The 57,671-nt window shown below is 68.6% G+C and carries 53 protein-coding genes (2 of these 53 cut by a window edge); 33 read left to right on the top strand and 20 right to left on the bottom strand.

The window, feature by feature from the left end; translation table 11 throughout:
* The 3 genes in view from MOM01_RS08530 to trmB are tightly spaced (at most 9 nt apart) and all read right to left on the bottom strand, a layout consistent with a single transcriptional unit that may run on beyond the window.
* On the bottom strand, positions 1–2,836 hold the 5' portion of the coding sequence (locus tag MOM01_RS08530) for an MMPL family transporter (protein WP_241384970.1). Its footprint begins 362 nt before the window's first position; 2,836 of the gene's 3,198 nt are visible here — the first part of the coding sequence; it begins with the start codon at positions 2,834–2,836; the stop codon falls past the left edge of the window.
* 9 nt (positions 2,837–2,845) lie between these two features.
* Positions 2,846–3,538 carry an NYN domain-containing protein gene (locus MOM01_RS08525; RefSeq protein ID WP_241384969.1) on the bottom strand — a complete coding sequence of 231 codons (693 nt, stop codon included), beginning with the start codon at positions 3,536–3,538 and terminating at the stop codon, positions 2,846–2,848.
* Positions 3,535–4,317: a tRNA (guanosine(46)-N7)-methyltransferase TrmB gene (gene trmB, locus MOM01_RS08520; RefSeq protein ID WP_241385124.1), complete on the bottom strand. Its 783-nt coding sequence runs from the start codon at positions 4,315–4,317 to the stop codon at positions 3,535–3,537. The genes MOM01_RS08525 and trmB overlap by 4 nt, the downstream gene beginning before the upstream one ends.
* Before the next feature lie 99 nt (positions 4,318–4,416).
* Here trmB and MOM01_RS08515 point away from each other — a divergent pair, with 99 nt between their 5' ends.
* The 17 genes from MOM01_RS08515 (at position 4,417) to MOM01_RS08435 (ending at position 21,617) form a co-directional block, all read left to right on the top strand.
* Entirely contained in the window at positions 4,417–5,052 is a 636-nt protein-coding gene (locus MOM01_RS08515) for a hypothetical protein (RefSeq protein ID WP_241384968.1), read from the top strand.
* A gap of 50 nt (positions 5,053–5,102) precedes the next feature.
* On the top strand, positions 5,103–6,425 hold the full coding sequence (locus tag MOM01_RS08510; RefSeq protein ID WP_241384967.1) for a hypothetical protein: 1,323 nt from the start codon (positions 5,103–5,105) through the stop codon (positions 6,423–6,425).
* Positions 6,426–6,460: 35 nt separating this feature from the next.
* Positions 6,461–6,832 (top strand): DUF6802 family protein, encoded by a 372-nt coding sequence (locus tag MOM01_RS08505; RefSeq protein ID WP_241384966.1) that lies wholly within the window; start codon positions 6,461–6,463, stop codon positions 6,830–6,832.
* A 277-nt stretch (positions 6,833–7,109) separates the two neighbouring features.
* The gene (locus tag MOM01_RS08500; protein ID WP_241384965.1) at positions 7,110–8,942 is read left to right on the top strand and encodes a phosphoenolpyruvate carboxykinase (GTP); all 1,833 of its coding nucleotides are present in this window, start codon (positions 7,110–7,112) and stop codon (positions 8,940–8,942) included.
* 217 nt (positions 8,943–9,159) lie between these two features.
* Positions 9,160–9,837, top strand: coding sequence for a cysteine hydrolase family protein (locus MOM01_RS08495; RefSeq protein WP_241384964.1), 678 nt, complete (start codon positions 9,160–9,162; stop codon positions 9,835–9,837).
* Positions 9,834–10,760 (top strand): polysaccharide deacetylase family protein, encoded by a 927-nt coding sequence (locus MOM01_RS08490; protein WP_241384963.1) that lies wholly within the window; start codon positions 9,834–9,836, stop codon positions 10,758–10,760. The genes MOM01_RS08495 and MOM01_RS08490 overlap by 4 nt, the downstream gene beginning before the upstream one ends.
* Positions 10,757–11,689: a hypothetical protein gene (locus tag MOM01_RS08485; RefSeq protein ID WP_241384962.1), complete on the top strand. Its 933-nt coding sequence runs from the start codon at positions 10,757–10,759 to the stop codon at positions 11,687–11,689. Before MOM01_RS08490 ends, MOM01_RS08485 begins: the two co-directional genes overlap by 4 nt.
* Positions 11,578–13,125: an MFS transporter gene (locus MOM01_RS08480; RefSeq protein ID WP_277609463.1), complete on the top strand. Its 1,548-nt coding sequence runs from the start codon at positions 11,578–11,580 to the stop codon at positions 13,123–13,125. The genes MOM01_RS08485 and MOM01_RS08480 overlap by 112 nt, the downstream gene beginning before the upstream one ends.
* A 132-nt stretch (positions 13,126–13,257) precedes the next feature.
* Positions 13,258–14,334 carry a class I SAM-dependent methyltransferase gene (locus MOM01_RS23310; protein ID WP_241384960.1) on the top strand — a complete coding sequence of 359 codons (1,077 nt, stop codon included), beginning with the start codon at positions 13,258–13,260 and terminating at the stop codon, positions 14,332–14,334.
* Positions 14,331–14,636, top strand: a complete 306-nt coding sequence (locus tag MOM01_RS08470; RefSeq protein ID WP_241384959.1) for a hypothetical protein — start codon at positions 14,331–14,333, stop codon at positions 14,634–14,636. Before MOM01_RS23310 ends, MOM01_RS08470 begins: the two co-directional genes overlap by 4 nt.
* 40 nt (positions 14,637–14,676) lie before the next feature.
* The gene (locus MOM01_RS08465) at positions 14,677–16,218 is read left to right on the top strand and encodes an ABC transporter substrate-binding protein (protein ID WP_241384958.1); all 1,542 of its coding nucleotides are present in this window, start codon (positions 14,677–14,679) and stop codon (positions 16,216–16,218) included.
* Between the two features lie 34 nt (positions 16,219–16,252).
* Positions 16,253–17,344: a class I SAM-dependent methyltransferase gene (locus MOM01_RS08460; protein ID WP_241384957.1), complete on the top strand. Its 1,092-nt coding sequence runs from the start codon at positions 16,253–16,255 to the stop codon at positions 17,342–17,344.
* A 2-nt stretch (positions 17,345–17,346) separates the two neighbouring features.
* Positions 17,347–18,414: an ABC transporter ATP-binding protein gene (locus MOM01_RS08455; RefSeq protein ID WP_241384956.1), complete on the top strand. Its 1,068-nt coding sequence runs from the start codon at positions 17,347–17,349 to the stop codon at positions 18,412–18,414.
* Complete coding sequence (locus tag MOM01_RS08450) at positions 18,411–19,454, top strand: ABC transporter ATP-binding protein (protein ID WP_241384955.1); 1,044 nt, start codon at positions 18,411–18,413, stop codon at positions 19,452–19,454. The genes MOM01_RS08455 and MOM01_RS08450 overlap by 4 nt, the downstream gene beginning before the upstream one ends.
* Positions 19,455–19,464: 10 nt before the next feature.
* Positions 19,465–19,749 (top strand): hypothetical protein, encoded by a 285-nt coding sequence (locus MOM01_RS08445; RefSeq protein WP_241384954.1) that lies wholly within the window; start codon positions 19,465–19,467, stop codon positions 19,747–19,749.
* Between the two features lie 6 nt (positions 19,750–19,755).
* On the top strand, positions 19,756–20,682 hold the full coding sequence (locus tag MOM01_RS08440; RefSeq protein ID WP_241384953.1) for an ABC transporter permease: 927 nt from the start codon (positions 19,756–19,758) through the stop codon (positions 20,680–20,682).
* 47 nt (positions 20,683–20,729) lie between these two features.
* On the top strand, positions 20,730–21,617 hold the full coding sequence (locus tag MOM01_RS08435) for an ABC transporter permease (RefSeq protein ID WP_241384952.1): 888 nt from the start codon (positions 20,730–20,732) through the stop codon (positions 21,615–21,617).
* A gap of 60 nt (positions 21,618–21,677) precedes the next feature.
* On the opposite strand, the gene MOM01_RS08430 is transcribed toward MOM01_RS08435, so the two are convergent.
* A complete protein-coding gene (locus MOM01_RS08430; RefSeq protein WP_241384951.1) occupies positions 21,678–22,457 on the bottom strand; it encodes an IclR family transcriptional regulator in 780 nt (259 codons plus the stop codon).
* A 226-nt stretch (positions 22,458–22,683) separates the two neighbouring features.
* Between MOM01_RS08430 and MOM01_RS08425 the strand changes: the two genes are divergently transcribed.
* Genes MOM01_RS08425 through MOM01_RS08395 form a run of 7 tightly spaced genes read left to right on the top strand, consistent with a single transcriptional unit; the run spans position 22,684 to position 30,142 of the window.
* Positions 22,684–24,459 carry a carbon-nitrogen hydrolase family protein gene (locus MOM01_RS08425; protein WP_241384950.1) on the top strand — a complete coding sequence of 592 codons (1,776 nt, stop codon included), beginning with the start codon at positions 22,684–22,686 and terminating at the stop codon, positions 24,457–24,459.
* Entirely contained in the window at positions 24,449–26,584 is a 2,136-nt protein-coding gene (locus MOM01_RS08420) for an FAD-dependent monooxygenase (protein WP_241384949.1), read from the top strand. The genes MOM01_RS08425 and MOM01_RS08420 overlap by 11 nt, the downstream gene beginning before the upstream one ends.
* The gene (locus MOM01_RS08415) at positions 26,581–27,321 is read left to right on the top strand and encodes a maleate cis-trans isomerase family protein (RefSeq protein ID WP_120280389.1); all 741 of its coding nucleotides are present in this window, start codon (positions 26,581–26,583) and stop codon (positions 27,319–27,321) included. The genes MOM01_RS08420 and MOM01_RS08415 overlap by 4 nt, the downstream gene beginning before the upstream one ends.
* Before the next feature lie 31 nt (positions 27,322–27,352).
* The gene (locus MOM01_RS08410; RefSeq protein ID WP_241384948.1) at positions 27,353–27,679 is read left to right on the top strand and encodes a Dabb family protein; all 327 of its coding nucleotides are present in this window, start codon (positions 27,353–27,355) and stop codon (positions 27,677–27,679) included.
* Entirely contained in the window at positions 27,676–28,338 is a 663-nt protein-coding gene (locus MOM01_RS08405; RefSeq protein WP_241384947.1) for an isochorismatase family protein, read from the top strand. Before MOM01_RS08410 ends, MOM01_RS08405 begins: the two co-directional genes overlap by 4 nt.
* The gene (locus MOM01_RS08400) at positions 28,338–29,273 is read left to right on the top strand and encodes a DUF3089 domain-containing protein (protein WP_241385123.1); all 936 of its coding nucleotides are present in this window, start codon (positions 28,338–28,340) and stop codon (positions 29,271–29,273) included. The genes MOM01_RS08405 and MOM01_RS08400 overlap by 1 nt, the downstream gene beginning before the upstream one ends.
* Complete coding sequence (locus tag MOM01_RS08395) at positions 29,270–30,142, top strand: alpha/beta fold hydrolase (RefSeq protein ID WP_241384946.1); 873 nt, start codon at positions 29,270–29,272, stop codon at positions 30,140–30,142. The genes MOM01_RS08400 and MOM01_RS08395 overlap by 4 nt, the downstream gene beginning before the upstream one ends.
* A gap of 41 nt (positions 30,143–30,183) precedes the next feature.
* On the opposite strand, the gene MOM01_RS08390 is transcribed toward MOM01_RS08395, so the two are convergent.
* From MOM01_RS08390 to MOM01_RS08380, 3 genes are read right to left on the bottom strand one after another with little or no spacing between them, the layout of a single operon-like run.
* On the bottom strand, positions 30,184–30,678 hold the full coding sequence (locus MOM01_RS08390; RefSeq protein WP_241384945.1) for a VOC family protein: 495 nt from the start codon (positions 30,676–30,678) through the stop codon (positions 30,184–30,186).
* 48 nt (positions 30,679–30,726) lie between these two features.
* The gene (locus MOM01_RS08385; protein ID WP_241384944.1) at positions 30,727–31,896 is read right to left on the bottom strand and encodes a zinc-dependent alcohol dehydrogenase; all 1,170 of its coding nucleotides are present in this window, start codon (positions 31,894–31,896) and stop codon (positions 30,727–30,729) included.
* Complete coding sequence (locus MOM01_RS08380; RefSeq protein WP_241384943.1) at positions 31,896–32,465, bottom strand: hypothetical protein; 570 nt, start codon at positions 32,463–32,465, stop codon at positions 31,896–31,898. The genes MOM01_RS08385 and MOM01_RS08380 overlap by 1 nt, the downstream gene beginning before the upstream one ends.
* A gap of 400 nt (positions 32,466–32,865) precedes the next feature.
* Here MOM01_RS08380 and cysK point away from each other — a divergent pair, with 400 nt between their 5' ends.
* Positions 32,866–33,801: a cysteine synthase A gene (gene cysK / locus MOM01_RS08375; RefSeq protein WP_241384942.1), complete on the top strand. Its 936-nt coding sequence runs from the start codon at positions 32,866–32,868 to the stop codon at positions 33,799–33,801.
* Positions 33,802–33,809: 8 nt separating this feature from the next.
* Complete coding sequence (gene epsC, locus MOM01_RS08370; protein ID WP_241384941.1) at positions 33,810–34,388, top strand: serine O-acetyltransferase EpsC; 579 nt, start codon at positions 33,810–33,812, stop codon at positions 34,386–34,388.
* A gap of 108 nt (positions 34,389–34,496) precedes the next feature.
* Here epsC and MOM01_RS08365 read toward each other — a convergent pair whose 3' ends face one another.
* Positions 34,497–35,945 carry an aldehyde dehydrogenase gene (locus tag MOM01_RS08365; RefSeq protein ID WP_241384940.1) on the bottom strand — a complete coding sequence of 483 codons (1,449 nt, stop codon included), beginning with the start codon at positions 35,943–35,945 and terminating at the stop codon, positions 34,497–34,499.
* A 194-nt stretch (positions 35,946–36,139) separates the two neighbouring features.
* The gene (locus MOM01_RS08360) at positions 36,140–36,619 is read right to left on the bottom strand and encodes a nucleoside deaminase (protein ID WP_241384939.1); all 480 of its coding nucleotides are present in this window, start codon (positions 36,617–36,619) and stop codon (positions 36,140–36,142) included.
* Between the two features lie 119 nt (positions 36,620–36,738).
* On the opposite strand from MOM01_RS08360, the gene MOM01_RS08355 reads away from it, so the two are divergent.
* Entirely contained in the window at positions 36,739–37,152 is a 414-nt protein-coding gene (locus MOM01_RS08355; RefSeq protein ID WP_241384938.1) for a hypothetical protein, read from the top strand.
* A gap of 28 nt (positions 37,153–37,180) precedes the next feature.
* Here MOM01_RS08355 and MOM01_RS08350 read toward each other — a convergent pair whose 3' ends face one another.
* The 3 genes from MOM01_RS08350 to MOM01_RS08340 all read right to left on the bottom strand — a co-directional run bounded on the left by MOM01_RS08350 (position 37,181) and on the right by MOM01_RS08340 (position 39,426).
* A complete protein-coding gene (locus MOM01_RS08350) occupies positions 37,181–37,612 on the bottom strand; it encodes a CBS domain-containing protein (RefSeq protein WP_241384937.1) in 432 nt (143 codons plus the stop codon).
* 105 nt (positions 37,613–37,717) lie between these two features.
* Positions 37,718–38,620, bottom strand: a complete 903-nt coding sequence (locus MOM01_RS08345) for an ROK family protein (RefSeq protein ID WP_241384936.1) — start codon at positions 38,618–38,620, stop codon at positions 37,718–37,720.
* A gap of 50 nt (positions 38,621–38,670) precedes the next feature.
* The gene (locus tag MOM01_RS08340; protein WP_241385122.1) at positions 38,671–39,426 is read right to left on the bottom strand and encodes a class I SAM-dependent methyltransferase; all 756 of its coding nucleotides are present in this window, start codon (positions 39,424–39,426) and stop codon (positions 38,671–38,673) included.
* 161 nt (positions 39,427–39,587) lie between these two features.
* On the opposite strand from MOM01_RS08340, the gene MOM01_RS08335 reads away from it, so the two are divergent.
* The gene (locus tag MOM01_RS08335; protein ID WP_241384935.1) at positions 39,588–40,817 is read left to right on the top strand and encodes a glycosyltransferase family 4 protein; all 1,230 of its coding nucleotides are present in this window, start codon (positions 39,588–39,590) and stop codon (positions 40,815–40,817) included.
* Here MOM01_RS08335 and MOM01_RS08330 read toward each other — a convergent pair.
* Positions 40,728–42,506: a hypothetical protein gene (locus tag MOM01_RS08330; RefSeq protein WP_241384934.1), complete on the bottom strand. Its 1,779-nt coding sequence runs from the start codon at positions 42,504–42,506 to the stop codon at positions 40,728–40,730. The genes MOM01_RS08335 and MOM01_RS08330 overlap by 90 nt on opposite strands.
* A 42-nt stretch (positions 42,507–42,548) precedes the next feature.
* Here MOM01_RS08330 and MOM01_RS08325 point away from each other — a divergent pair, with 42 nt between their 5' ends.
* Complete coding sequence (locus MOM01_RS08325; RefSeq protein WP_374112282.1) at positions 42,549–43,802, top strand: polysaccharide biosynthesis protein; 1,254 nt, start codon at positions 42,549–42,551, stop codon at positions 43,800–43,802.
* 28 nt (positions 43,803–43,830) lie between these two features.
* Here MOM01_RS08325 and MOM01_RS08320 read toward each other — a convergent pair whose 3' ends face one another.
* Entirely contained in the window at positions 43,831–45,066 is a 1,236-nt protein-coding gene (locus tag MOM01_RS08320; protein WP_241384933.1) for a DUF3068 domain-containing protein, read from the bottom strand.
* A 242-nt stretch (positions 45,067–45,308) separates the two neighbouring features.
* On the opposite strand from MOM01_RS08320, the gene MOM01_RS08315 reads away from it, so the two are divergent.
* A complete protein-coding gene (locus tag MOM01_RS08315) occupies positions 45,309–46,481 on the top strand; it encodes an acyltransferase family protein (RefSeq protein ID WP_241384932.1) in 1,173 nt (390 codons plus the stop codon).
* On the opposite strand, the gene MOM01_RS08310 is transcribed toward MOM01_RS08315, so the two are convergent.
* From MOM01_RS08310 to MOM01_RS08295, 4 genes are all read right to left on the bottom strand, one after another.
* Complete coding sequence (locus MOM01_RS08310; RefSeq protein ID WP_241384931.1) at positions 46,370–50,662, bottom strand: alpha-(1->3)-arabinofuranosyltransferase; 4,293 nt, start codon at positions 50,660–50,662, stop codon at positions 46,370–46,372. The genes MOM01_RS08315 and MOM01_RS08310 overlap by 112 nt on opposite strands.
* Positions 50,643–50,816: a DUF2613 domain-containing protein gene (locus MOM01_RS08305; RefSeq protein ID WP_241384930.1), complete on the bottom strand. Its 174-nt coding sequence runs from the start codon at positions 50,814–50,816 to the stop codon at positions 50,643–50,645. Before MOM01_RS08305 ends, MOM01_RS08310 begins: the two co-directional genes overlap by 20 nt.
* Before the next feature lie 140 nt (positions 50,817–50,956).
* Positions 50,957–52,036 carry an isochorismate synthase gene (locus MOM01_RS08300; RefSeq protein WP_241384929.1) on the bottom strand — a complete coding sequence of 360 codons (1,080 nt, stop codon included), beginning with the start codon at positions 52,034–52,036 and terminating at the stop codon, positions 50,957–50,959.
* A 55-nt stretch (positions 52,037–52,091) separates the two neighbouring features.
* The gene (locus tag MOM01_RS08295; RefSeq protein WP_241384928.1) at positions 52,092–52,559 is read right to left on the bottom strand and encodes a universal stress protein; all 468 of its coding nucleotides are present in this window, start codon (positions 52,557–52,559) and stop codon (positions 52,092–52,094) included.
* 113 nt (positions 52,560–52,672) lie between these two features.
* On the opposite strand from MOM01_RS08295, the gene MOM01_RS08290 reads away from it, so the two are divergent.
* Positions 52,673–53,857 (top strand): glycoside hydrolase family 3 N-terminal domain-containing protein, encoded by a 1,185-nt coding sequence (locus MOM01_RS08290; protein WP_241384927.1) that lies wholly within the window; start codon positions 52,673–52,675, stop codon positions 53,855–53,857.
* A 74-nt stretch (positions 53,858–53,931) separates the two neighbouring features.
* A complete protein-coding gene (locus MOM01_RS08285) occupies positions 53,932–54,540 on the top strand; it encodes a TetR/AcrR family transcriptional regulator (protein ID WP_241384926.1) in 609 nt (202 codons plus the stop codon).
* Between the two features lie 84 nt (positions 54,541–54,624).
* Here MOM01_RS08285 and MOM01_RS08280 read toward each other — a convergent pair whose 3' ends face one another.
* The gene (locus MOM01_RS08280) at positions 54,625–55,482 is read right to left on the bottom strand and encodes a MaoC family dehydratase (protein ID WP_241384925.1); all 858 of its coding nucleotides are present in this window, start codon (positions 55,480–55,482) and stop codon (positions 54,625–54,627) included.
* Positions 55,483–56,829, bottom strand: a complete 1,347-nt coding sequence (locus tag MOM01_RS08275; protein ID WP_241384924.1) for a 3-oxoacyl-ACP reductase — start codon at positions 56,827–56,829, stop codon at positions 55,483–55,485.
* A gap of 124 nt (positions 56,830–56,953) precedes the next feature.
* Between MOM01_RS08275 and MOM01_RS08270 the strand changes: the two genes are divergently transcribed.
* Positions 56,954–57,671 carry the 5' portion of an acetyl-CoA C-acetyltransferase gene (locus MOM01_RS08270; RefSeq protein ID WP_241384923.1) on the top strand. Its footprint extends 596 nt past the window's final position, so the window shows 718 of its 1,314 coding nt (coding positions 1–718); the start codon lies at positions 56,954–56,956; its stop codon lies beyond the right edge, outside the window.

The raw sequence follows: 57,671 nt of genomic DNA, 5'->3' as shown, positions 1-57,671 counted from the left end.
CGGGTCGCGCTTCTCCGCTCGGTGACGATGTGCGCCGCAACTGCGACAACCAGTTCTCGATCGCCTGCGGATCCCGTCCCCGGCCGTTGCCGGCGGGTTCGCCGGAGCGTGCCTGGCCGGTCGGTGCCGCCGCCTCGCCGGGTAGCGGAGCCGGCCGGACGAAGGTCTGCGGTAGCGGCGGCGGAACCTCGCCCCGCTGACGGCGGGGGAGCGGGGGCACGGCCGAGGCCGGAGGCGGTTCGGGCGTGCGGCGGGGGAGCGGCGTGCCGTTCTCCTCGCTCGCTCCCGGCCTTCCCTCCGGGCGGGGCCGGGGGTCGGGCATCGCCTGTGACGGTGCCGGACGGCTCGCTCCGGGCTGGGCGGGCCGGCCGGCCGGAGGGGCAGGGCGCCCGGATGCGGGCGGCACACGCTCCCCGTTGCGCGGAGCGGGCGGACGGGCGGAAGAAGGCGCACCCGGGCGGACACCGGGACGACTCGGGCCCTGGCGGCGGGTCGGTGGTGTGAGATCGCGGAGTTTGCGCTGTTCGGCGGCCGGTCGGGGCGGTGCGATCTTCGGCAGTGGCTGGGTGAGATCCGAGCCGCCCTCGAAGGCGCCGGCGGGGAAGCGGTGCGAGCCTGTCGCCGCGACCGTCGCCGGACCGAACATGCCGACGGTGATGAGTTCGGGGACGTCCTGGGGCATGAGCTCGTCGGCGAGGATGGGTTCACCCAGGCCGATCTTCTCCTGGATGCGTTTCATCCAGGCCGGTGCCCACCAGCAGTCGTCGCCGAGCAGCTTCATCACCGCGGGGACGAGGAACATGCGGATGACCGTGGCGTCGATGATCAGCGCGGCGATCATGCCGAAGGCGATGTACTTCATCATCACCAGTTCGGAGAATCCGAACGCCCCGGTGACGACGATGAGGATCAATGCGGCCGCGGTGATGATGCGGCCGGTATGGGCGGTACCGACCCGGATGGACTCGGTGGTACTCGCACCCAGCGATCTCGCCTCCACCATTCTGGAAAGCAGGAACACCTCGTAGTCGGTCGACAGGCCGTACACGATCGCGATGATCAGCACGAGGACCGGCGACATGATCGGCCCCGGCGTGAAGTTGAGCAGGTCCGCGCCGTTGCCGTCGATGAAGATCCAGGTGAGGATGCCCAGCGTCGAGCCGAGACCCAGGGCGCTCATCAGGACGGCCTTGACCGGTAGGACGAGTGAGCCGAACGCCAGGAACATGAGCAGGGTCGTGAGCAGGACGACGACCACCACCATCAGGGGCAGCGTGTCGAGCAGGGCCGCGATGGAGTCCTGCTCGATCGCGGGGGTGCCGCCGACGAGCACGTCGACACCCTCGGGCCATTGGGCCGAGTGCAGATATTCGATGGTGTCGGCGGCCTCGTTGCGGTCGGTCAGGCCCGCCTTGAGCACGCGGACGCCGTCCTTGGCGGGGCCGGTGATCGTGAACTTCTCGACGAGACCGGGAGCCTCGCTGGCCGTGGTGATGATCTTGTTGAGGTCGCCGCCCTCGGCGCCGCGGACGACGAGCTTGACCGGCTCGGCGCGCTGGCCGGGGAACAGTTCGTCGAAGGTCTCCTGCGCCACGCGGGTCGGGTGCTCGGGCGGCAGGTAGGTCTCGTTGATGCCGCCGAACTTGATGCCGGTCAGCGGCATGATGAGCAGCAGCAGACCGATGACCGTCGGGATGGTCACCTTCATCGGGTTGACCATCACCCAGCGGCACAGGCGACCGAGGAAGCTGTTCTCGACCTGTTCGTTCGACTGGATCTGCCCGAAGCGCTTCATGCCGAACTTGTCGATGCGCTTGCCGAGGATGCTCAGGATCGCGGGCAGGACCGTGATGGACAGCAGAGCCGCCAACGACACCGCGGAGATCGCGCCGTAGGCGACGGACTTCAGGAAGCCCTGAGGGAACAGGACGAGACCACCGAGGCTCGTGACCACCATGGTCGCCGAGAACACCACCGTGCGACCTGCGGTGACGACGGTGCGTCTCACCGCCGCCGGGGTGTCGTAACCCTCGGCGAGTTCTTCGCGGAAGCGCGACACCATGAACAGGCCGTAATCGATCGCCAGGCCCAGGCCGATGAGCGAGACGACGGGGGCGACGAACGAGTTGACCTCGGTGAAGTTGGTGATCAACCGGACGATGCCGTTCGCCGCGATGATCGTCAGCCCGCCGGTGATGAGTGGCAGCGCGGCGGCGACGACACCACCGAAGACGAAGAACAGGAGCACACCGACCGCAGGGATCGCGAGGATCTCCATGCGCTTGATGTCGTTGGCCATCGTGTCGTTGAGAGCACCGGAGATCGGTTGGAGTCCGGCGAGTTGCACGTCGACACCGTCGATGTAGAACTCGTCCTTGACCTCACGGAAGTTCCCGGTCAGCTCGGTGTCGTTCTCACCGGCGATGGCGACCGACGCGATCGCGTGCTGCCGTGACGGATCCGCCAGGGTCGGCAGCGACGGGGCGCTGTCGGTCGGCCAGTACGCGCCGTTGATCTTGAGAATTTCGTCGGGGTGCTCGGCGACCAGCGAGTTCAGGCTGTCCGTGACGGTCGCGGCGAACTCGGGGTCGTCGACCGTCTTGCCCTCCGGCGCCGTGTACAGCACCAGCACGTCGCCCATGGTGTCTCGGCCGAACGTGCCGTCCGCGAGCTTCGCGGCGGCGACGGACTGGGAGCCGGGATCGTCCCAGCCGCTCTGGCTGAGGTGATCGTTCAGGCTCAGGCCGTACCCGGCGAGCCCGAGCAACGCCGCGACCATCACCGCGATGACGGTGAAGCGCGCGCGGTAGACGAGCTCTCCCCAACGGTCGAACACGTAAGTCTCCTATTCGGCGACGCTCTTGCGCCCCACGAGGAGAGCAGAAAGCGGTCGGAACGGCTGCAGCCAGGCGCCCTCGTCGGGCAGCGATTCCAGGCTGACGCGGGGCAGCGGTTCGCGGAACACACCGGGGATGTCCTCGAGATCGAGGAAGTCGATGATCTCGGAGGTCACCGCCCAGCTCGCGTGCTCACGGAAGCCGAGCACCTGGGTGGCCACACCCTCACGAGCGAGGTGCTCGAGAGGCTCGCGGAAGGCCTGCCCGTCGGCGGAGGCGACCATCACACCGGCGAGGCCCTCCCGGTGCCTGAGCTCGATGTGACGCAGCATGTCGGAGTCGACATCGCTGTCCTCGTCGATCTTCGGCTTGGCGAAGACCGCGAAACCCACATTACGCAGTGCCTCGACCCAGGGGCGCACGACGTCCGCACTGCCCGGCGCGATGTTGGTGAACACCGTCGCCTCGGGTTCGAGGGGTGCGGAGTGCTGCCGCGACAGTTCGGCGGTGCGCCCGAGCAGCCAGCGGCCGAGAGCATCGAAGCGGGGGCGGTAGGCCGCGGTGGGCCGGCCGCCGAGGATCGCGCCGAGTCCCATGTCGAGGTTCGGGGCGTCCCAGACGAGCAGGACTTTTCGGGTCGGCGCGACGCCCTCGCTTGCGGTGGGGTCGGTCACGCCGGAGAGCTCTTCGTCGACACTCATGCTCCGATCTTCCCCCAGACGAACTCGTTGATCGCGCTACCCACCTGGTGAGCCTTGTCCTCGAACTTCGTGACGGGCCGTTCGAGGCTGATCGGCGGGACGCCGGAGAACCGGGCGAGCCGGGGTTCGGCGTCGCCCACCTCGGCGATGGCTTCGGCGTAGTCGGCGTGGTCGGTGGCCACGTGCAGCACTCCGCCGGGCTTCAACCGGTCGGCGATCAACGCGAACGTCGGGGCCTGCAGGAGCCGGCGCTTGTGGTGGCGGGCCTTGGGCCACGGATCCGGGAAGAACACGCGTACCCCGGTCAGCGACTCGGAGGTCAGCATCTTCTCGAGTACCTCGACGGCGTCGCCGCGCAGGATCCGCAGATTCGTGACGGGTGTGTCGCTGTCGTAGGTGCGTTCGACGGCCTGCAGGGTCTGCGCGATGCCCGGCTTGTAGACCTCCACCGCGATGAGGTCGATGTTCGGCTCGGCCTGGGCCATCGCGACCGCCGCGGTGCCCGTTCCGGAACCGATCTCGAGTACGAGCGGGGCCGACCGGCCGAACCATGCGTCGACGTCGAGCGGCTCGTCGCCGACCTCCTTGCCGAGCTCGGGCCAGCGGCGGTCCCAGCTCTGCTGCTGGGGGTCGGTCAGCGACCCACGGCGGGACCGGAAACTCGTCACCCTGGGGTACAGGCGGTTCCCGCGGGTCGGGCGCTCGTCGAGCGTCTCGGTGGTGTGCTGATCGGCTTCGTTCACCCGACCATTGTCGCGTATCTCCCGGGTGTGTGGCAGGAGTGACTCGAGTGACCACAGTGTTTTCTCAGGGAAGCACTCGTCCGTCTGCCGGCCGGGAGCATCTCTGCCACAATCTCCGGCGACGATCGGGGGATCATGACGGGGGATCTGTGGCATCGCCTCGCCGCGGAGGCCGAACAACTCGACGCGCAGGCGGGGCGGGAACTGCGCAGGGCGCTGGCCCGGCATGCGGCTCCGCTCCGGGTGCAGGTGGCGGGTCGCGCGGGAATCGGCCGCGAGGCCGTCGAAGACGGTGTGCGGCGGGCCCTGTCTCGCGACAAGGCGCTGTCCCCCGACGACAGTGCCGGTCATCTCGTGCTCGGCGTGCCGGTGGACACACCCGATGGTCCCGAACCGGTGCTCGATGCCGACGTCGTGGTCTACGTCGTGCCTCGGCGTCTCGACCCGTCCGTCGCGCATCCGGCCGACCGTGCCGTGCTCACCGCCGTCGACCGGCGGCGCGTCGTTCTCGTGGTGGCGGGGGAGGCAGACCCCGCCGAGTGCGCCGCCGTCGCCCTCGGGATGGGAGCAGCTCAGGAACGAGCGGTCGCGGCGGGTGACGAGCACGCCGTCGCGGACGCGGTCGCGGTGTGCGCCGCAACCGCCCGCGAACTGCGCGACGAGCAACTCACCCGTACCGCCGCCGGTGTCGCGGCCGTCCCCCGGGTGCGCGAACTCGTCGAACACGTCCTCGACCTCGTCGGCTCGACCGATGCCGCGGGCGCCCGGTGAACGGGGCCGACGACGTCCTGCGGCGATGGCACCCCCACGGGTGGAGGCGGTTGCACGAACCACCGGCGACCACCGTGCGGGTCGTCGGTGTGCCCGGTTCCGGCGCGGACGAGCTGGAGTCGGAACTGCGCGAACTCGGTGGTGTCGAGATCGGGAGCGACGGTCCGGCTGCCGCCGTCGCGCTGGTCGTGCTCGAGTCCTGTGCGCCGGCCGGACGGACCGAGCTCGACCTGATCCGTCGTGCTGCCGCCGAGGCGACCGAGGTGATCTGTGCGCTCACGGGCATCGAGAGCTGTCCCGGTTGGCGTGCGGTCCGCGATGCCGACATCGAGATCCTGCACCGCTACGCACCCTGGCTGACGCGGGTCGTGGTCCTGCCCGTCTCCTCGGCATCGGCCCGGCAAGCACGGGAGTCCGGAAGCGGGGAGGGGGCGCAGGAGACCCTCCGGCAGACGTGTCCGGCCGAGTCCGGCATCGTCGACCTGCGGGATGCGCTCGTCGCTGCCGTCCGGTCCGCGGGCGACCCGCGACGAGCGCGCGCAGCGGTGGTCGCCGCCACCGGTCCGATGATCCGAGAGGAGATCGAACACCTCGGCCGAGAACACGACGAGGGGGACCTGCTCGCCGAACGCGCACGACTCGCCGCCGCCCGACCTACGACTGCCTCGGGGCCCGACCTGCGCCGACTGCAGGTGACGCTGGTGCAGGACCTCGCGATGCGCTCGCGGGCGGCGTCCGCCGCCGCGCTGGAGGCGCTCGACTCCCATGGTGTCGACGCGGCCGCCGGGACGATCGACGTCCACGTCGGCGACCTGCGTGCGCGGCTCGCCGACGCGATGGCCGGGACCTCCCCGGACGCCGTCGTTCCGGAGGTCGCGCGGACACCCTGTCCCGCCGCGGGCCCACGCTCACTGGAGGACACGCTGACGCTGGTCTTCGGCGCCTCGGCAGGTGCAGGGCTCGGCCGGTTGATCGCGACCCCGTTCGGGGGTCTGCCGGGGTGGATGCCGCTGGTGATCGCGGTGATGTGTGCGGTTCCGGCCGCGGGCTGGCTGGTGCACATCCGACGGCGCATCGCGTACCGGGAGCGGATGCGCCGGTGGATCACCGACGAGCTCGCCGCCGTGCGCGCGGAGCTCGACACGTGGATCCGTACCCGGATCCACGAAGCGGAACTGCAGTTCGCTGCCGCTTCTGCCGCAGCCCGCGACCGGCACGCGATCCGTCTGCGTGAGCGTGTGGCGTCGATCGACGCCGAGATCGCGCGTCACCGTGGGGAGCGACGCGCACGGATCGCCGCCTGCGAACGCGACCTCGCAGCACTCGGACGGCCGGCGGAACCGCGGGGCAGCGGCGCGCGTCGAACCGGATAGGACGATCCGCGGGGGCCGGGTCGGAAAGGGGAACGATGGCCGAACTCGCCGACACCGGGCCGGGTGGGGCGCTCACTCCGTTCGACCAGGCAGTACTCGATCCGTCCGAGGTGGCGGCGTGGGCCGACGCCTTCGACCCCACGACCGATCTCGACGGCGACGGTGTCGCCGAGACGGTCGTGCTCGACGGGGACCCGTGGGGATCACCCGACGGCCGGGGCGAAGGGCTCGTCGTCGCGACCGATACCGATCTCGACGGGAACAGCGACCGCCTGTCGGTGATCGCGGACGACGGCGCTTACGGCGTGTGGGAATTCTCGCGCGAGCCGGACGGATCGGGTCGATGGAGCCGTGTGGACACAGGTAGCCTGGAATACGACATACACCACGGAGACGAATCGAAGTGATTCATATCCGACTGCGCGGCAGGGGGAGGGGACGGTATTGTGCGCACGCTCTGAATCGTTTCTGTGATATTTCCGACCGGCCCCGAGTGACGCCGGTCGGACTTCCGACGTTAACCTCTATGAACAGGACATCCGGCGCCTACTTCGCCGTCCGGCACAGACGAAGTAGGTGGTACCCCTGCCGAGAGGGGAAAGCCCGGATCTGCCACTGCCTGCACCCCACGAAGTGCAGGTCGGAGGCGGGATCCGGTTCCGGGCACACCCCAGGAGAGTTTTGATGACCTCAGCGACCATTCCCGGTTTGAACGGTACCGACGACAAGCTTCCGACCCAGCACGCCGAGTTGCTTGCCTGGGTCCAGGAGATTGCCGAGCTCACCCAGCCCGATCGCGTCGTATGGGCCGACGGTTCCGACGAGGAATGGGACCGTCTGACCTCTCTGCTGGTGGAGTCCGGCACCTTCACCCGTCTGAACGACGAGAAGAAGCCCAATTCCTTCCTCGCGAACTCCGATCCTTCCGACGTCGCGCGTGTCGAGTCGCGTACCTTCATCTGCTCGGAGAACGAGATCGATGCGGGACCCACCAACAACTGGGTCGCCCCGACCGAGATGCGTTCGACGATGACCGAGCTGTACCGCGGCAGCATGCGCGGACGCACGATGTACGTGGTGCCGTTCTGCATGGGCCCCCTCGGCGCCGACGATCCGAAGCTCGGTGTGGAGCTCACCGACTCGGAGTACGTCGTCGTCTCGATGCGCATCATGACCCGGATGGGTACCGCCGCTCTCGAGAAGCTCGGCACCGACCGTCCGTTCGTCAAGGCGCTGCACTCGGTGGGCGCGCCCCTCGCCGAAGGCCAGGCGGATGTCCCGTGGCCGTGCAACGACACCAAGTACATCAGCCACTTCCCCGAAGCCCGCGAGATCTGGAGCTTCGGCTCGGGCTACGGCGGCAACGCCCTGCTGGGCAAGAAGTGCTACTCGCTGCGTATCGCCTCGGCGATGGCCCACGACGAGGGCTGGCTCGCCGAGCACATGCTGATCCTCAAGCTGATCTCGCCCGAGGAGAAGGCCTACTACGTCGCCGCGGCGTTCCCGTCGGCATGTGGCAAGACCAACCTCGCGATGATCCAGCCCACCATCCCCGGCTGGCGTGCCGAGACCCTCGGCGACGACATCGCATGGATGCGCTTCGGTGAGGACGGCCGTCTCTACGCCGTCAACCCGGAATTCGGCTTCTTCGGTGTGGCACCGGGCACCAGCGCGGATTCGAACCCGAACGCGATGGCCACCATCGAGGCCGGCAACACCATCTACACCAACGTCGCGAAGACCGACGACGGTGACATCTGGTGGGAGGGCATCGGCGGCGAAACCCCGGCGCACCTGACCGACTGGCTGGGCAACGACTGGACCCCGGAGTCCGGCACCAACGCCGCTCACCCGAACTCGCGGTACTGCACCCCGATGTCGCAGTGCCCGATCCTCGCCCCCGAGTGGGACGACCCGCAGGGTGTGCCGATCTCGGCGATCCTGTTCGGTGGACGTCGCAAGACCACCGTGCCGCTCGTCAGCCAGTCCTTCGACTGGCAGCACGGCACCTTCCTCGGCGCGACCCTGTCGTCCGAGCAGACCGCTGCGGCCGAGGGCAAGGTCGGCAGCGTCCGTCGCGACCCGATGGCGATGCTGCCGTTCCTCGGCTACAACGCCGGCGACTACCTGAATCACTGGATCACCCTCGGCAAGAACGCCGACGAGACCAAGCTGCCGAAGATCTTCTACGTCAACTGGTTCCGTCGTGGCGACGACGGCCGCTTCCTGTGGCCGGGCTTCGGCGAGAACTCGCGCGTGCTCAAGTGGATCGTCGACCGTATCGAGAACAAGGCCGGCGCGCAGAGCACGCCGATCGGCTTCGTTCCGACGGCCGAGGACCTCACGCTCGACGGTCTCGATGTCGATCCCGCCGACGTCGACGAGGCCTTGAAGGTCGACGTCGAGGAGTGGAAGGCCGAGATCGACGGTATCGCCGAGTGGTTCGAGTTCCTCGGTGAGAAGGTTCCGTCCGGCATCCGCGACGAGTTCGAGGCATTGAAGCAGCGCCTGGGCTGAGCCCCGGCCCGAGCACCCCGTGTGCCGCCTCCGATTCCGGTCGGGGGCGGCACACGTGTTTCCGGAGATCGATCGGATTTCCACAATGTGGATGAATTTGTCTGACAAGTGCCATATTGCGATTACTTGTAACAATTGATTCACATTATGGATTCACGATTCCCGCATGATGGTTTCGCGAGCGTGACGCTCGGACAGCCACAGATGCGAGGAAATCATGACCGTCGATTGGAACGAAGAAGTAGCCGGCATCCGTGCCCTGCGCGCAGCGAGGACCCGGATCGGACCCGGTGAGAACCCGGCCGTCGTCGTAGTGGACTTCCAGAAGGCGTTCACTCAGCACGAGAAGTGCGGATCCACCGCGCTCGACGCCGTCACCCACACTGCCGAACTGCTCGACGCGGCCCGTGCAGCGAATGTGCCCGTGGTCTTCCTCGTGGTGATCCTCGATTCCCTGGACGATCGGATGCTCGCACAGCGAGTGCGGTCGAGCCTGACCGAGGTGTGCGAGCGGGGCAATCCCTGGACCGAGATGCACCCGCTGCTCCCGGTCTCCGAGACCGACCACGTCGTCGAGAAGACGGTGGCGAGCGGCTTCTACGAGACCCGGCTCCACGATCTGCTGCAGTCGCTCGGTGTCGACGAGATCATCGTGACCGGCACCAGCACGAGCGGCTGCGTCCGGGCCACCGTGGTCGACGCCGCCTACCGGAACTACCGGGTGAGCGTCGTCGAGGAGTGCGTCGACGACTTCCGCACCCTGTCCGGCGAGGTGGCCCTGTGGGACATGCAGGACCGCTACGCCGACATCGTGACCAAGGACGAGACGATGGAGCGCCTCGCAGCGCTGGCCCGGGCACGCGCCGCGCACGCCGTCACGGGACGATCGTCGTGATCTCGTCCAACGAACGTCTCGTCTACAGTCCCATCATCGACAGGCCGCGTGTCACCTGGCCGGGCGGGAAGACCGTCGCCGTCTGGCACGCCCCCAACGTCGAGCACTACGACTTCGTCGCGCCCGGCGGGGGCGGGCCCACCGGTCGCGCGCTCAGCCCCGATCCCCAGCACTACTTCCACCGGGAATTCGGTAACCGCGTGGGTTTCTGGCGCATGTTGCGCGCGATCGACGAATACGAGATCCCCTCCACTGCCTCGCTCTCGCTGGTGATCCTCGAGGAGTTCCCCGAGATCCGGGATGCGATGGCGCAGAGGAACTGGGAGATCATGAGCCACGGCATCTCCAATCTGCGACCGCTGTTCGGTCTCGACGCCGAGCAGGAGAGCGAGTTCTACCGGCTCAACCAGGCTCTCGCGCAGAAGTATTGGGGAAAACCCATCAAAGGCATGCTCGGCCCTCGGGTTTCGGGTACCGATGCCACCTGCGATCTCATGGCCGAGCACGGGATGATCTACCACGCGGACTGGATCCACGACGAGCAACCACGGCCGCTGCGGACGTCCGGCGACCGCAAACTGGTGTCGATCCCGTACAGCTTCATGCTCAACGACTTCCCGATCGTCACCACGCGCAACCACACCGGGCGGTTCTTCGCCGATCAGGCCAAGGCTCAGGTGAGCCGCCTGCTGCGCGATGCCGAGGAGGACGGTCAGGCGCGCGTGACATGTGTCGCCACCCATCCGTTCGTCTCGGGGCAACCGCACATGATCCGGTACATCGAGGAGATCTTCGATTATCTGCGCAGCGATCCGCGAATCTGGATCGCCACCGCCGAGGAGATCAGCGAGTACTACATCGAACACTTCTACGACGAGCAGGTCGCACACGCCGCCGCTCGTGCCGGCGAGGTTCCCGCATGACGACATCGAACGCTGCAAAACTGATCGACAATCCTTCCGACGCCGTGGTTTTCGCCCCGGACGTCACGATCACCCACGACGGCTTCCGGCCGCCGCTCGAACTGCCTCCGGGTAAGAAGCTGGCGGTGGGTCTCGTGCTCCACGCGCCGTACTATCAGGACACGCTCGGGTCGGGCGATTTCGGCCCCGGATACATCGCCGGGGGTGTGGGCCGCGAAGCGAATCCCCCGAAAGGTCAGGTGGCCCGGCTGTCCCAGTGGGATTTCGGGCTCACGGTCGGAATCTTCCGGCTGCTGTCCATCGCGGAGAAGCACGGCGTCCCGGCCGCGGTCGCACTCGACGAGTACGGAGTGAGCCGGATGCCGGGACTGGCGCGCGCCGTCGCACCACGTGCCGCCGAGATCGTCTGCCGCGGCCGTGCTGCGACTCTCGTGCTGAGTCCGCAGATGACCGAGGAGCAGGAGCGGACCTACATCCGGGAATCGAAGGCGGCCGTCGAAACCGCCGTCGGTTCGGCCGTGACCGGATGGTTCTCCCCGGAACGCTGTCAGTCACAGAGGACTCCGCGACTGCTCGCCGAGGAAGGATTCGCCTGGTTCGGCGACTGGCCCGCCGACGAACGGCCCGTCCCGCTCGAAGGTGGCGCGACCGGACTCACGGCGGTGCCACTCGGTCTGGAGACCGAGGACATGTTCGCGATGTACACGCGGAACCTGCCGTACCTGTCGTACGAGGAACTCGTCCACGACACGGTCGACCGACTCGTCGCCGATGCGGATATCGTCGGCGGCAGGTTCCTCGGACTGAACTGGTTCGGCTGGGTTCTCGGTCAGGCCTGTTACGCCGACGTCGCCGATCGCCTGCTCGGCGAGCTCGCCGCACGCGACGAGGTGCTGTTCCTGACCCCCGCACAGGCGGCGGAGCTCTGAGCGCCCCGGCAACGGGGCGAGCAGCGACACGAGCGGCGGGGCAGGGGGAGTCCCTGCCCCGTTCGCTTGCGTTCGCGCTCGGCTCGGGAACGGTACTGCAAGGGTTCAACTCCGCTCTCATCGCGGTGGCGCTGGTGTCCATCGCACAACATTTCGGTGATTCGTCGTCGTTACCGTGGTTGATCTCGTCGATGTACATCGCCGCAGCGGTCGGGGCTCCGGTCGCCGGCCGTCTCTGCGATGTCTTCGGTGCACGTCGCGTCTATCTCTGGGGTCTGGCGATCGTTGCGGTCGCCACCCTCGCCGGGCCGTTCATGCCGTCGACGGGGTGGCTGATCGCGGATCGGGTGCTGTTGGGACTCGGCTCGTCCGCCCAGTTCCCGGCCGCGATGGCACTCGTCCGCCGGATCGCGGCCGAACGGAAGGCCGCGCCGGCCTCCGCGCTGGGCGTGATCGCGGTGTGCGGTCAGACCAGCGCCGCCCTCGGGCCGGCACTCGGCGGCCTCGTGGTCGCGGGGATGGGATGGCAGGGGATCTTCTGGATCAACGTTCCCCTGCTTCTGAATTCGGTGTGGTGGGTGTGGTCGACGGTGCCTCCGGATCCGCCGCGGACCGACCGGCCCGGCATCGCACGTACGCTGCGCGAGCTGGACCCACTCGGTGTACTGCTGTTCGTCGCCACCCTGGTGAGCATGCTGGTGTTCCTGATCGAACTTCCCGGGCGCGCCCTCTGGCCGCTGCTGGTGGTGACGATCGCGGCGGCCGGGGCGTTCGTCCTGCGGGAGTGGTACGCCCGCACGCCTTTCGTCGATGTCCGGCTCCTGGTCGGATATCCGGCGCTGTCCCTGACGTGTCTGCGGGGCATGGCCACCTTCACCGCCTTCTATTGCGTGTTCTACGGAATGCCCGTGTGGTTCGAGGCCGGTCGCGGTCTCGGCCCTCTGGTGTCGGGCCTGCTCATGTTTCCGGTCTTCGGGGTCGGGGTGCTCGGGACGATGGCCGCGACGAGGTTGTCGAAACGCCTGTCGCCGCGGTGGTTGCTGCTCATCGGGTCCACCGCACTCCTCGTCGCCGGTGCGATGATGGCCGGCGTGCTCGATGCGGAAAGCCCGATCTGGCTGCTCGTGCTGGTCGGCGTCCTGCTCGGAATACCGAACGGTTTCAACAATCTCGGCAATCAGCTCAGTCTGCACGAATCCGTCCCGACCTCCCATGCCGGAAGTATCAGCGGGGTGTATCGCACCGCGCAGTTCGTCGGGGCGAACTTCTCCGCGGTGATCGTCGCGTTCACCATGGACGCCGGTTCCGGTGACGGTGCCACAGGTCTGTCGCTGACCGCTCTGGGCCTGGTGGTGGGGGGAACAGGGTGCGCTCTGTGCATCGGCAACGTGGTCGCGCTCGGGCTCGGCAGACTCCGCTCACCGAATCCGGTGTGACCTGCGCAAAAGCAGTTATTGCGTAGAAGTAAACATTAAGTCTCGGATGTTCGTCTCTGCCATATAGTGCGGTAGAACTATCCACATAGCGGCAATCAGGTCCGCAGCATCATTCTCGTTCGGAGGAACCCAGTGGATATTCGGCTTCGGCAAGCCCATCGGGCAGGCCTGGAATTCCTCGGCTCCACACAGAAATTCAGCGGTGGCGTCCTTCAGGCGACCGCGCGGCGCGAGTACGACGAGGCGGTGCCGGTGCCCCCGACCGCTCTCGACGAACGCAGGGCCTCGGTGGCGCAGGTACTCGCCGACTCGCCGGCGTGGGCGTTCGACCGATTCCTCACCCGGTGGGTGGCCGAGGAAGTGTACGTACGCGCACTTCCCGCGGTGGAGAGCATCCGTCCCACCGTCGAGGCGTGGCTCGCTTCGCCGCCGCCGGGCCGGCAACTCGTCGAGGACCCCGACGTCGTACCACCGCAATACTGGGAGAACGAATTCCACCTCACGCCGGGAGGATGGAACGGGCACGACCTCATGGGCCCGGCCATCACCGAGCTCGTCTTCCACTACGTTCTCGTCCCGGGTGGCGTCGGCGCGGTCCGGACGGGTCAGGCGCGCAAGGACCACCGGGCCACCGTCGCAAGGGCCGCGCATCGCGAGTCCTACCGTCACATCGTCGAATTCGGCGCCTCCAGCGGGCGTTACACCTTCGCCCTGACGAAGGCCTATCCGGGATCACCCGTGACGGCAGTCGATCTCGCTGTGAGCTCGTTGCGCCACGGGATCGCCACCGCGCAGGCCCGGGGCATCGAGGGCATCGAGTGGCGGCACGCCGACATCGAGCACACCGGACTCCCCGACGGCACAGCCGATCTCGTCACCATGTTCTCGCTCTTCCACGAGGTCCCCGACGCCGGGGCCGAGGCCATCCTCGCCGAGGCGTTCCGCCTGCTCGAGCCGGGTGGTGAATTCCTGCTCGGCGAGGTCGCGCCCTACGACCGGCACTCGGCCTTCGACGCCGTGGTCCTCGACTGGGAGACCGAGAACCGGGGTGAACCGTACTGGCGTGAAGCTCTGGGCCGGGATCTCGTGGGAATGCTCGAGCGAGCCGGATTCGTCGACGTGACCTCCTACGGTGCCGACGGAGGTGTCTTCCCGTGGATCACCCACGCCGTCAAACCCGACCGACCGCAACAGGATCGAACGACATGACAGTCAATCCCGCCGCTCCCCGACCGAACTACCTCCCCGAGGACCGCCTCGACGATCTCGCCCGCGTCGTCTCGGAGCTCACCTCGCAGCTCTGGATTCTCAAGGACCGCACCATCGTTCTGGAGAAGATGCTCGCCGAGGCCGGAGTCGTCGACCCGGCCCGGCTCGACGGGTACCTGCCCGATGCCGAGACAGCTGCAGTGCTCGCCACCGAACGCGATGCGTACGTCTCCCGTGTCTTCGGTGCCGTCCTCGACCATCACGAACGAGTGGACCGTGCTCTCGGCAACGTCGCCGGATGACGACCCGCACCTCACCTCTCCCACCCCTCAGGAACGTGACATGACCGCTATCATCCCTGCCCCCCTCCGCCGCCGGAGGACACGCCGGATCGCCACCGCCGGAGTCTCTCTCGCTCTGTCCGCCGCGCTGCTCTCGGCGTGCGCCCCGGGTACCGATTCCGCTTCCGGTGGTGCCGCCGCGGCCGACACCATCGTCGTCGGCTCGACCATCTCGATCCGCGCGCTCAACCCCCTCGACATGCAGTACCAGACGGCCCAGTACAACGCCTTCGAATCCCTGGTGCGCATCATCGGCGGCAGCGACCCGGAGCCGGGACTGGCCACCGAATGGAACCGCGTCGACGACACCACCTGGGACTTCACGATCCGTGAGGGCGTGACCTTCCACGACGGAACGCCGCTGACGGTCGACGACGTCGTCTTCTCGTTCACCGAGATCCTCGAGGAATCCTTCGTCACGGCCAGCGTGCTCACCGGTATCGACGCCGTGACCGCGCTCGACGACGCGACGGTGCGGATCACCACCAAGGGTCCGGATGCGTTGCTGCTCAACGCGGTCGGACAGGTCTCGATCGTTCCGAAAGCTCTCTACGAACAGCTCGGACCCGACGGCTTCGCAGCTGCCCCGGTGGGTACCGGCCCCTACAGGATCGGCGAGTTCGACCTCAACACCGGCGTGATGTTCCACGCCTATGAGGGGTACTGGGGTGAGGCGCCGAAGACCCCGAACATCGACCTTCGCTACTTCAGTGATCCCACCTCGCTCGCGTCCGCCCTGGAATCCGGCCAGGTCGACGTCGCGCACCAGCTCGGTATCCAGGCGATCAAGACGGTGGGTACGAACCCGAACTTTGTTCTCACCAACGAGTTCGGTGGTAGCCAGAACATGATGCAGTTCAATTCGGTTTCCGGTCCGTTCGCCGACGAGCGCGTCCGCGAGGCGGCCAATGCGGCGATCAACATCGACGAGCTCATCGAGGCGCTGACCTACGGCGCGGGTCAGAAGGAGGACGGCCAGCTTCCGCTCGAGGTGATCAACGGGTATACCGACACGATCGCCCGTCCCGCCTACGATCCGGAGAAGGCGAAGCGTCTGCTCGCCGAGGCCGGTGCCGAAGGGGCGCAGATCAAGCTTGCCGGCCTGAGCATGTACAAGTCGCTGCTCGAAGCCGTCGGTGCACAGCTGGCGGAAGTGGGTTTCGCACCGACGGTGGAAACCCTCGAGATCGCCGTGTGGTCGCAGCAGCTGCGTGAGGGCAGCAGCGCCGACATCTTCTACAAGGGTCTGGGCTATGTCGGTATGTACGACGCGGACCGCCCGTTCTCCCAGCTCGCCCGTGGCTCCGCCCCGATGGTCGCCGATCCGGCGTGGGATGCGCTGTATCAGGCGACCCGCACCGAACTCGACGAGGACGAGCGGAGGAAGAAGATCGCCGAGGCCAGCGAGTACGTCCACGACAAGGACTTCGTCCTGTGGACCTATTCCAGCCCGAGCATCGGCGCGACGACGACCTCGATCTCCGGCATGGATTTCACCTCGGGACTGATGGTGCTGTTCGACGACGCGGTCAAGACGTCCTGACCCGCCCGTCGCCCCGATCGAGAAAGGCACAACGATGACGACCACCCGATCCATCGTCGACGACCCCGTCCCCGTCCGTACGAAGGGCGAACTCGTCGACCAGCGTGGGCGGGCCGAACTGGAATTCGTCCGTACCATCACCACCGCCTCGTCGGGTCTGCGCGCGAGGGTGAGGCGGGATCTGGAAGCCTCGGGTGTCCTGCCGGCCGTGGTCACCGACATCGCAGCGACCCGTGCGGCGGCGGATCCGATCGCCGAGGCGTCCGCCTCCTACCGCTTCTCGTCGGCAGCACGTCGATGGACCCGGACCGTCACGACACCGCGCGCGACGGCAGCCTTCGAGCGGCGTCGCAGTGTGCTCGAGCCGCTGGCCGTACCCGCCTCGGCATCGGTCACCGAAGCGGACGGGAAGACCGCACCGCGCTACTGGAACTACGAGTTCCACGGCACCACCGGCGGCTGGGACGGGCACGAGCAGATGGGGTTCGTCCACCACGAACTCGTCTACCACTACCTGCTCACCAAGGTCTACGGCGGGAACGGCGACATCTTCGCGCAACGGGCCGCATTCGCCCGCGATGCTCCGGCCGAGACGTACACCGACATCGTCGATCTCGGGTGTGGCACGGGCCAGTACACCCTGAAACTCGCGGAGGCCTATCCCGGGGCGTCGATCACGGGCGTGGACCTGTCCCGCGCGGAGCTCACCTACGCCGCGCGGCGGGCCGAGGATGCCGGAGCGACCGTGGAGTTCCGTCGTGCACCCGCGGAGGACACCGGTCTTCCCGATGCGTCCGCAGACCTGGTCACCTCGTTCATCCTGCTCCACGAGATGCCGCCGCACGCGGTCCGAGCAGTGTTCGCCGAGGCGTTCCGGCTGCTCCGCCCGGGCGGGCACGTCCACTTCGCCGACGTCGGCCGCTACGACCGTCGTCCCGCCTACCAGGCATGGAACGACGACTGGGATGCCGAACACGGCAACGAACCGTGGTGGCGCACCTCCGCGACCCTCGATCTCGTCGAGGTGGCGGAACAGGCCGGTTTCGTCGACGTCGAACAGTTCGAACTCGCACCGGGTTTCCATCCCATGGGCACCACGGCGCGCAAGCCCTCGATCCAGGAGTAAGCATGTCCCCAGTCGCCTTCGCGCCGGCCCCTCCGGCGGCAGCGGTCGAGACCGCTCCCGTGGCGCTCTCGCTGCAGGATCTCGAGGTCTACCTTCCGCGTGCCGACGACGAGCTGCAGATTCTGCACGGCGTCTCCTTCGATGTACCGAAGGGCTCGGTCGTCGCCCTCGCGGGTGAATCCGGCTCCGGGAAGTCCACCGCCGCACTGTCGGCGATGCGGCTGCTGCCCTGGGGTGCACGGGTGACGGGCCGGATCCTCGCCGACGGCCGCGACGTCGCCGCCATGAGCCGCGACGAATTGCGCCGCTTCCGCGCCGGCCACGCCCGGATCGTTCTGCAGGACCCGTGGAGCTCGTTGCATCCCATGCACTCGATCGGCGGCCAGCTCGTCGAGTCGGCGCGTTCCGCGGATCCTGCGCTGTCGAAACGGCAGGCCCGGGAGCTGTCCGTCGAGATGCTGCGCCGGGTCGGTCTGCCCGATCCGGAGTCGCGCATGACCGCCTATCCGCACGAGATGTCGGGTGGGCAGTTGCAGCGGGTCCTGATCGCGATGGCACTCGTGGCGCGGCCACAGTTGCTGCTGTGCGACGAGCCGACCACCGCGCTCGACGTCTCCACCCAGGCTCAGATTCTCGAGCTGCTGCTCGAACTGAACCGCGACATGGGGCTGACGATCGTGATCGCGACACACGACCTCGACGTCATCGCAGGCATCGCCGACCGCCTCGTCGTGATGTACGCGGGCAGAGTCGTCGAAGACGGCCCCACCGCCGAGGTGATGGCCGCGCCGCGGCATCCCTACACGTGGGCGCTCATGCAGACCGCGCCCAAGCACAACACGGGCACGCGGATGCGCACGATCGACGGGCGCCCGCCGGCCCTCGACGCCCTGCCGCCCGGGTGCGCCTTCGCGGATCGCTGCGAGTTCACCACCGAGGTGTGCCGCGAGTCGCGCCCCCGACTGGTCCTGATCGACTCGGACACCGTCCACCGCACCGCGTGTACTCGTGTCCGGTCGGAAACAGGTGGCGGTACCGCCACCGTCGATACTTCGCGGGAGGTCGTGTGATCGCCGATGATGTCGTCCTGGATCTCCAGGACGTGGTGCAGACGTTCACCGGCCCGAACGGCCACAGGATTCATGCGGTCAACGGTGTGACCCTCGCAGTGCGCCGAGGCGAAACCGTCGGGCTCGTCGGTGAATCCGGAAGTGGCAAGACCACCGTGGGACGGACGGCGCTGCGCCTGTACGACCCGACCGGCGGCCGGATCGTGTTCGAGGGCGACGACGTGACCCGGATCAGGGGTGCGGAACTGCGGAAGAAACTGCGCAGCCGCACGGCGATGGTCTTCCAGAACCCCACGACCTCGCTCAACGGCTACATGCGGCTCGGCGACATCCTGCGCGAGCCGCTGGACGTGCACAGGGTCGGGACGAAGGCGGAACGCGTGGCGAAGGTCGAGCAGATGCTCGACTCGATCGGCCTGGGCGCGGCGTATGCGTACCGCTATCCGCACGAGTTGTCCGGTGGACAACGGCAACGTGTCGGCATCGCCCGTGCTCTGATGCTCGATCCCGCCCTCATCGTCGCCGACGAACCGACGGCCTCGCTCGACGTCTCCGTCCAGGCGCAGATCGTCAACCTGCTCGAGGACATCCAGGCGGAGCGCGGCTTGTCGTACCTGTTCATCAGCCACGATCTCGCGCTGGTACGCCGCATCAGCCACCGGATCGCAGTGATGTATCTCGGTCGCATCGTCGAGATCGGCACGAGCGAGGACATCTTCACGCGCCCCCTCCACCCGTACAGCACCTCGCTCGCCTCGATGGAACTGTCGCCGGAGAACCGGATCGTCCCGCAGGGAGAGCTGCCGTCTCCCGCGAATCCCCCGACGGGATGCGCCTTCCACGGCCGGTGCCCGATCGCCCGCCCGCAGTGCTCCACCGAACGGCCGTTGCTGACGGTCGTCCCGGGCGGGGGACCGGCGGAGGAACGCGCTGTCGCCTGTCACTTCCCCGGCGAGCTGACGCTGGCGACCGAGCTGCACACGCACTCCGCCGTCGCCGCACCGCTCCCGCTCGTCCCCGCGGCCGCAGCCGCTTCCTAGGAGGTTTCTCATGCCCGGATTCGCAGCGGACGACCCCCGATATCTGGTCGCCGACACCGACGTCGAGACCGTCTACCGGATGCTGCTCGAGGTGGCATCCGAACTGTGGGTCACCCGCGACCGTTTGCTGCTGCTCGAAGGGACGCTCACCCGGCGTGGCCTGATGTCGGCGGCCGAACTCGAGGAACTCGCTTTCGACGACACCCACTCGGCTCTGCTGGAAGAGGAAAGGCAGCGGTTCGTCGGACGTCTCTTCGGGTGCGTCGAGGACGTACCCGCGACCGACGGGCGGTGATCGACGATGAAGATCGTTCGTTTCGTGATGTGGAAGCTCCTGCTGCTGGTGACCGTCATCGTCGGTGTGACGACGTTGATGTTCACCCTCACGCGACTGTCCGGCGATGCCGCCGTGCTCATGTCGCCGCCCGAGGCCTCCGACGCCGTCGTCGAGGCCACCCGTGAACGGCTGGGTCTCGACGCCCCGCTGATCGTGCAGTACGTCGATGCTCTCGTCGGCGCGTTCACCTTCGATTTCGGTACGTCCTTCGTGACGAAGGAAGCGGCGAGTGCTCTCGTCCTCGAGCGCATGGCGCCGAGCCTGTCGATCGTCGTGCCGGCGTTGCTGCTCGCGGCTCTGCTGGCCTTTGCGATCGGTACCTACGCGGCGCTGCACCAGGCGGACGTGCGGGGGCGTCTGCTCATGGCAGGTGCCTTCGTGCTCGACGGCATCCCGTACTTCCTGATCGCTCTGGTTCTCGTCCTGATCTTCGCGATCCAGCTCGGCTGGCTCCCCGCCACCGGCGGAGGAACCGCAAGCCTGATCCTGCCGATCGCGGTGCTCACCATCCAGGGATTCGCGACACTGTCGCGGCTGACCCGAGGGCAGCTCATCGACGCGCTGTCCCAGGGCCCGGTGACCATGGCGAAGTCCAAGGGACTGTCACCCCGGACGGTGCTGTTCAAACACACCGTGCCGCTGGCGGTTCCCCCGCTGATCTCCTATCTGGGCATTCTGTTCTCCTTCCTGATCGGCTCCCTGCTCATCCTCGAACCTCTGCTCAACTACGCGGGTATGGGCCAGCTCCTCGTGCGCAGCGTCAACCAGCGCGACTTCCCTGCGGTGCAGGCGTGCGTGTTCGTCATCGCCCTCCTCATCACCGTGGTGAACATCGTGATGGACACGCTCGTGCGGGTGCTCGATCCCCGTCTCCGAACGAAGGTGGCCTGATGACATCCTCTCCTGCCCCCGCATCCCCGGCTTCGACCGTGCCAGTGGTGAAGTCACCGGGCCGGATGCGCGAGATCTTCACGAAGGCGTGGAGGAATCCCACCGGAAAATTCGGTTTCCTGACACTCGGGGTGCTCGTGCTCGCAGCGCTCTTCGCGCCCCTCATCGCGCCCCACGATCCGACCGCGCAGGTTCTCACCGCTGCCGACCGGGCGCCGGCCTGGCTGGGCGGGGAAGGCGGCTACCTGTTCGGGACCGACTCGCTCGGCCGTGACGTCTTCAGCCGCATCCTCTACGGTCTGCGCCTGTCGCTGGTGATCGGCATCGTCGCCGCCACCATCAGTGCGGCGCTCGGTCTGGTCCTCGGTATCGTCGCGGGCTGGTACGAGCGGTTCGCCGGCAAGATTCTCATGCGGATGGCCGACGTACAGTTCGCCGTTCCGTTCGTCGCCGTCGGTATCGCCCTGACCGCGGTCATCGGCCCCGGCATCACGCCGCTGCTGATCATCCTGTCGGTGTGGGGATGGACGACCTACGCGCGGACCATCGCGAACTCGGTCTCCCAGATCAAGCGTCAGGACTTCGTCACCGCTGCACGAACTCTCGGTGCCTCGACGCCGCGGCTCATGTTGCGGCACGTAGCGCCGAGCGTGCTCGCCCCGGTCGTCGTGCTGTGGTCGACGAGTGCGGGCGTGCTCATCCTCGCCGAATCGGGTCTGAGTCTGCTCGGTCTCGGTGTGCAGGCGCCCGTCTTCTCCCTGGGCAGCATGCTCGCCGACAGTCAGATCGCATTGCGGTTGTCGTGGTGGTCGGTGCTCTTCCCGGGCTTGGCACTCCTGCTGATCGTATTGGCGTTCAACATGATCGGAGATGCCCTGCGCGACGCCTTCAATCCGAGTTCGGCACTCGTTCCCCGTAATCCCGAACTGGTCTGACGCGATACGGACGGACTGCGGGCCCGGCGGTGATCAACCGCCGGGCCCGCAGTCCTGTCGTCACGACGGGCCGGATCCGTCGAGTGCGTGGGAGATCTCGGACGCGGCGTCGCGGATCAGCGAGATGATCCGTGCGCGGCGCGTGGCGTCGGTGCGGAAGATCGGGGCGGCGGTCCCGATCGAGGCGACGGTACTGCCGTGCGAGACGATCGCCGCGGCCGTGCCCCAGATGCCTTCGTCGATCTCCTCGAAACTCTCCGTCCAGCCGTCGCGATGGACGACGTCCAGTGCGTCGTCGGTGAGCTGAGCGGCGAGCCCCGGATCCATCCCGTCGCCGATCGCCGCGACGACCGCGGCGCGTTCCGGCCGGCTCATGGATGCGAGCAGGACCCGGGACATCGAACCACGATGCAGCGACATGGCCTGGCCCTTGTCGAACTGCAACCGAACGGGGCGCTGCGATTCGACACGGTCGACGCAGTACGCGGCGCGTCCTCCGCGCCGGGCCACCAGTACGGTCTCGTCGACCTCGTCCCGGATACGCGTCATGATCGGCATGGCGATCTCGATGATCGGGGGGCGGGCGGCTTCGCATGCCGCAGCCAGTGACATCACGAGATCGGTGACGCGGTAACCGTTTCCGGACGACGCTTCGAGCAGGCCCACCTCGCGGAGTAGTGCGACGTAGCGGTAGGTCGAGGTGACCGACAGGTCCAGGCGTTCGGACAGTTCCGCGACCGTCCAGGTGGGGCGGTCCTCGGTGAAGCACAGCAGGGCCTTGAGCAGTTTGCGGCTGCTGCCCGCTCCGGATACCTGATGTTCGGTCTGGCTGGGTGGCATGGGTGTCGATTCTCCTGGGGCCGGTCGAAGTGGCGTGAACGATCGCGGGCGTCTACGTCGGATCCGGATCGTGAACTCTCTCATAATGTGGCAATCACTGTTCCCCCAAGCAATCACGGCGGGCATGTTCACATGGTTGTTACCTGCGGAGTTCCCACGGAGATGAGTACGAAACCTGAGGCGCGCATAGTCGAATTCCACAGTCTGCATGATGGAGTCGCATATTATGGAAACAATCTCGGTGCTGGACACGTTCTCCGATCCGGATGCCACGGAGACCACGGTGCGCGTCGGAGCCGCCCAGTTCTTCTCCGGAACCGACGTCGACGCGAACGCTGCCTTGTGCGTCCGATACCTCCGGGCTGCCGCGGCGGCAGGCGTACGACTGGTCGTCTTCCCCGAGAACAGCAACCGCGTCCGTGACTATACGGACCGGGAACAATGCTGGGAGCTCTCCGAAGACCTCGACGGCAGCTTCGTCCGAACCCTCCGGGAGGCATGTGCCGAACTGGGCATGTACGCCGTCGTCGGCGTCGATATCCGTGGCGCACAGAGCCCGGACGTGCACATCGCCTCCCTCCTGCTCGGCCCGGACGGAGAGATTCTCCACGTCCATCACAAGACCGTCTTCTGGGACTACGAGTACACGCTGTTCGTCCCCGGGACCAAGCCGCTCGAGATCGTCGACACCCCTCTCGGGCGCATCGGCCTGCTCATGTGTGCCGACGGCATCGTGCCCGACGTCCCACGGGTTCTCGGCCGGCTCGGTGCCCAGCTGTTCTGCAACTCCCTCAACTCGCGTGGCCCGGACGAACTCCGCGTCCACGTCCCCCTCCGATCGATCGAATCACACGTCTGGCACGTCGCCTCGAACACCGTCGGGGGCCCGGCCGACGGATGGCCCTGGATGGGCGGCTCGCAGATCGTCACGCCCACCGGCGAATCGCTGGTGTGTGCCGGCGAGGAGCAGGAAGGGCTGGTGTGGGCCGACATCGACATCAGCGTCGCCGACGACAAGCACGTCGACGGACTCGCCGACATCGTCGCCTGGCGCAGGCCCGATCTGTACGGCGACCTCATGGCCGACCATGCAGACCTCCCGGTGGCCGCGATGCTCGGCCCGGCCGATCCCGAGATGCCTCCCAAGCCGCTCGATGTCGCGACCCTGCAGGTGTCGTGGTTCCACAACCAGGAATGGACCATCACCCGCGCTCTCGGGCAGATCGAATACGCGGCGCGCCGCGGCGCCACGCTCGGAGTCCTGCCGGAATTCTTCTGCTTCCGTCGCGGCGAACCGGCCGCCGACCCTGCCGGCGCCGCACGCACATCCGCCATCGTCCTCGCCCGCCTGCAGGCCGCTGCGGCCGAGCACCGGCTGTGGCTCGTCGTCCACCTCGTCGAGGCGGAGCCGGACACGGACGCGGACACCGTGCGCTACTACTCGACCGCCTATCTGATCGACGACACCGGCGCGATCGCCCTGCGCTACCGCAAGACCCACCTCGACGACGTGGACAGCACCTGGGCGACCCCGGGCGGTGACATCCCGGTGGCGCAGACGAGGATCGGTGCCATCGGCCTGATGATCGGAAACGAGGTGTGGGTCCCCGAGGTGATGCGGCTGCTCACCCTGCGCGGCGCCGAACTCGTCGCGCACCCGACCGACTGGGATCGCATCGAAGCGGCGGAGATGGCGGCCACCGAACGCACCGAGGAGAACCGGGTCCACCTGGTGTCCGTGACCCGGCTCGACAGCCCCGCCCGGATCGGTAGTCAGATCGTCCGAGCCGACGAGTTCGAGCCCGGCCAGCCCATCGCCCTGATGCGTTATCCGTCCGCGCAGTGGACCCGGCACGGATTCGAGGAGCAGCTCCTCCAGCGACTCGACCTGCGCGAATCCCACAGCAAGATGATGGGTTACCACCTCGACCCTGTCGGCACCCGTCAGCCCGGGTTGTACGGCCCACTGCTCACCGAAAGGATCACCGAGAGTGTCCGCTAACGCTGCCCCCGACCCTTCGTTCCCCGACATGCACACCGTCGCTGTGGCGGGCATGGGCCCGGTCGGCATGGTCGCCGCGCTCCGCCTCGCGCAGATGGGTCACGACGTCCTCGTCCTCGAAGCCGGCGACGAGCTGTCGGCCGAATCGCGTGCCTCCACCTTCCATCCCTCGAGCCTCGAACTCCTCGATCGGCTCGGCGTCGCCGACGCCCTGCACGAGGTCGGACTGAAAGCCCCTGTCTACCAGTACCGGGAACGCACCGGCGCCGTGCTCAGCGAGATGGACATGACGATGCTGGCAGGGGAGACGAAGTATCCCTACCGCTTGCAGAGCGAGCAGAACAACCTCACCCGCATCATCCACGATGTGCTGGTGACGATGCCCAATGTCACTCTGCGGTTCTCGAGCCCGGTCGCCCGAGCCGAACAGGGCGACCGGCACGTGCGTATCCACCTCGAGGGCGGGCACCGCGACCGCCCCATCCGCGCCCGCTGGCTGATCGCCGCCGACGGTGCACAATCGGCGATACGCAAGTCGCTCGGAGTGTCGTTCGAGGGACGGACCTACGACGAGCGATTCCTCGTCGTCTCCACCACGCACGAATTCCGCGACGATTTCCCCGATCTCGCCTACGTCTCGTACATCTCGGATCCGGAGGAATGGGGTGTGCTGCTGCGCACCCCCAACCACTGGCGCGTGCTGTTCCCGATCCGCGAAGGGGAATCGGACGACCACGCTCTCGACCCCGACGTGATCGAAGCGCGACTGCAGCGCATCGCGGCACAACCGACCCCCTACGAGGTCGCCCACGCCTCGATCTACGCCGTGAACATGCGTGCCGCCTCGACGTTCGCGGTCGGGCAGATCCTGCTCGCCGGCGACTCCGCGCACGTCAACAACCCGCTCGGCGGCATGGGTATGAACAGCGGAATCCACGACGCCTGGGCCGCGGTCGAATGCATCGACGCCGCGCTCACCGGAACCGATCCCGTACATGCGGCCTCCCTGTACAGCGAACTGCGTCGCGACGCGGCGCTCAACCACGTGCAGGCACGTGCGCAGAACAACTACGACTCCATGCGCGACGACGATGCGACCGCCCGCGCATCGCGCGCCGACAGCTTGTCGGCACTGGACCGGGATCTGTTCGACAAGCGTGAACACCAGCGCACCGCGGCGATGTTCACGTCGCTGCGGATCACCCTGGGCAGGCTGGCCCGCGAACTGCGCTCGGTGCCCGACTCGGCACGCCCGGCCGGGCGCGTTCTTTCGGAGAAGCTCTGCTACGGACCGATTCTCGCGCCCGGTGTCTACGACGGCGTCTCGATGGCCGCGCTCGGCCGATCCGGCTTCGGCGCCGGATATGTCTCGGGGGCGGCGGTATCCGCAGTCGCGCTGGGCAGACCCGATCTCGGATATCTCGGCCTGGCGGACATGGCCGAGCACGTCCGACGGCTCACCGCCGTGAGCGATATCCCCCTCATCGTCGACGGCGACACCGGTTACGGCGGCGTCCTGCAGGTGGGCGACGCGATCGCCCGATTCGAGGCGGCAGGCGCGGCAGCGGTGCAACTCGAGGATCAGCTCGCCCCGAAGCGTTGCGGTCATCTCGCCGGCAAGGAACTGGTCCCGGTGGAGGAGATGGTCGCCAAGATCGAGATGGCCTGTGCCCGGAGGTCGTCCATGCTCGTCATCGCCCGCACCGATGCGCTGACGGTCGACGGTTTCGACGCGGTCCTCACCCGCGCGCGGGCGTATGCCGCAGCCGGCGCGGACCTGATCTTCGCCGAAGGTGTGACCACCGAGACGGACCTGCGTGCCCTGCGCGACGTCACCGGTGGGATTCCACTGGTGGTCAGTCTGTCGGAGGCCGGCGATCATTCGCAGTTGCCGTCCGAGCGCATCCTGTTCGAGTGCGGCGTCGCACTCGTCATCCATCCCGTGGCTCCGGTCCTCGCCGCGGCCGACGCCGTCGCACAGGCCTACGACACGATCCGGGCCACCGGGGAATCCGGACGGTCCGGTGATCACTGGCGGGCCTTCACCGACTTGATGGGCCAGCCCGAACAACTGTCCCAGGCGGCACTGCTCGCCACCCCCACCCGAGCGAGGAGCATCGCGTGACATTCTCTCCGAAAGGGCGCCGGTTCGCGCTCGTCGTCCCGTCCACCAACACCTCCGTCGAGCGGGAGTTCCACCGGATCCGGCCGCAGGACTGCTCATGGCACACCGGACGCATCATGATCGACGCTCCCGCACTGGATTCCGCCGAGGCCTTCGGGTTGTTCCGGGAAGGACTCAACGCGGCTCTGCCCTCCGCTCTCGAGATCGTGATGACCTGCGAACCCGAGTACGTTGTGATGGGTATGTCCGCCGAGACGTTCTGGGGAGGTGTCGCAGGCAACGCCGCTTTCGAGGACAACGTCCGCGCCTTGACGGGCCTCGGGGTCACCACGGGAGCGACGGCCGCCGCGGAAGCGCTGACAGCCTTCGGGGCGAAGAAGATCGGAATCGTCACGCCCTATCAGCCGGTGGGCGACGAGCAGGTCGTGGCCTACTTCACCGAACTCGGCTTCGAGGTGCACGCGATCCACGGTCTGTGCTCGGCGTCGGCCACCTCGATCGCCGACGAGACGCCCGAGACCCTGCGCGCGGCGTTCCTCGAGGTCGACGGCCCGGATGTCGACGCGCTGATCCAGGCAGGCACCAACCTCGAGGCGATCGCCGTCGCCGCGGAGCTCGAGCGTGAACTCGGTAAGCCGGTCGTCGCGATCAATGCGGCGACGATATGGCACGCGCTGCGCACCAACGGAATCGACGACAAGATCAGTGGATTCGGTTCGCTCCTCGAACGCTTCTGACTCCGCTCGACCCGAGATCGAAAGGGGAATCATGTTCAACCATGTCGGACACCTGACCCTCGTGCACACTGCGACCTCCGACCACATCGGCCGGATCGCCGACGGACTGCTCGAGCTGCCCGAACTCGTCGAGGGTCTGGTGTCGGCGCAGGTCGTGCGCGATGCCGGCCTGGTCGAGGGCAACGCCACTCTGCGCTTCCACATGCGATTCGGCTCCCGTGACGACTGGGCTGCCTACCGTGCCCATCCCGCACACGTCGCCGTCGTCACGGAGCGCATCGGCCCGGTGCTGGAATCGAAATCGTTTGTGCAGTACGACGATTCGCAGGTCGTCGAGACCGGATCGGTGGACGTGTGACGGACCTGCTCGCGGAGGACTACGCTCGTGCCGGTTTCGGCGGCCGACTCGAACCGGGGGCCCGGCCGGCGCTCGTCGTGGTCGATCCGGCCCGCGCCTACACGGAACCGCGGTCACCGCTGTACGCCGGTGTCGAACGTGAGGTCGCGGCGATGCTCGAACTGCGCGAACTGGCGGCGCTCGCAGGCATCCCGATCTACCTGACCCGGGTGCTCTACGACGACGGCGACGGGGTGCTCGGGGGACTCTTCTTCCGCAAGGTTCCGGCGCTGCGATGTTTCGTCGCGGGCAATCCGCTCGCCGATTTCGTACCCGGATTCGAACCGCGTGCCGGAGAGACGGTGGTGACGAAGCACTATCCGAGCGCGTTCGCGGGGACCTCGCTCGCGGCGTCGCTGACCACCAGGGGCGTCGACACCGTGCTCCTCGCAGGTCTCTCGACGAGTGGATGCATTCGGGCGACCGCCCTCGACAGCCTGCAACACGGTTTCGTGCCGGTCGTGGTGCGTGACGCGGTGGGGGACCGGCATCCGGACCCGCACGAGTCGAATCTGCGCGACATCGCTGCCAAATGCGGCGAAGTGCACGGCCTGGACGAAGTGCGGGATTACCTCGCCGCGCTGTCCCCGGCTGCCGTGACGGACGGACCACGGCCGTGATGCCCCTCGACGAGTTCGCCGCGGACCTCGCGCTCGACTACCAGGATCCGGTGTCGTGGCTGCACCACGACGACGCGCGGGGGAGTTCCGACGATCCGGTCGTCTTCTACGTCCACCCGACGACGGCGCACGGACCCGGCTGGTTCGGTGATCCCACCGATCCGGGGACCGCCGCGGAGACGGCCCGGGTCGCCGAACGGCAACTCGGCGCGTTCCCGGGGCGGTGGTGGGCGCCGCGATACCGGCAGGCGACGACGCGCGCCTTCCACGAACGTGAGAGCGGCGGGGTCGAGGCATACGATCTCGCGTATCCGGACGTGTCCGCCGCGTTCGCGGCCTTCCTCGACCACGACGCGGCACATCCGGGACCGCCCGGGCCGATCGTGCTCGCCGGCCACAGCCAGGGCGCCCGGCACGTGCTGTCGCTCGTGGAGGAGTACTTCACCAGGACGGACATCGCGGAGCGGCTCGTCGCCGTCTACTCGATCGGGATCGCGCTTCCCGCAGGGAAACTCGCCCTGTCCATGTTCCCCTCCCCGAGCGAGCCGCATGCTCCCGGTGTCACCCTCGGGTGGAGGTCCGTGCTCGCCGGCCGGCCCGCTACCGGAACGGTCGGCGGTGACTCCGTGTGCGTCAACCCGATCACCGGTACCACCGTGCGCCCCGGGGCCGGGGCGCACGCCCACCGTCCGGCACACGACCCGCAGTGCGCTCTCCACGGCGTGCGGGTGGCCGCGCACTGCCGTGGCGGAGTGCTCGAGGTGGAGCCCGCCCGTGAGGGAGCGCTCGACGCGGTCGCACTCCCGCACGGGAACCTCCACCGCATCGACGTCGAGTTGTTCGCAGGCAACATCCGGGACGACCTGCGCCGTAGGACCGCGGAGTGGCGCCGTCGCGCGACGGCGCGGTCGGCAGAGCAGAAGGGTGAGCGATGACGGGCGAAGATACGTACCCGGTGCCGTTGTGGGAGGAGGTCACCGGTCGCCGGATACGTACGGAGGACGGGTGGCTGCACTATGTGGACCTCGGTGAGCGCGGTGATCCCGCAGCGCCGGTGGTGGTGCTGTTGCACAAACTCGGCGGCTGGGTCGCCGACTGGCGGCACGTCGCGGAACCGATCGCCGCGCGGTACCGCGTCGTGGCCGTCGACCTGCCCGGGCACGGTGGTTCCACGATGGACGAGCGAAGCCCGTGGGCGCACCCTCCGAGCGCGAGCGCGAACCGGGTGGCGGAGTTGCTCGCCGCGCTCGGTATCGAACGTGCTCACGTCATGGGCAATTCACTGGGCGGCATCGTCGGTGTGCACCTGGCGGTCGGCCGTCCCGAACTGGTCGTCACGCTCGCCCTCGTGGGGGTGTCCCTCACGGAGAGACACAGCCTCGAACGCACCCTCGACAACGACCGTGCGGTGCGGCACCTCTTCGGCCCGGACTGGGAGCCGCTGTCCCTGGGCTCCGCCGCCGCCGACCGTGCCGCCACCGACGATCCCCGGATTCTCACCGAGCAGGACCTCTCGCGCCACGCGGCCGGCCGGTGGGTGCGGCCCTCCGAACGCGGCGTGGGCCTGACGGGTGTGGCTCATCTGCTTCCCGAGGTGAGGGTGCCGACACTGGTGGTCAACGGTGTGCGAGCGCCGTACCGCACCTACGACGAGCGTGCCCGCGACAGCCTGCCCGATGTCCGGATCGAGACGATCGACGAGGCGGGATCCTTCGTGCATCAGGAACGGCCTGCGGAGGTCGCGCGCCACTGGCAGGAGTTCGTGGCGGAGCGAGGCGGCGGAACCGGAACGGGAGGAAGGTGAATCCGTAAGCGCACCTTCGTCTTCACCCGATGCTGCCGTCCTCACGCGTTCTGCTGCGCCGCCCATTCGTCGAGACGACGCTTCGCTTCCTCCGCGGGGACGTCCTCGACGCGCGTCATCACGGCCCAGCGGTGCCCGAACGGATCGAGCATCGACGCGAACCGATCGCCCGTCACGAAGGTCGACGGTTCCTCGAACACCCGGGCGCCGAGCGCGATCGCGCGTGAGAAGACCGCGTCGACGTCGGCGCAGTACAGAACGTACGAGTGGTCGACCTCGGTCGTCCCGTCGGGTGCGCGCAATCCCATCTCCGGATGCGGATCACTCACTTGCATGCGGCCGGCCCCGAAATCGAGCTCGGCGTGCAGGATTCGCCCGTCGGGTGCATCCATCCGCTCCACGACGGTGGCTCCGAACGCCTCGCAATAGAACTCGACGGCGCGAGCCCCGCCGTCGACGACCAGGAAAGGAGTCAGGGCGGTGTATCCCTCCGGGATCGGGTTCGCTCGATTCACGGCAGGTACTGGATTCGTCATGGTGTCAGTGTCGACCGACGGTCACCGCCTGTATTGAACAAATCCGACTCACGGGCGGAAGACCGCGCGGAGGCAGTTGTCCTCCTTCTCCTTGAACATTTCGTAGCCCCGCACCGATTCGGTGAGCGGAAGATCGTGGGTCATCAGCCAACTCGGATCGAGACGACCCGACCGGACGTGTTCGAACAGTGCCGGCATGTAACGCTGTCCGTGCTGCTGGGCGGTCCGCAGGGTCAGGCTCTTGTTCGTCAGGACTGCCATCGGGAATTTGTCGGTGAGTCCGTAGATGCCCAGGACCGACACCACACCACCCTTCCCGCACGCCAGGATCGCCTCCCGCAGCGACGTCGCGCGGTCGGTCTCCATGCGGAGTGCCTGCTTGACCTTGTCGTATGCCTGCACGACACCGGTGCCGTGACCTTCCATGCCCACCGCGTCGATGCACGCGTCCGGCCCGCGCCCACCCGTGCTCTCGCGAAGTGTCTCGTAGACGCTGTCGACGGCCGTGTAGTCGACCGTCTCGGCGCCGACCTTCGTCTCGGCGAGGTCGAGTCGATCACGGAAGCGATCGATGACGATCACCCGTTCGGCGCCCATGAGCCTCGCGCTCGCCGCGGCCATGAGACCGACGGCGCCGGCACCCCACACGGCTACGGTGTCGCCCGGTGAGATATCGCAGAAGTCGGCACCCATGTAGCCGGTCGGTACCGCGTCCGAGAGGAACAGTGCCTGCTCGTCGCCGACACCGTCCGGAACCGGGAAACAGTTGACGTCGCCGAACGGTACGCGGATGTACTCGGCGTGCGCACCCTGATATCCGCCGAAGGGGTGGGTGTAGCCGTAGATGCCGCCCGTGGGATAGCCGAGCAGCGGTTGCTGCATGGCGGCGTTCGGATTGGTGGTGTCGCACACCGCGTGCAGGCCGTTCTCGCAATACGGACACGTCCCGCATCCGATGAACGACGGAACGACGACGCGGTCACCGATCCTCACCGAGGTCACGTCGCGGCCGGTCTCGACGATCTCGCCCATGAACTCGTGGCCGATCACGTCGCCCTCCCGCATCCCCGGCAGATACCCGCCCAGAAAATGCAGGTCGGATCCGCAGGTCGTGGAGAGGCGGACCCTCACGATCACGTCGTGCGCATTCACCAGGCCGGGATCGTCCACCGTCTCCACCGACAAGTCGTTCACACCCATCCAGCACAGGGCTCGCATCAGACCTCTCCTTCGAATTTGCGGGCGCTCGGACTGCCCTGCAGGGTGGGGATCTCACCGGTCTGCATGAGGGCACGCGCACGGTAGAGCGCGGTGAACGTCATCGCGCCGGTGACGAGTTCGGGGGCGGGAACCTCCGCGCGGAGGGTCATCTCTGTGCCCAGGCCACGCGGTGCGTCGGCTATCGCGAGGACCACGCGGGGTCCCGGAGTGTCCGCGTCGTCCTCTCCGACGAAGGCGAGCCCCTCCTCGGTGACATCGACGCGGGTGTCCCAGGTCGTCGTCGTGCCCGCGACTTCCCACGTCCAGCGCACGTGGTTCACCTCTGCGGTCTCGACGCGGACGCGATCACCGAAGACGCGGGTCAGGTTCTCGGGATCGCGCCAGAACTGCATGACCTGCGCCCGCGGCGCCGCCACCGTCACCGTCTGCGGCCTTCGTGCGTCGAGGGGGCGGTCCATCGCACGCCGGACGAAGCCCCCGACCGTCTGACCTGCATTGTTCACTGCCTTGCCCGCGTTGTTCACAGCTCGGCTCGCGTTGTCCACGACTCTGCTGAAATCGACCACGGTCGTCTCCTCGCTCGGGTGTCCGGGTCGTGCCGGATTCAGGTTTCGACGCGCACTGCATGCCCGACGCACACTGCATGCCCGACGAGCGCGGGCGCCCGTTCGACGGCACCCCGCAGCGGCGTGCGGCCGGAAACGAGAGGGCCGTCGTACGTCATACGGCTCGGCTACCCCTGCACGGTCACCGGGCAAACCGACCCGGCCGATCCGGATCCCCCGCCGGGTACCTCCACGGGGGACGGTCCGACGGCGAATCGGACATGTGGGAATAACGACGGCGGGCGGATACGTTCGTACATCGATGGGCCCGCTGCGTCGTCGGATGGCGACAGAATGATGCAATAGGGCGATCGAGACCGCGACCGCAGCCGCCGTGTGTGGCCATGAGGGAGGATCAAGCATGAGCAGGATCTACGACAATGTGACCGAACTGGTCGGGGGTACCCCGATCGTCAAGCTCAATCGTCTGACCGAGGGGTCCGACGCGACGGTCGCCGTGAAACTCGAGTTCTACAATCCGGCGAACAGCGTCAAGGATCGCATCGGCGTGGCCATCATCGACGCCGCCGAGAAGTCCGGTCGGCTGAAGCCCGGTGGCACCATCGTCGAGGGCACCTCCGGGAACACCGGCATCGCGCTCGCCATGGTCGGCGCCGCACGCGGCTACAAGGTCATCCTCACGATGCCCGAGACGATGTCCACCGAGCGTCGCGTCATGCTGCGCGCCTACGGCGCCGAGATCGTGCTCACCCCCGGTTCCGAAGGCATGAAGGGTGCCGTCGCGAAGGCCGAGGAAATTGTCGAGAAGACCGAGAACGCGATCCTCGCCCGCCAGTTCGGCAACCCCGCGAACCCGGAGATCCACTACAACACCACCGGTGAGGAGATCTGGAAGGACACCGCCGGTGAGGTCGACATCTTCGTGGCCGGCATCGGCACGGGCGGCACCATCACCGGCGCGGGCCGCAAGCTCAAGGAGTACAAGCCGGAGGTGAAGATCGTCGGCGTCGAGCCGATCGACTCGCCCATCCTCAACGGTGGGGAGCCCGGCCCCCACAAGATCCAGGGCATCGGCGCCAACTTCGTGCCCGATGTGCTCGACCGCGAGGTCTACGACGAGATCGTCGACGTCTCCTTCGACGACGCGATCCGGGTGGCCCGGGATCTCGGCACGCAGGAAGGCATCCTCGGTGGCATCTCGTCGGGCGCCATCGTCTGGGCGGCCCTCGAGCTGGCGAAGCGCCCGGAGAACGCCGGCAAGCTGATCGTCGCCGTCGTCTGCGACTTCGGTGAGCGCTACATCTCGACCCCGCTGTTCGAACACATTCGGGACTGATCGCCGTCGTGGGTATCCTGCACACTCTGCGGGAGGATCTGCAGTCTGCGCGCGGCCACGATCCGGCCGCGCGCAGCGATACGGAGAACGCCGTCGTCTACTCCGGGCTGCACGCGATCTGGTCGCATCGCATCGCACACCGGATGTGGCAGGTGCCCGCTCTCAAGGGACCTGCCCGGATCCTCGCGCAGTTCACCCGGTTCCTCACCGGCATCGAGATCCATCCCGGCGCGACCATCGGGCGGCGCTTCTTCATCGACCACGGCATGGGCGTGGTCATCGGTGAGACCGCCGAGATCGGCGACGACGTCATGCTCTATCACGGTGTGACACTCGGCGGCAGGTCGCTGGCGAAGGAGAAGCGCCATCCCACGCTCGGCAACCGGGTGACCGTCGGCGCCGGCGCCAAGGTGCTCGGTCCGGTGGTGATCGGGGACGACAGCGCGATCGGCGCCAACGCCGTGGTCACCCACGACGTGCCGCCGGATTCGATCGCCACGGGCATCCCCGCGACGGTCCGCTCCCGCAAGAAGCACGAACCGCTCGTCGACCCGACGACCTATATCGACCCGGCGATGTACATCTGAGGTCGTATCTCTCCGCCGACACGATCGAGGGGGAGGAAATGTGTGTTCTCGTCGAAGAACTCGCACATTTCCTCCCCCTCGCCGTATGCGGGGACGAAGGTCCGGAGATCAGCCCTCGTAGCCGAGCGGGTAGAGCACCGACTTGGTCTCGCAGTAGGCTTCGACACCCTCGGGGCCGTTCTCGCGGCCGATGCCGGAGTTCTTGTAACCGCCGAACGGAGATCCGGGATCGAAGGCATACCAATTGATTCCGTACGTCCCGGTGCGTACACGTGAGGCGATGTCGAGGCCCTTCTCGACATCGGTGGTGTACACGGATCCGGCGAGGCCGTAATCGGAATCGTTGGCGATCTTGACCGCTTCGTCGACGCTGTCGTAAGGGATGACGCAGATGACGGGCCCGAAGATCTCCTCACGGGCGATGGTCATGGAGTTGTCCACATCGGCGAAGATCGTGGGCTCGACGAAATAACCCGTCTCGATGCCTTCGGGGCGACCGCCACCGAGCACGAGTCGAGCGCCTTCCTCCTTGCCCTTCGCGATGTAGGACTCGACACGATCGCGCTGTTTCGCGGAGATCAGCGGGCCCAGCTGGGCGCCTTCGGTGTCGGGCAGTCCGACGGGGAAGAAGGCGGCGGTCGCGGCCATCTTCTCGACGACCTCGTCGTAGCGTGAACGCGGGGCGAGGACCCGGGCCTGGCCGACGCAGGCCTGGCCGGTGTTCATCAGACCGGACATCACCAGCATCGGCATGGTGGAGTCGAGGTCGGCGTCCTCGAGGATGATCGCGGCCGACTTTCCTCCGAGTTCGAGCGAACAACGCTTGAGGCCACGGGCCGCGATCTCGCCGATGTGGCGGCCCACTGCCGTCGACCCGGTGAAGGTGATCTTGTCGACGTCGGGATGCGACACGAGATATTCGCCGGTCTCGGCGCCACCGGGGACGAGGGACAGCACGCCCTCGGGAAGCCCGGCCTCCGCGAAGATCTCGGCGATCACGTTCGTCGTCAGTGGAGATTCGGGGGCGGGCTTGAGGACCATGGTGCACCCGGCGAGCAGTGCGGGCCCGAGCTTGTTGATCATGAGGAACAGCGGCACGTTCCATGCGATGACGGCGGCGACGACACCGACAGGTTCGCGGCTGACGCGGCTGCGACCGAACAGGCCGGTGCGCTCCTCGACCCAGGGGAACGAATCGGCAAGACCGGCATAGTAATTGATCGTCGCGAGGCCCGAGGTCAGCTGCATCATCTCCACCGATGCCGGGGGCTGGCCCATCTCGGCCGTGAGGGAGGCGCCGATCTCCGCGCGACGTTCCTCGATGAGTTTCGCGGCCTTGCCGAGGATCTCGGCGCGCTCGCTCGGAGTGGTGCGGGACCACGGGCCTTCGTCGAAGGCGCGACGGGCGGCGGCGACCGCTGCATCGACGTCCTGCGGTCCCGCGACGGGCACGGAGCCGACGCGCTCCTCCGTGGCGGGGGAGAACACCTCGAGCCTCTCGTCGGTCGACGGTGCCACCCACTGGCCGCCGATGAACAACTTGTCGTAGTCGGTCATGTCGCTTCCTCACCTAGCTGTGCTCATGTGTCGGCTGTGCTCATAGCTCATACGTCCGAACGCGCGGCCGTCGAGCGCGCCGCGGTGCTGTGACCCCGAACACTAGAACACGTTACAGGCTCGGGGTAGGGGTCACCAGATCCAGCGGGACCGCCGCACTCGCCCCCTCCCGGGGAAACGGGCACCGGCCGGAGTCATCCACCGAGATGGCAGCGACGATGCAGGTCGTGAATCTCCTGTTCGAGGGCGGGGACCGGACCCTCGACGGTCACCCCCGGAACGACCTCCCGGACAGGCAGGGGCCGCACGGGCGCCGGTGGCACGCCCATCTCCTCGAGCCAGCGGACCAGTTGGGCGGAGGACGCGGCGTAGACGATCCGCCCCAGGCCCACCCAGCCGTGCGCGGCGGCACACATCGGGCAGTGCTCACCGGAGGTGTACACGGTGGCCGCACTACGTTCGTGCGGCGTGAGATGCTCGGCCGCCCACCGCGCCAGCGCGAATTCCGGATGCCGGGTGCGGTCGCCGCCCGCGATGCGGTTGCGGTCCTCGGCCAGGGCGCGTCCGTCCGCGTCGGCGAGCACCGACCCGAACGGTTCGTCACCCGCCGCGACGGCTTCCTCCGCGAGTTCGAGGCATCGTCGGAGATGCTGCAGATCGACCTCGTCCACCACCTCTGTCCCCTTCCTGTCCGGCTGCGTGTGGAGAAGGGCGACCGCGGGAATGCTCCCGGGTGGCGCGAATCGTCCACCGTCTCCACACTGGAGTGTGCCCAATGGTCAGGAGACATGTCATGGCGGAGAACAACCCGTTCGGGTTCGATCCCGAAGATCTCGACCGCGTGGTGCGGGAAGCCGGTGAGGAACTGCGGGGACTGAGGGACCGCATCTTCTCCTTCCTCGAGCCACCGGCGGCACCCACGCGCACGCAGGCGCGGCCCGAAACCACCGGTGAGACGGGCGACGGGGTCTGGGTGGTCTACACCTCGGACGACGAGGGTGTCGCCCGCGTCGACCAGGTCCATCGCACCGAACTCGATGCCCTGCGCACCCTCAAGGGCAATACCGATCCGCGACGCTCGGTGCGGTTCCTGCCGTTCGGGATGAGCGTGAGCATCCTCGATCGCCCGGGCGCGGCGGAGGACACGACTGCCGAGGACGGTGCCGCGGGCGACGAACCGGTCACGGGCGGCCCGGCCGAGGACTGATCCCGGCCGAAGGCCCGGTCACGGGCTTTCAGCCGCCGCCGTGGATGTACGACGCGAGCTGATCGCGTTCGGCCTGCAGCTCGTCGATCCTGCTCTTGACCACGTCGCCGATACTGACGATTCCGACGAGCTGTGCGTCGACCACGACCGGCAGGTGCCGGATCCGCTGTTCGGTCATGGTCTCGGCGAGGCTGTCGACCGACTCGGTGGGCAGGCAGGTCGTCACCGATCCGGACATCAGCTCGCGTGCCGGCAGGGCGAGGATCGACGGGCCCCGCGCGTGCAGGGCGCGCACCACATCGCGTTCGGTGACGATGCCGGCGACGGTCTCGTTCTCGCAGACGACCACCGCTCCGACATTGAAACGGGCGAAGTCGCCGATGAGCTCGCACACGGTGGTGTCCGGAGTGACGGTGTGCACCTCCGAACCCTTGGTCCGCAAAATGTCAGCAATCCGCATCCGGTACCGCCGATCCGCTCGCCGGGCATCCCGGCGGACCGGTCAACGGATCCCGCCGGGACTCCATCGGTCCTCAGGGTAAGCCGAAAACCGCAGGTTGGGCGGTCAATTTATCCAGTCGTGACCCGCCGCGACGATCGACGCGCCGGTGAGGGTGCCCAGGGCGCCGAGTTCGGCGGGGACGATCCGCAGATCCCGTACGAAGCGCAGGCGTGCGTGCCGTGCCGCCGCCGCGAGCATCGGCCGCCACAGATGCGCACCCGACTGCGCGAAGCCTCCCCCGACGACCACCCGTGTCACGTCCGTGAGCGCCGCCGCCGACGCGATCACCTGGCCCAGGGCCGTCCCGGCGCGCTCGAGAGCTGCTGCGGCGACACCGACGCCGGCCTCGGCGTCGGCGCCGAGTGCTGCACCGTCGTGCCCTTGCCATCCGTGGGCCCGCGCCCAGCGCACCGCCGACGGGCCGCTCGCGACCGTCTCGACGCAGCCGACACCTCCGCACGCGCACACGGTCGTTCCGTACGGCGACACGATGTGCCCGATGTGCCCGGCGTTTCCGGTGCGGCCGGACACGATCCGCCCGCCGAGCACGAGTCCACCGCCGATGCCGGTGCCGAGCACGACACCGAGGAGATCGGCGACGTCGCGCCCCGCTCCGACACGCTGTTCGGCCAGTGCGGCTGCGGCCCCGTCCAGCACGAGGTCCACCCGGCTGCCGGGGAACAGGCTGTGCACGGCCTCGACCAGGGGGAAGCCCGCGCTCCACTCCGGGATGTTGATCGGGCAGATCGTGCCCGCGACCGTGTCCACCGGCCCTGCCGAGGCGATCCCGACAGCGGTCACCGGGCCGGCGCCGATCTCGGCGACCTGCCGCAGCAGTCCCGCGCAGGCACCCCACGCCTCGCGGGAGGGGATCGGCACGGACCGGGCTTCGACCGGGGTGCCGTCGTCTGCCACGACGGCCGCAGCGAGTTTCGTGCCCCCCACATCCAGCGCCAGTGCGGTCATGGCCCCGAGATTAGGCGACTGCAGGCGCCGGCACCGAGCCGCCGCGCTCGTCAGCGCCGCCGCAGCACCAGCACCAGATTGCTGACGAGGAACTCCCGGACGCCGGGCACGTGCACGAGCCACCATGCCCAGCGGGGGTGATAGCGGGGGAAGGCCGCGAGCAGTTCACCGTGGAGTGTCGACCGTGCCCAGCGCAGCCCGTCGCTCGCGCCGACCTCGAACAGCGACACCCCGTACCGGTTCTTCGGCTCCCTGCCGTGCTTGCGCGCGTAGCGCCGGGCCGCGTACTCGCCACCGAAGGCGTGCCACGGACCGGTCTCGTGCCCGCCGAAAGGTCCCCACCACAGGGTGTACGACAGCACCATCAGGCCACCGGGCCGGGTGACGCGCAGCATCTCGTCCGCCATGGACCAGGGGGTTGCGACGTGCTCGGCGACGTTCGACGAGAAGCACACGTCGACGGACCCCGTGCGCAGCGGCAACGCCAGCCCGGACCCGCGGATCGCCCCGCCGACCTGCAGTCCCGCAGCGTGCATCTCCGAGGGGTCCGGCTCGATCGGCACGTACCGGGAACCCACCGCGGTGAAGGCGTCGGCGAAATAGCCGGGACCACCGCCGACGTCGACGACGGTGGTGCCCGTCAGGTCGGTGCCGGTGAGACCGGTGTAGAGATCCCCGATCAGTTCCACGGTGTCGCGCGCGAGACCGCCGTAGAATTTTTCCGGTGCCGTCTGTTCGAACCGGAAGCTGCCGAGCAGGTCCACGGACCGTCGCAGGGTGGCGCGGCGGGCGAACAGTCGGGTCACGCGGACGTCGGCGGCGGTCGTCGAAGGCACGTCGAACCACCTTAGTGGGGGTCTCACTCGTCCCTTACGTGTGGCGACCGGCACCCGCTACTGTGTCCCTGTCACCGTCCGAGTCGCATCTGCCCTGCCCGGGTCGTCGAGATAACACAGGGGGTCACCGCGTGCGGGAGGTTCTGCTGCTCTGCTGGCGCGACAGCGGGCACCCGCAGGGTGGAGGCAGCGAGCGGTATCTCGAACAGGTCGGCGCGCAGCTCGCGGCTCGCGGCGTCCGGGTCGCCCTGAGGACCGCCGCCTATCCCGGCGCCCCGAAGCGGGACGTCATCGACGGCATCTCCGTCAGTCGCGGCGGCGGGAGACTCACCGTCTACCCCCGGGCACTCGCGGCGATCCTCGCGGGCAGATTCGGTCTCGGTCCGCTCGCCGGTATCCGCCCCGACGCGGTCGTCGACACCCAGAACGGCATCCCCTTCTTCGCTCGTCTCGTCGCCGGCGCACCCGTCACGGTGCTCGTGCACCACTGCCATCGCGAGCAGTGGCCGGTCGCGGGGCGGGTGATGGCCAAGCTCGGCTGGTGGATCGAATCGACGCTGTCCCCGCGCGTGCACCGGCGCAACCAGTACCTCACGGTGTCGCTTCCGTCCGCCGACGAGCTGCGTGCCCTCGGCGTCGGCAGGGAGCGGATCGCCGTGGTCCGCAACGGCGTCGACGCCGTCCCTCCCGGTGTGGAGGTGGGTGGGGACGACACGCGAACCGCGCATCCGAGCCTGTGCGTGCTCTCCCGCCTGGTGCCCCACAAGCAGATCGAGGACGCGCTCGCGGCGGTCGCGGCCTTGCGCGCGACGGTCCCGGGGCTGCATCTCGACGTCATCGGTGGCGGCTGGTGGGAGCAGAACCTGCGCGATGCGGCGGCCGAACTCGGAATCGGGGACGCCGTCACCTTCCACGGCCACGTCGACGAACACCGCAAACACGAACTGCTCTCGCGGGCCTGGATCCACCTCATGCCGTCACGCAAGGAAGGCTGGGGCCTGGCGGTCGTCGAGGCCGCCCAGCACGGTGTTCCCACCATCGGTTACCGCAGCTCGAAGGGGCTGACCGATTCGATCATCGACGGCGTGACCGGTGTGCTCGTGGATTCGCCGGCCGAACTGACCGTGGCCGTGGCCGACCTTCTCGCCGACCCCGGCCGCCGCCGTCAACTGGGCAACAAGGCCCGGATCCGCGCCGGTGAGTTCTCGTGGGAGGCGACGGGAGCGGGCGTCCACGAGGTCCTCTCCGTCACGACCGCCGGGCACACCGTCTCAGGACTGTTCCCGCGTACCGGCGACATTCCGGCCCCGGCCGGCCCGCTGCCGGAGCGCGCACCCGACGCCGCCGGCCAGTACCAGTAGCCACACCACGTGCGCTCCCACCGCGACGGGCCGGTGGGGTGAACGGGTCGTGCCGGCACCCTCCACCCGGTACAGGCTCAGATCGTCGTCCCGATAGGCGACGTCGAGGGCGTCGAGCGTGCGTCGAGCGTCGCCGAGTTCGCCGGGTGTGCCGTGTTCGACGAGCACCCAGCCCACACCACGGTCGGCGAGAGCGGCCGGATCCGCGCCGGACAGGAGCAACGCCTCGACGTCCTCCGCGCGCCGGCCCTCACCGGCGACGCTGCCGTCCGCGACGAGGAGGGTGCCGGTCTGCAGGACGTCGGCGCGCAGCATGCGCGGGGCCGGGTCGAGGACCGGCACCGGACCGGCGTACTCGACGAGGCGGAACATACCCGGGGGCAGGACCGCCACATCGCCCTCGTCTGCGGTGACGATCTGCGCGACACGCTGCCAGCCCTCCGGATAGCGCACGGGACCCATCTGCCCGCCGACACCCCACACCAGGTCGGGCAGGGCGAGCACCACGGCGGTGATCGCCGCCGCCGACCACACCCGTTCCGGCGTCCTGAAACGCCGGGCGAGCACTCCCGTGCCGGCGGCCGCGGCGAGCACATAGGCGGGCATCGCCCACGCGACCCACTTCTGACCGTCGCGCAGCAGTCCCGCGCCGGGAACGTGCACCATCGCCCATTCGCCCGCGGCGAGTCCCGGGCCGGTCGCGGCCAGGGCGATCGCCGCGATCGTGAGCACCGCCGATCCCACCAGCGCGACGATCACCGGATTCCGCCGCCGCCGCCACAGCGCCGGTACACCGCACGCGACCACGACGAGCAGCACGAGCGTGCCGACCAGCGACCACCAGGTGGTACGCGAGGCCGGGACGGCTTCGGCGTTCCAGATACCACCGAGGCCCGCCACCGAACCGATCGTGCCCAGCAGCGGTTCGGCCCGGGCTGCGAACGCCCGGACACCCGCCGGGTCCGCCTCGGCGCCGCCGCCCGCCAGAGCGGTCGCGGCCAGCCACGGTGACGACACCGCGACGCCCAGGGCGATCACGGTGCCCACCCGCGGCAGGGCCCGCGTCCGCCCCCCGGGTATCGCGAGTACCACGAGGCCGGTCACCGTCGCCAGCAGTGCGCCCGTGGGTGTCAGGCCCGCGGCGGCCAGGCAGACCGCCAGCGAGGGCCACCCGCCGCGCCGGCGACGCCGGATCGCGACTGCCGCGCAGATCGTCCACGGCAGCGCGGCATATCCGGCGAGCAGACTCCAATGGCCCTGCAGCAACCGCTCGGCGACATAGGGATTCCAGATCGCCACGGTCGCCGCGACCATTCGGGCACCGGCCCCGCTCGCCGGCAGCAGCACCGCGACCAGCCGCGCCGCTCCCCATCCCGCAGCCCACAGTGACGCTGCCAGCAGCGCGATGACAGCGACACCACCGTCGACGAGGGTGCTCACCCAGGCGAGCAGCGCGTCCTGCGGAACCGCCCGGGCCGCCGCGTCGGACAGTCCGAGAGCGGAATCGGTCGGAAACGACCGGGGAGTACTCACCGCGTCGCGGAACAGCAGGAAACCGGGGGAGACGAGGAACGGTCCGAGCACCGCGACGGTCAGTGCGAGAGACCACACGACCGGGAGCGCGGTGGCCCACCGCGCGGTCGGCGCAGCCGTCGTCGTGGATTCACGGGACGACTCCGGCCGGGGCATGGCGGCAGAATACGGTGTCCTCCCGAGTGGGATGATGGGCGGATGCCTCGAACATCCCGGCCTGCGCCGGAGGGATCCGAGACGCCGTACAGCGCGACGACCGGCACCGCCGTCGCGGGCATGACGCTGGTGACGGTCGGCGCGATGGTCGCCAACCTCGCGTCCTATCTGTTGCATCTGCCGGCCGGACGGTGGCTCGGACCTGCCGGTTACGGGGAGTTCGCGAGCCTGCTGGCCGCTCAGCTCGTCCTGGCGGTGCCTGCGCTGGCCCTGCAGACCGTCGTCGCCCGGGAGTCCGTGCACGGTACCGGCGACGCAGCGCTGCGCCGGCTGGGTTACCGGTGTGCGGCACTCGCCGCCGTCGTCGCGATGCTGTTCGTGCCCGTCGTCGCGTGGGCGCTGGACACGAGTGTGGGGGGAGCCTTCGGGTCGCTCGTCACCGCGCCCCTGCTCGTGCTGCTCGCCGCCGAACAGGGACTGTTGCAGGGGCGAGGCAGGTTCGGGGCGCTCAGCATCGTCCTGGCCGCGGCGGGCATCGCGAAGGTGGTACCCGCGGTCGCGGTACTCGCCGTCGGTGGCGGACCCGGCGCGGCGCTGTTCGCCGGTGCCGTCGGGACGGGCGCGGTCGCGCTCGCGGCCGCCGTGCTGGTCGGCCGGGCGAGGGGAATGGGCGGGGATCCGGTACCGACTGCGGGCGCGGTACTGAGGGCCTCGCAGGTGCAGTTCGCGCTCATCGCACTCACCTCGCTCGACCTGCTGCTCGCCCGGATGCTTCTCGACCCCGAGGCGGCGGGGCTCTACGCACTGGGAGCGGTGGCGACGAAGGTCGCCTTCTGGTTGCCGCAGGCGGTCGGTGTGGTGCTCTACCCGCGGATGGCGAATCCGGCGCAGTCGGCGGCCGCGGTGCGGTCGGCGCTGACACTGCTCGTGTCGATCGGTGCTGTGCTTGTCGCCGGTGCCGCGGTGGCCGGACCGATCGTGCCGATGCTCGTCGGTGACGCCTACCGGCCGGTGCAGTCGCTGCTGTGGCTCTTCGCGCTGCAGGGCGCCTGCCTCGCGGTGCTCCAGGGTGGGCTGTTGTCGGCCATCGCGGGAGAGCGCACCCATCTCGCGCTCGTCGCGTGGGCCGGCCTGGCTCTCGAAGCGGTCCTGATGGTGACGGTCGCGTCGACATTGCGCGAGTTCGTCGCCGTCGCCGTCGGTGTGGCCGCGGTGACGGCCACGATCGTCGCGGTACTCGCGGTGCGCAGTGCCACCTCCGCCACCGACGACACCGCCCCCCACCGGAATCGGTGAGGGGCGGCGCTGTTCGTCGGCAGTACGGTCACTCCTGGTTGGGAGGCTTCCGCAGATCGGTGCGCGGAATCTCCTGCGTCTGATCGGTCGTCCAGTCGGGCTGCTGCGCGTTCGGATCCGTCTGACGCGGGATGACCTCGGTGCGGTCGTCGGTGTAGTCGTGCTGCGGACCTGCAGAATGTGCCGCGCCCACGGTGGTCGTGGCCGGGCCTGCCGGTGACGGACCGTCGGTCGCCGTCGCTGCACGGCGGTTGCCGCCCCCGCGAAGGCCGAGCACGAAACCGGCGATCAGCAGGATGGCGCCGAGGATGCCCAGGATGATCGGCAGGGTGCGACCGAACAGCGAGATGGTGTCCTGTCCGTCCTTGGCCTGGCCGATCTGGTACTCGATCGTCTCCTCGTCGAAGGGGAGGGTCACGTCGAGAACGGTGACCTCGGGCTTGTCGGCCTCGCGAGCGTAGTACTGGTCCTGCGCCTCCTGGCCCTTGACGACGACACCGGTGACGGGGTCGACCCACAGATCGCGGACGTTGTTGTACCAGCGGGTCATCGTGACCGGCTCGTCGCCTTCACCCACCCCCCACGTCGACGCGGGCAGGCTGAGCTTGTAGGTCGGCACCTCGGGGTCGGCCTTCGACATGTCGATCGGGCCGATGTCCTGACGGAAGTGGTAGACCTTCATGCCGTTGACCTCCTCCTCGCCGACGAAGTCGAGCGGGAAGTTCTCGCGGGCATTGATGTCGTAATAGGGGTACGACGTCTGCTGGACGTCGAAGGGGAACTTGTACTGCAGTCCGGCGCGGTTCTCGACCTCCACCGGGGGCTGGTCGGCGTTCACCTGGATCGTGCTGACGCGGTCGGCATTCTCGTCCGTCGACACCGGCATGGAGGTCTCGCGGTCGATCGTGACGCGGTCGACGATGGCCGAGACGAGTCCGGTGTCGCCCTGCATGTCGAGTCGTCGCACCGTCTGGCCGGCCTGCAGCGTCATGATCTCGGAGTCGGACGGGTCCTCGACGGTGACGAAGCGCTGCGCGACGATCGGAACGTCGCGATCCACCTGTGCATTACCGGAAAGAAGCTGGCGGGAGTTGAGAATGTCACCCGTGCCCTCGGCGACCGTGGTCACCTCGAGGTCGAGCGGTGTCTTCTGCAGTTTCCCCAGCGTGTACGTCGGTACGAGGATTGCGATCACCAGGAGGAAGGCCCCCAGGCCCACCAGAATCATTGCCAGTATCCGGCCGGAGCTCGAACGCTCAGCCATGCTTTCTCCTCACTCAACGGTCGTCATCGAGTACCCCCACCGGCAGCAGGGCTGCACGGATCGCCTGGCATCCGGCCCGCGAACACCACGTGAGCTCAGACACTAACAGCCCGGTATGGCAATATGCGCGTCCGCTCACCGCCGAACGGAACCGTTCGTCGATCTTGTGTGGCGACGGGATCGTCCCTTTCCGACCGATCCGCTCTGTCCGTCGCATCCCCAGCACGGCACACTTGGACCCGATGACCACCAGCACCGAGCGGAACAGCACCGTGAGCGGGTTCCTTCCGGCACTCGAAGGAATGCGCGGCTTCGCCGCGGTGGGCGTGTTGATCACCCACGTCGCATTCCAGACCGGGGCCGTACACAGCGACCTCCTCGGCCGGGTGTGGGCGCGCTTCGATCTCGCCGTCGCCTTGTTCTTCGCCCTGTCCGGTTTCCTGCTGTGGCGCCCCCACGCCGCTGCCGCCCGCGGCCTCGCTCCGAGCCCGTCGGCGATGCGCTACTTCCTCTCCCGCGCGACCCGTATCCTGCCCGCCTACTGGACCGTGGTGATCCTGGTTCTCTGGCTCCTGCCCGACGCCGGGGGTGGGGCCACGGTGTGGTGGTCGAATCTGGCTCTCGTACAGGTCTTCGTCCCGCTGACCCTCACCGAGGGGCTGACCCAGATGTGGAGCCTGTCGGTCGAGGTGGCGTTCTATCTCCTGCTGCCCCTGTTCGCCGTCGCCATGAGCGGCCTGCGCGGGGACGCCGCCCGCTTCCGCGTCCCGCTGCTGGTCGTGGTGAGCGGAGTGTCGCTGCTGTGGGCGTGGGCGCCGGTGGCCACCCCCGACCACATCAACCACACCAACTGGCTGCCGGGTTTCCTGCCCTGGTTCGCGGCGGGCATGATCCTCGCCGAACTCGCCGCCGGACCCGAGACCCGGATGCACAGGCTCGCCGCGCACCGTCTCCCCATGGGCATCCTCGCGGTGATCGCCTTCGCCGCCGCGGCCACCCCGCTGGCAGGCCCCGAAACGCTCACGGATCTCGCACCGAGGGAGTACTTCGCCAAGATCGCACTCGGTGCCGTCATGAGCTTCGCGCTGCTCGCACCACTGACCCTCGTGCCGAGCGGGCATCACCGCATCCTGGCGAGCCCTGTCGCGCTGGCGATCGGCCGCTGGTCGTACGGCCTCTTCATCTGGCATCTCGCAGTGCTGGCGATCGTCTTCCCGGTTTTCGGGATCCCGCCCTTCGCGGGGCATTTCTGGTTCGTGCTGGCCGTGACGACCGTGCTGAGCCTGGCGGTCGCGTCGGTGAGTTACGCGCTGGTCGAGGAACCGGCCCGGGCCGCCTTCCATCGCTGGGACGCATCCCGGCGCGGCACCGCCGCGAAACCGACGGCGACCACCCCGACCAGCGCCGCGAACTGAATCAGGGCGGAATGCCCGACGTAGCCCTCGGGCGATCGCCACGGCCCGGTGGACAACAGGGCCATCGCCAGCATCGTCGACCCGCCCGCGGTGATCACCAGGACACGTGACGCCACGGCCGTGCCGCGTCGTGATGCGAGCACGCCGATCCCCACCGCTCCGGCGACGGTCACCGCGGCACCGACCCAACCCGCGAGGAGCACGGCGGCGGCCAGCACACCGGTCAGGGCGACCGCCGACGACCGCCAGGTGCGTGTCGGCGGACCCGGATCGGTTCCGTTCTTCCGGCGGGCGGACCACAGCGCGGCTGCGAACAGCGGGATCAGCAACGCCAGTCCACCGAAGATCCCGAGGCGGTACCAGCGGTCGGTCGCGAACTCGAGGGTCAGGACCTGCTCCGCTCCGGCCGGGACGATCCACCCCTGTTGCCAGCCGTCCACGACGACGGGTGTCGCCTCGGTGCCGTCCGGAGTGCGGGCCACCCAGCCGATGTTCGTGCTCTCCGGCACCACCACGAGCCGGTCCTCGTCGCCGGCCGGAACGGTCACCTCGCGCCGATTCTCCGTCCACTCGCCCGTGCGCAGTTCGACCGGTTCGGGGACGGACGTCTCCGAACCGGGCACGGTGAGCCGCAGGCGTGAGACGACGAAGGCCGAACCGGGTTCGACGTCGACGTCGACCCGGCCGGGGTTCATCCCGGCGACGTCGGTCGCACACAGGGTCGCCGGGACTTCCGCGCCCGCCTCGAGTTCGGCGACGGTCGCGGTGACGGACGTGCGATAGCTCTGCCCGTCGATGGTCACCACCGGCCCGGCATCACATCCGACCGTCACCGTCTCGTCGCGGATCGGGGTCTGCGTCCCGATCGGACCCTCCTCGCCGAGCACCGTGACTTCCGCGAGTCCGGGCGGTGTGAGCTTCGAGAACCCCAGAGCGGTGCGGTCGAGTGTGTCGCGCCAGCCGACGACCGTGAGCTCGATCCGGTCCGTGACGTGCGGGGTCAGTTCGACGACGGTGTTCTCGCCGTCGAGCTCGCGCACCTGCGGACCGTTACCGAGATTCACCGCGACCGCCGCGGGCGCGACCGGCAGCGTCCCCGCCGACGTCGCGATATCGAGTGCGGTCACCCGGCGCGCACCGGGCAGTTCCAGGGTGAGCGAGGGTCGCGGGGCGCCCGGCTCGAGCGAGCCCTCCTCGGCCGCCCACGACGTCCGCGGGTCTCCGTCGGTGAGCGCGAAGGCCGATCCCTGCAGGTCGACGACCTCGGCCTCACCGCGCGCGACGACCCGACCGGTTCGGTCGATCACACCCTCGAGCGCCGGTCCGGGACGGGCCCGCACGAACAGTTCCGGGCGGACCCACGTCTCCTCCGGCACCGTCAGAGTGCGGGTGAAGGCACCGGGTTCCTCCGCGGAAACAGCCAGTCCGCGCGCGCACCGCACCCGGTCGGGGGTGTCGACGCAGCTTCCCCGGCCGGGATATTCCTGCCCGAGATGCCACTCGCGCACCGGCGTGTCCCCGGCGGGTCCGGGCACCACGATGCGGCGCCGGATATCGAGCATGCGCGGGTTGTCCCGGTCGCTGAAGTCCTCGACGGCGACCTCGGTGAGACCGAACTGGTTGCCGACGGTCCCGCGCGAGGTGTGCACGGAGGTGATGCGGATCCACGTCGTCGTGCCGAGCGGCAACGCGACGGTCTGCTCGCGTCCGGGCTCGTCGATGCGCACCGCCGTGCTGCCCCGGTCGGTGGCGACCTCGATCCATTCGACGGGGTCGCCGAGCGCCCCGGAACTCGTCGTCAGGCGCAACAGGCCTGCCTCGATCGGCTGGTCGAGGTCGAGCTGCAACCACTGTCCGATCGCGGATTCGAGACCGTTGCTGTGCCAGCCGGTCGTCGGGTCGCCGTCCACCACCGCCGCGGGGCTGCTCGTGACCGAGGTGCCGCCGAGCTGGGTCGCATCCGACGCCGCGCTCGACACGCTGATGCGCGCGCCCTCCCATTCGGCGCGCACGAGCTCGGTGCCCGGCACCGGATAGTCGGGGACGGCGTTGTGCGTCCGGCGGGGGTCGTCCGCGGCCCGGATCGCCGACGAATGATGATCGACCTGCCCGTAGTCCGTTTCCCGATCCGTCGGGGTGTCGGTGACCGTCACCGGCTCGGCGGGGACACCGGCCCGCACCGCGTCGGCCGCGAGAAGTGTGGGGCCGACGAAATCGGGCTGCGCGGTGTTGCGGCGCAGCAGCGACTCGGGCCCGCCCTGCACGACCGGCACGTCGGCGAGGTCCACCGCGTAGGGACCGAAGGGCGCGGTGGCCGGTTCGGCAACACGATAGATCTCCACGGCCGGATAGGCCGGACGCAGATCGGCGTCGGTGACGAAGTCGTCGGGGTTCTCGAACACCACGTCGTCGCCGAACTCCGCGACCTTCTCGATGCCCGGCGACTCGTCGAGCGCGCGATGGACGAGTGCGGGTCGCGCGGCGGGGGAGGTCTCCGGGTCGAGGTCGTTGCGCACCACCAGATAGCCGATGCCCTGTCCGCGCAGGGTCGCGGCCAGACCGTCGGACGGGCGGCCGTCGGCGATGTCGCGTTGCACGGCGTCCAGCGCCCGGATCGCGCCCGGGGGGACGAGGGGTACCGCGTCGCGGACCGCCCACGGCGTCGAGGCCAGTGCCTGCAGCGGTTCGTCGCGGGTCAGGCCCCACAGCTGGCTGCCGAAGGGGGCTCCCGGAACGATCAGGGCTCGTTCCCCGCGATCGCCGGTGTGTTCCTCGAGCCATGCCGCTGCGGCGTGCCAGTGCCCGGGGACCTCGTCGTAGGCACCGCGCGGGGCGAGCCTGCCGGTCCACGCGAGCGACGTCGCGAGGGTCAGTGCGACGAGGATCAGCGTCGTCGCTGCGACCATCGGGTTGCGTTCGGGGTGGGCGAAGGCGCTGCGGGCGCGGGACCACGGCACCGAACCCGGCAGGGGCACCGCTCGCAGCAGGTGCGCGAGTCCGAGCACGATCGGCAGGCGCACGAGCGGTTCGAGCTTGTGCACATTGCGCAGCGGGGCGCCGGCGCCGTCGAGGAACAGCCGGACCTGCTCGGCGAGCGGCGAGTCGAGCTGGCCGACGTAACCGACGCCCATTCCCACGAGACCGACCAGCAGGATCAGGGTGAGGCGTCCGCGTGCGGGCATCGACCGCATCGCGAGGCCGGCGAGCCCGGCAGCGGCGAGAGCGCCGGTGACGAGGACCGCGGCCGGTTGCGTGACGAGTACGGCACCCGCGATGCGTTCGGGAGAGACGAAGGGCGTCCAGCTGCTGGTGCCGCGCAGGACCTCCGCCAGCGACGTCCACTCGGTGGTGACGCCGGAGGATTCGATGAAGTCGAGGAAAGGTGGGCTGACGCGGCCCAGCAGCAGAAGCGGCACCATCCACCAGGTGACCGCGACGACGCACAGGGGGAGCCACCACAGGGTGAAACGCCACCACCGGCGGTCGGGCCGGTGCGCTGCCCACCACAGACCTGCGATGAGGCAGGCCGCGGCGGTCGCGACGGCGTTGATCGCGCCCATGAGGGCCACGGCGGCCGCGGACTGTGCGGCGAGGCGACGAGGCGAGCCCGGGTCGGGGTTTCGCAGATACCGCACCAGGGGCAGCAGCACCCACGGTGCAAGCATCATCGGATGCGCTTCGGAGGAGATGGACCCGAGCGTGGTGAGCACACGCGGGGACAGCACGAAGGCGGTCGCGGCGATCAGTCGTGAACTACGGCTCCCGATCCCGAGTGCTTCGGTCAGACGGACGATGCCCCAGAAGCCCGCGACGAGCAGCAGCACCCACCAGACGCGCTGCGTGATCCACGGGGGGATGTGCAGGAGTTGTCCCGCGGCGAAGAACGAGCCGTGCGGGAAGAAATAGCCGTACGCCTGGTTCTGCACCTGCCCGAGGGGCGCCACACTGCTCCACTGGTGCGCGGCGCGAGTGAGGAAACCGATCGGGTTCTGCGTCAGGTCGTACTTGGTGTCGGCGACGACCAGGCCCGGGACCTGGGTGAACGACAGGACCACCGCCACCGCGGTGACTGCGTACAGCCACCGCCGGGACAGCGGTTCGGCGGACGGGAGGTCCGTCTCGCCTCGGTAGTTACGTGAACTCGAAGCGTTGCCGGCGCCGTCAGCGGCTGCCGTACTCAACCTGGTTCAGGAGGGACGAATCGGCATTGCCACTGCGGTCGATCTGAGGGCGCGAGTTCTCCTGCACGGCAGCCGTCACACCGAAGACCGCCACCACACCGAGCACGGCGCCGATGACCGCGCTGCCCAGGCCCGGTCCCAGGAACTTCCCCATTCCGTCTCCCCATCTCCAGTGGCACCGGGTGCGTGCACCGGGCGTCACATTGTCTATCGGTCCGCGCCAAACTATCACCCCGGGAGGTGTCGGCGGACGGACCGAGCCATCGACGCGAGCTCCGTGCTCACCGCGAGGGTCTACACGCCCAGCGCGCCGAGCAGGGTGCGCAGTTTCGCGCTCGTCTCGTCCAGTTCGGCGGCCGGATCCGAGTCGGCGACGATGCCCCCGCCGGCCCACGCGACCGCGCGCCGCCCGTCGGAGCTCAGTTCGGCGCATCGGATCGCCACGAACCAGTCGCCGTCGCCGTCCGCATCGCACCAGCCGACCGCGCCGCCGTAGAAGCGCCGGTCGCCCTCGACACGGGCGATGACGTCCAGCGCGGCCGCGGTAGGAGTGCCGGCCACTGCCGGTGTGGGATGCAGGAGCCGCGCGAGGGTCAGCGCATCGGTGTCGCTGTCGCGCAGGGTGCCCGTGATCGAGGTGGCGAGATGCCATACGTCGGGTGTCGCGGTGAGCTCGGGGTCCGAGATGCGGAGTTCGCTGCACAGCGGCGTCAGCCGGGAGCGGATCCACTCGACGACGTAACCGTGCTCGGTGAGATTCTTCGCCGACGACAACAGCTCGTCGCCCGCGCGCCGGTCGTCCTCGGGATCCGGATGCCGTGCCGCGGTGCCGGCGAGCGGACGGCACGTGACGGTGCGGCCGCGACGCCTCACGAGCAGTTCGGGACTTGCGCCGACGAGGGTGTGCCCCCAATACCGTTCTCCCGCGGCGCTCAGGTCCAGTGCGTAGGTCGTGGCGTCCGGATGCCGTTCGATCATCCGGGCCGCCAGGGCGAGCGGGTCGAGTGGTTCGTCGACCTCGAGCGCGACCCGGCGTGCCAGCACCACCTTCTCCATCTCGCCGAGGGAGAGCTGCTCGACGAGTCGTCGTACCCGCTCGACGTGCACGCGGGGCAGGGGGAGTTCTGCGGACAGCCGCACCCGGGGGAGATCCGTCAGGTCGTCCGGCGCCTGCCACGGCCCGTCGGTGATGTCGACGTCCTCGGGCTGCGCGAGTGCGACCGGACGATGTGGTGAGAACGGCAGCGCGCCCACGACGAGATCCGCGTCTCCCCGCCGGAGGGCGCGCGTCGCGGCGGGCACGTCGTCGAAGAGCCGGCGGGTGCCGGTGGCGTGCACTGTGTGTTCGGCGCGCGAGAGCAGGAAACCGTCCATGGTGAATCGACAATATCCCCGCCCGCGCCGGAGACCGGCGACCCGGTCCGGGGCGTCAGCGCCCCGGCGGCACGATCAGCACGGGGCGGTGACTGTGCCGAAGCACGTGATCGGCCACCGACGACTGCAGGAGCGACCGCAGGCCCGTCGTGCCGCGGGTGCCGGTGACGATGATGTCGACGTCCAGTTCGTCGGCGGCCTCGATGATCGCCGACCACACCGCGTTGACGACCTCGACGGTGCGTCCCTCCGAGTGCAGGCCCACCGAACGTGCCAGTTCGAGGCCCTCGTCGTTGGTGAGCCGCGCGTCGGTCAGTGCCACGTCCTCGCTGTCCTCGTCGGGCACCCAGTCGGGTTGCATGACGCCGGACAGACCGGACATGCGGGCGGCCTGCCGAACCATCGGTTCCCAGGCGGTGACGACCACGGCACGGCAGGATTCGAGGAAACGGCCGGCGTGCCGTACGGCACGTTTCGAGTTCTCGGAACCGTCGTAGGCGATGAGGATCAGATCTGCGCCCACCGCGTACCCCCTGGATAGGATTCGGATGTTCGGGTGCACCTTAACCTGCCGGGACCTCCCTCGGGGAGGTTCGAGTCGGGGGTGTCCGCGGGCCGTCCGCTACCGTCGGCAGCATGCGGATCCGTAACACTGTCGTTGCCGTGCTCGCGGCCGTCCTCGCCACCGCCGGCTGTAGTTCCTCCGATTCTCAGGGCGACGCGGCGGCTCCGGAATCGAGCCCGGCGACGGGCTCGTCCCCCGCAGCCCCGGCCACCACGACGGCCACGGCGGATGCGACCGCCGCTGCAACCTCCGCGACCTGCGGCGACGAGATGCTCGCTCGCATGACCCTGCGTCAGAAGCTCGCGCAGTTGCTCAACGTCGGCGTCACCGGAGCTGCGGACGCGCAGGCCATCGTCGAATCCGAGCAGATCGGCGGGATCTTCATCGGCAGCTGGACCGACCCGGCGATGCTCACCGACCGGCTCGTGCCGCAGGTGGCGGAGCAGAGCCCGTTGCCGTTGATGGTCACGATCGATGAGGAGGGCGGCCGTGTGTCCCGCGTCGGCTCGCTGTTCGGTCCCGATCCGTCGGCGCGGGTGACGGCGCGGACGATGACGGTCGACGAGACCTACCGGATGGCGTTCGAACGCGGCCGGGAACTGAAGTCGCTGGGTATCACGGTCGATTTCGCCCCGGACGTGGACGTGAGCAGCCAGCCCGACGACTCCGTCATCGGCGATCGTTCGTTCTCGGACGATCCCGAGATCGTCACGCAGTATGCCGGCGCGTACGCACGGGGTCTCCTCGATGCGGGAATCATGCCCGTGATCAAGCACTTCCCGGGGCATGGTTCCGCTTCGGGGGATTCGCATACGGGCGCGGTGACCACGCCGCCGATCGAGCAGTTGCAGCAGATCGACCTCGTGCCGTACCGCAGCCTCGTCTCAGCCGAGGTGGGCGTGATGCTCGGCCATCTCGATGTGCCGGGACTGACGGACGGACTTCCGGCGAGCATCAGCCCGGCGGCCGTGGACCTGCTCCGTTCGGGTGCCTACGGCGGCCCGGGTTTCGACGGGGTGATCTTCACCGACGACCTGTCGGGGATGCGGGCGATCACCGACACCTACGACATCACCGAGGCGGTCGAGGCCGCCATGGTGGCGGGCGTGAACCAGGCGCTGTGGCTGACCACCGACGAGGTCCCCGCAGTGCTCGATCACCTCGAGGACGTCGTCGCCGAGGGCACCCTCTCGCCGCAATGGGTCGACGATTCGGTGCGGACGGTGACACGCGCGAAGAGTGTACCGGACTGCTGAAATACCGCAGGTACTCCGACCGGAGGTTTCCTACCGTAGAGTAAGAACTCGAGTCGAGAGGGCTGGGAGGAGTCATGGCTGGCGGAACCAAGCGACTGCCGCGTGCGGTGCGCGAGCAGCAGATGCTGGACGCCGCGGTCGAAGTGTTCTCCGAGAACGGCTTTCACAACACGTCCATGGACGCGATCGCGGCACGGGCGTCGATCTCCAAGCCGATGCTCTACCTGTACTACGGGTCGAAGGACGAACTGTTCGCCGCGTGCATCGCCCGCGAAGGGCAGCGGTTCGTCGAAGCACTCACCCCCGCCGGGGCGCCGAACCTCGCGCCGCGCGAACAACTCCGCGTCGCGCTCGAGTCGTTCCTCGGCTTCGTCGACCGGCACCGGCCGTCGTGGATGGTCCTGTACCGTCAGGCACTCTCGCAACAGGCCTTCGCTCCCCAGGTGCAGGGCAGCCGTGATCGGCTCATCGAGCTCACCGCACATCTGCTCGAATCGAGCACTCGCGATCCGGAACCGGGGACGAACTTCACCATCATGGCTGTCGCGCTCGTCGGCGCCGGTGAGGCCGTCGCCGACCGTATTGCCGGGGGTGAGATCGACGTGCAGCAGGCGGCGGATCTGCTGGAGAATCTCGCGTGGCGCGGCCTGGCGGGCAGGAAGCGTTCGGACCAGGCGAACTGATCTCCGCGAACATCCCTGCGGTGCAATCGGTTCGGGCGGAGCGGAACGCCCCCATCGCGTCCCGCCCCGCCCGAGTGTCCGGTACTACCGCAGGGTGGCGGTCAGATGCGGGTACTGCTTCTTCGGATGCCGCAGCGCGAGATCCCATCCGTCCGCGACGTGCTGCGCGTACAGGCTCAACGACGACGGCAGCAGGACGGGCTTACCGAAACGCACCGCGTAGGTGACCTTGCCGGGAATCCGGCCCTCTACGGCGGACAGGGCGGCCGCCGCACTCCACATGCCGTGGGCGATGGTCCTCGGGAACCCGAATGCCTTGGCGCCCAAGGTGGACACATGGATGGGATTACGGTCGCCCGAGACCGCGGCGTAACGGTCGATGATCTTCTGATCGACCCGCAGGGTGGAGGTGGGAACCACGGGGATCTCCTCCTCCTTCGGCTCCGGCCTGGGCCGGCCCGACAGCGAGGTGCGCTGCTGGTGCAGGAAGGCCGACGTCTGCCGCCACACGAGTTCGCGCCCGACGTTGACCTCGCTGACGAGATCGACGAGCAGGCCCTTGCGGTGTTCGCGCAGGTTCTCCGCGTGCACCGCGATGTCGAGCGGTTCGGTGACCGAGATCGGCCGGAACTGCTCGATGACGTTCTCGGCGTGGACGGACCCGACCGCCGCGAACGGGAAGCCGCGGCCCACCATCAGTTTCATCACGAGCGGGAACGTGAGGATGAACGGATAGGTCACCGGCAGAGTGTCGCCGAAACGCAGACCGCACACCTTGGTGTACTCGGCGAGATTGTCGGGATCGACCTTCAGCGACCGCAACGAGAGGACGTCGTCGGGCAGGCTCTCGCCCGAGGCGCCGACCACGGGCAGTGCCCCGAGCACGGCCCGGCTGTAGATGTCGAAGGTCGACGGCAGCGAGGACAGTTCGATCCGCGCCATCTATGCCCCCAGCATGGACTGGCCGCACACGCGCACGACCTGACCGGTCACGGCGCTCGACGCCGGATTCGCGAACCACGCCACGGTCTCGGCGACGTCGACGGTCTCGCCGCCCTGCTGAAGCGAACTCATCAGGCGGCCGGCCTCGCGCGTGGCGACGGGGATCGCGGCCGTCATGGCGGTCTCGATGAAACCGGGAGCGACGGCGTTGACGGTGATCTTCTTGCCGGCGAGGACCTCGGAGGTGGCCTGGACGAGGCCGATGACGCCGGCCTTGGAAGCGCCGTAGTTGGTCTGGCCGCGGTTACCGGCGATACCCGCGATCGACGACACGTCGATCACCCGGCCGCCCTCCTTCAGCGCACCCTTCTCGACGAGCACCTCGGTGATCTTCTGCGGGGCGATGAGGTTGACCGCCATCACTGCGTTCCAGCGGGCGGCGTCCATGTTCACGAGCAGCTTGTCGCGGGTGATGCCGGCGTTGTGGACGATGATGTCGGCGCCGCCGTGGCGCTCGAGCAGGTGCGCGGCGAGCTTGTCGCCCGCATCGGGGGCCGTGACGTCGAGCGCGAACGCGGTGCCGCCGACCCTGTTGGCGGTTTCGGCGAGGGCGTCTCCGGCGGCGGGGACGTCGGCGGCAACGACGGTCGCACCGTCGCGGGCGAGCACCTCGGCGATCGTCGCACCGATACCTCGGGCCGCGCCGGTGACGACAGCGACCTTGCCGGCGAGCGGACGATCCCAGGATTCGGGGGCGGTCGCTTCGCCGGAACCGATGCGGATCACCTGCGCGTCGACGAAGGCCGACTTCGCCGAGAGCAGGAAACGCAGCGTCGACTCGACACCGGACAGGCCGGTGGAGGCCTCGGGGGAGACGTAGACGAGCTGCACGGTCGCGCCGCGGCGCAGCTCCTTGCCGACACTGCGCGTGAAGCCCTCGAGTGCACGCTGGGCGATGCGCTCGTCGACGGATCCGGCCTCTTCGGGCGTGGTGCCGAGGACGACGACGCGACCGCTGGGTGCGAGATTGCGCAGGCTGGGCTGGAAGAACGTGAAGAGCTGTTCGAGGCCCGCCGGGTCGGTGATCCCGGTAGCGTCGAAGACGAGAGCACCGAACTTCGTGTCGGACGGTTCGGCGAACGTGTAGTCGCTCAGGAGGGTGCGGAGCGGTTCGACGAGGCGGCCGTTGCCGCCGAGCAGGACGGGGCCGGGGAGCGCAGGCTCGCCGGGCTGGTAGCGGCGGAGCTTCTCGGGCTGTGGCAGACCGAACTGCTTGGCGAGGAACGCTCCGGGTGCGGACGAGATGAGCTGGGCGTAGAGCTTGGGTGCGCCCTTGGCTTCGGCCACGATTCCACCTTCTTCGATTCGGTCGTCGGTGCAGTGTTCGACAGCAAGCGTGTTCGACAACAAACTTACCCGTGAGTAAGAATAGTAGCCAGAATTCGAATCCGTCCGAAACCGGGAGACACCAGTGACCACCAAAGCCCGTTCCAAGCAAGAGCGCCGTGTCGCCGTTCTCGGAGGCAACCGGATCCCGTTCGCCCGCTCCGACCGCAAATATGCGCGCGCCTCGAACCAGGACATGTTCACCGCCACCCTCGACGGACTGGTGGGTCGCTTCAACCTCCAGGGCGAACGGCTCGGCGCGGTGGTCGGCGGTGCGGTCCTCAAGCACAGCCGCGACTTCAACCTCATGCGCGAATGCGTTCTCGGTAGCGCACTGAGCCCGTACACCCCCGCCTGGGATCTCCAGCAGGCGTGCGGCACCGGCCTGCAGTCGATCATCGCTGTCGGCGATGCCATCGCCGCAGGACGCATCGAGGCCGGCATCGGTGGTGGCGTCGACACCACCTCCGACGCCCCGATCGCGGTCAACAATCAGCTGCGCGAGTTCCTGCTGTCCCTCAATCGCGCCCGTTCCACGGCCGACCGCGTCAAGCTCCTCGGCAACGTACGTCCGTCGATGCTCGGCATCGAGATCCCTCGCAACGGGGAGCCGCGCACCGGCCTGTCGATGGGTGAGCACGCCGCGATCACCGCGAAGGAATTCGGCATCGCCCGGGAGGCGCAGGACGAACTCGCGGTCGCCAGCCACCGGAACATGGCCGCGGCCTACGACCGCGGATTCTTCGATGATCTCGTCACGCCGTTCCTCGGCCTGACGCGCGACGACAACCTGCGTCCCGACT

It is taken from the genome of Rhodococcus sp. CH91 (assembly GCF_022554085.1).
Lineage (GTDB): Bacteria > Actinomycetota > Actinomycetes > Mycobacteriales > Mycobacteriaceae > Rhodococcus.
The sequence above is the reverse complement of the archived record's forward strand: the minus strand, read 5'-3'. Positions and strand labels throughout refer to the sequence as shown.

Bases quoted from the DNA above. Each gene is read 5' to 3' on its own strand.
- MOM01_RS08465 (WP_241384958.1), top strand. From the start codon at position 14,677: ATGACCGCTATCATCCCTGCCCCCCTCCGCCGCCGGAGGACACGCCGG.
- MOM01_RS08440 (WP_241384953.1), top strand. From the start codon at position 19,756: ATGAAGATCGTTCGTTTCGTGATGTGGAAGCTCCTGCTGCTGGTGACC.
- MOM01_RS08495 (WP_241384964.1), top strand. From the start codon at position 9,160: ATGACCGTCGATTGGAACGAAGAAGTAGCCGGCATCCGTGCCCTGCGC.
- MOM01_RS08395 (WP_241384946.1), top strand. From the start codon at position 29,270: ATGACGGGCGAAGATACGTACCCGGTGCCGTTGTGGGAGGAGGTCACC.
- MOM01_RS08355 (WP_241384938.1), top strand. From the start codon at position 36,739: ATGGCGGAGAACAACCCGTTCGGGTTCGATCCCGAAGATCTCGACCGC.
- MOM01_RS08460 (WP_241384957.1), top strand. From the start codon at position 16,253: ATGACGACCACCCGATCCATCGTCGACGACCCCGTCCCCGTCCGTACG.
- MOM01_RS08390 (WP_241384945.1), bottom strand. From the start codon at position 30,678: ATGACGAATCCAGTACCTGCCGTGAATCGAGCGAACCCGATCCCGGAG.
- MOM01_RS08280 (WP_241384925.1), bottom strand. From the start codon at position 55,482: ATGGCGCGGATCGAACTGTCCTCGCTGCCGTCGACCTTCGACATCTAC.
- MOM01_RS08445 (WP_241384954.1), top strand. From the start codon at position 19,465: ATGCCCGGATTCGCAGCGGACGACCCCCGATATCTGGTCGCCGACACC.
- MOM01_RS08350 (WP_241384937.1), bottom strand. From the start codon at position 37,612: ATGCGGATTGCTGACATTTTGCGGACCAAGGGTTCGGAGGTGCACACC.
- MOM01_RS08400 (WP_241385123.1), top strand. From the start codon at position 28,338: ATGCCCCTCGACGAGTTCGCCGCGGACCTCGCGCTCGACTACCAGGAT.
- MOM01_RS08365 (WP_241384940.1), bottom strand. From the start codon at position 35,945: ATGACCGACTACGACAAGTTGTTCATCGGCGGCCAGTGGGTGGCACCG.
- MOM01_RS08410 (WP_241384948.1), top strand. From the start codon at position 27,353: ATGTTCAACCATGTCGGACACCTGACCCTCGTGCACACTGCGACCTCC.
- MOM01_RS08285 (WP_241384926.1), top strand. From the start codon at position 53,932: ATGGCTGGCGGAACCAAGCGACTGCCGCGTGCGGTGCGCGAGCAGCAG.
- MOM01_RS08485 (WP_241384962.1), top strand. From the start codon at position 10,757: ATGACGACATCGAACGCTGCAAAACTGATCGACAATCCTTCCGACGCC.
- MOM01_RS08425 (WP_241384950.1), top strand. From the start codon at position 22,684: ATGGAAACAATCTCGGTGCTGGACACGTTCTCCGATCCGGATGCCACG.
- cysK (WP_241384942.1), top strand. From the start codon at position 32,866: ATGAGCAGGATCTACGACAATGTGACCGAACTGGTCGGGGGTACCCCG.
- MOM01_RS08385 (WP_241384944.1), bottom strand. From the start codon at position 31,896: ATGCGAGCCCTGTGCTGGATGGGTGTGAACGACTTGTCGGTGGAGACG.
- MOM01_RS08505 (WP_241384966.1), top strand. From the start codon at position 6,461: ATGGCCGAACTCGCCGACACCGGGCCGGGTGGGGCGCTCACTCCGTTC.
- MOM01_RS08300 (WP_241384929.1), bottom strand. From the start codon at position 52,036: ATGGACGGTTTCCTGCTCTCGCGCGCCGAACACACAGTGCACGCCACC.
- MOM01_RS08325 (WP_374112282.1), top strand. From the start codon at position 42,549: ATGCCTCGAACATCCCGGCCTGCGCCGGAGGGATCCGAGACGCCGTAC.
- MOM01_RS08515 (WP_241384968.1), top strand. From the start codon at position 4,417: ATGACGGGGGATCTGTGGCATCGCCTCGCCGCGGAGGCCGAACAACTC.
- MOM01_RS08430 (WP_241384951.1), bottom strand. From the start codon at position 22,457: ATGCCACCCAGCCAGACCGAACATCAGGTATCCGGAGCGGGCAGCAGC.
- MOM01_RS08455 (WP_241384956.1), top strand. From the start codon at position 17,347: ATGTCCCCAGTCGCCTTCGCGCCGGCCCCTCCGGCGGCAGCGGTCGAG.
- MOM01_RS08500 (WP_241384965.1), top strand. From the start codon at position 7,110: ATGACCTCAGCGACCATTCCCGGTTTGAACGGTACCGACGACAAGCTT.
- MOM01_RS08330 (WP_241384934.1), bottom strand. From the start codon at position 42,506: ATGCCCCGGCCGGAGTCGTCCCGTGAATCCACGACGACGGCTGCGCCG.
- MOM01_RS08290 (WP_241384927.1), top strand. From the start codon at position 52,673: ATGCGGATCCGTAACACTGTCGTTGCCGTGCTCGCGGCCGTCCTCGCC.
- MOM01_RS08320 (WP_241384933.1), bottom strand. From the start codon at position 45,066: ATGGCTGAGCGTTCGAGCTCCGGCCGGATACTGGCAATGATTCTGGTG.
- MOM01_RS08315 (WP_241384932.1), top strand. From the start codon at position 45,309: ATGACCACCAGCACCGAGCGGAACAGCACCGTGAGCGGGTTCCTTCCG.
- MOM01_RS08525 (WP_241384969.1), bottom strand. From the start codon at position 3,538: ATGAGTGTCGACGAAGAGCTCTCCGGCGTGACCGACCCCACCGCAAGC.
- MOM01_RS08305 (WP_241384930.1), bottom strand. From the start codon at position 50,816: ATGGGGAAGTTCCTGGGACCGGGCCTGGGCAGCGCGGTCATCGGCGCC.
- MOM01_RS08345 (WP_241384936.1), bottom strand. From the start codon at position 38,620: ATGACCGCACTGGCGCTGGATGTGGGGGGCACGAAACTCGCTGCGGCC.
- MOM01_RS08470 (WP_241384959.1), top strand. From the start codon at position 14,331: ATGACAGTCAATCCCGCCGCTCCCCGACCGAACTACCTCCCCGAGGAC.